Origin of the sequence: Acetobacter sp. DsW_059 (genome assembly GCF_002153695.1) — a bacterium.
Taxonomy (GTDB): domain Bacteria; phylum Pseudomonadota; class Alphaproteobacteria; order Acetobacterales; family Acetobacteraceae; genus Acetobacter; species Acetobacter thailandicus.
This window is the reverse complement of record NZ_JOPI01000002.1, coordinates 1-56554: the sequence shown is the minus strand read 5'-3', so window position 1 is coordinate 56554 and position 56554 is coordinate 1. Positions and strand designations below refer to the sequence as shown.

General features: G+C 50.7%; 58 protein-coding genes and 3 tRNA genes (1 of these 61 cut by a window edge). 35 read left to right on the top strand and 26 right to left on the bottom strand.

Annotated features, from left to right (window positions below):
• The 5 genes in view from tssK to HK25_RS00560 are tightly spaced (at most 30 nt apart) and all read left to right on the top strand, a layout consistent with a single transcriptional unit that may run on beyond the window.
• Window positions 1-510: the 3' end of a type VI secretion system baseplate subunit TssK gene (gene tssK / locus HK25_RS00580; RefSeq protein ID WP_086555162.1), read on the top strand. It extends 819 nt beyond the left edge of the window; the window shows 510 of its 1329 coding nt (coding positions 820-1329); its start codon lies off the left edge, out of view; it ends in the stop codon at window positions 508-510.
• Window positions 507-1886 carry a type IVB secretion system protein IcmH/DotU gene (gene icmH / locus HK25_RS00575; RefSeq protein WP_086634947.1) on the top strand — a complete coding sequence of 460 codons (1380 nt, stop codon included), beginning with the start codon at window positions 507-509 and terminating at the stop codon, window positions 1884-1886. Before tssK ends, icmH begins: the two co-directional genes overlap by 4 nt.
• Window positions 1883-5428 carry a type VI secretion system membrane subunit TssM gene (gene tssM / locus HK25_RS00570; RefSeq protein ID WP_086634946.1) on the top strand — a complete coding sequence of 1182 codons (3546 nt, stop codon included), beginning with the start codon at window positions 1883-1885 and terminating at the stop codon, window positions 5426-5428. Before icmH ends, tssM begins: the two co-directional genes overlap by 4 nt.
• Window positions 5429-5458: 30 nt before the next feature.
• The gene (tagF, locus tag HK25_RS00565) at window positions 5459-6001 is read left to right on the top strand and encodes a type VI secretion system-associated protein TagF (protein WP_158092902.1); all 543 of its coding nucleotides are present in this window, start codon (window positions 5459-5461) and stop codon (window positions 5999-6001) included.
• Window positions 5998-6747, top strand: a complete 750-nt coding sequence (locus HK25_RS00560; protein ID WP_086555166.1) for a PP2C family serine/threonine-protein phosphatase — start codon at window positions 5998-6000, stop codon at window positions 6745-6747. Before tagF ends, HK25_RS00560 begins: the two co-directional genes overlap by 4 nt.
• A gap of 11 nt (window positions 6748-6758) precedes the next feature.
• On the opposite strand, the gene tssA is transcribed toward HK25_RS00560, so the two are convergent.
• Window positions 6759-7904 carry a type VI secretion system protein TssA gene (tssA, locus tag HK25_RS00555; protein WP_086634944.1) on the bottom strand — a complete coding sequence of 382 codons (1146 nt, stop codon included), beginning with the start codon at window positions 7902-7904 and terminating at the stop codon, window positions 6759-6761.
• A gap of 371 nt (window positions 7905-8275) precedes the next feature.
• Here tssA and HK25_RS00550 point away from each other — a divergent pair, with 371 nt between their 5' ends.
• From HK25_RS00550 to HK25_RS00540, 3 genes are read left to right on the top strand one after another with little or no spacing between them, the layout of a single operon-like run.
• Window positions 8276-8890, top strand: a complete 615-nt coding sequence (locus tag HK25_RS00550; RefSeq protein WP_086555168.1) for a YceI family protein — start codon at window positions 8276-8278, stop codon at window positions 8888-8890.
• 5 nt (window positions 8891-8895) lie between these two features.
• Entirely contained in the window at window positions 8896-9519 is a 624-nt protein-coding gene (locus tag HK25_RS00545; RefSeq protein ID WP_086555169.1) for a cytochrome b, read from the top strand.
• Window positions 9516-10085, top strand: a complete 570-nt coding sequence (locus HK25_RS00540; RefSeq protein WP_086555170.1) for a YceI family protein — start codon at window positions 9516-9518, stop codon at window positions 10083-10085. The genes HK25_RS00545 and HK25_RS00540 overlap by 4 nt, the downstream gene beginning before the upstream one ends.
• 19 nt (window positions 10086-10104) lie before the next feature.
• On the opposite strand, the gene HK25_RS00535 is transcribed toward HK25_RS00540, so the two are convergent.
• Window positions 10105-11043: a LysR family transcriptional regulator gene (locus HK25_RS00535; RefSeq protein ID WP_086634943.1), complete on the bottom strand. Its 939-nt coding sequence runs from the start codon at window positions 11041-11043 to the stop codon at window positions 10105-10107.
• A gap of 165 nt (window positions 11044-11208) precedes the next feature.
• Here HK25_RS00535 and HK25_RS00530 point away from each other — a divergent pair, with 165 nt between their 5' ends.
• A complete protein-coding gene (locus HK25_RS00530; RefSeq protein WP_086634942.1) occupies window positions 11209-11919 on the top strand; it encodes a pirin family protein in 711 nt (236 codons plus the stop codon).
• A 44-nt stretch (window positions 11920-11963) separates the two neighbouring features.
• On the opposite strand, the gene HK25_RS00525 is transcribed toward HK25_RS00530, so the two are convergent.
• Window positions 11964-13085 (bottom strand): DUF563 domain-containing protein, encoded by a 1122-nt coding sequence (locus tag HK25_RS00525; RefSeq protein WP_158092901.1) that lies wholly within the window; start codon window positions 13083-13085, stop codon window positions 11964-11966.
• A 620-nt stretch (window positions 13086-13705) separates the two neighbouring features.
• Window positions 13706-14182: a hypothetical protein gene (locus HK25_RS00520; protein ID WP_233127538.1), complete on the bottom strand. Its 477-nt coding sequence runs from the start codon at window positions 14180-14182 to the stop codon at window positions 13706-13708.
• Between the two features lie 237 nt (window positions 14183-14419).
• Between HK25_RS00520 and HK25_RS00515 the strand changes: the two genes are divergently transcribed.
• Window positions 14420-15523, top strand: a complete 1104-nt coding sequence (locus HK25_RS00515; RefSeq protein WP_198945922.1) for a linear amide C-N hydrolase — start codon at window positions 14420-14422, stop codon at window positions 15521-15523.
• A 412-nt stretch (window positions 15524-15935) separates the two neighbouring features.
• Window positions 15936-16991 (top strand): AbrB family transcriptional regulator, encoded by a 1056-nt coding sequence (locus HK25_RS00505; protein ID WP_086634939.1) that lies wholly within the window; start codon window positions 15936-15938, stop codon window positions 16989-16991.
• 24 nt (window positions 16992-17015) lie between these two features.
• Here the strand turns inward: HK25_RS00505 and HK25_RS00500 are convergent, their stop codons facing one another.
• Window positions 17016-17708 (bottom strand): class I SAM-dependent methyltransferase, encoded by a 693-nt coding sequence (locus tag HK25_RS00500; protein WP_086634938.1) that lies wholly within the window; start codon window positions 17706-17708, stop codon window positions 17016-17018.
• 43 nt (window positions 17709-17751) lie between these two features.
• Window positions 17752-19158 (bottom strand): DUF2142 domain-containing protein, encoded by a 1407-nt coding sequence (locus HK25_RS00495; RefSeq protein ID WP_086634937.1) that lies wholly within the window; start codon window positions 19156-19158, stop codon window positions 17752-17754.
• A gap of 183 nt (window positions 19159-19341) precedes the next feature.
• Between HK25_RS00495 and HK25_RS00490 the strand changes: the two genes are divergently transcribed.
• Window positions 19342-20442, top strand: a complete 1101-nt coding sequence (locus HK25_RS00490; protein ID WP_086634936.1) for an AI-2E family transporter — start codon at window positions 19342-19344, stop codon at window positions 20440-20442.
• A gap of 124 nt (window positions 20443-20566) precedes the next feature.
• On the top strand, window positions 20567-21094 hold the full coding sequence (locus tag HK25_RS13530; protein ID WP_086555178.1) for a potassium channel family protein: 528 nt from the start codon (window positions 20567-20569) through the stop codon (window positions 21092-21094).
• Between the two features lie 40 nt (window positions 21095-21134).
• Here the strand turns inward: HK25_RS13530 and uvrB are convergent, their stop codons facing one another.
• Complete coding sequence (gene uvrB, locus HK25_RS00480) at window positions 21135-23318, bottom strand: excinuclease ABC subunit UvrB (protein ID WP_086634935.1); 2184 nt, start codon at window positions 23316-23318, stop codon at window positions 21135-21137.
• 174 nt (window positions 23319-23492) lie between these two features.
• Here uvrB and HK25_RS00475 point away from each other — a divergent pair, with 174 nt between their 5' ends.
• Window positions 23493-24095 carry an NUDIX hydrolase gene (locus HK25_RS00475; RefSeq protein WP_086634934.1) on the top strand — a complete coding sequence of 201 codons (603 nt, stop codon included), beginning with the start codon at window positions 23493-23495 and terminating at the stop codon, window positions 24093-24095.
• 525 nt (window positions 24096-24620) lie between these two features.
• Here the strand turns inward: HK25_RS00475 and HK25_RS00470 are convergent.
• From HK25_RS00470 to HK25_RS00440, 7 genes are all read right to left on the bottom strand, one after another.
• Window positions 24621-25109 (bottom strand): disulfide bond formation protein B, encoded by a 489-nt coding sequence (locus tag HK25_RS00470; RefSeq protein WP_086555182.1) that lies wholly within the window; start codon window positions 25107-25109, stop codon window positions 24621-24623.
• 9 nt (window positions 25110-25118) lie between these two features.
• Complete coding sequence (locus tag HK25_RS00465; protein WP_086634933.1) at window positions 25119-26465, bottom strand: trehalose-6-phosphate synthase; 1347 nt, start codon at window positions 26463-26465, stop codon at window positions 25119-25121.
• 5 nt (window positions 26466-26470) lie between these two features.
• Window positions 26471-27214, bottom strand: coding sequence for a trehalose-phosphatase (gene otsB, locus HK25_RS00460; RefSeq protein WP_086555184.1), 744 nt, complete (start codon window positions 27212-27214; stop codon window positions 26471-26473).
• 145 nt (window positions 27215-27359) lie between these two features.
• Complete coding sequence (locus HK25_RS00455; RefSeq protein WP_086634932.1) at window positions 27360-27947, bottom strand: DUF2155 domain-containing protein; 588 nt, start codon at window positions 27945-27947, stop codon at window positions 27360-27362.
• The gene (locus HK25_RS00450; protein WP_086555186.1) at window positions 27944-28165 is read right to left on the bottom strand and encodes a hypothetical protein; all 222 of its coding nucleotides are present in this window, start codon (window positions 28163-28165) and stop codon (window positions 27944-27946) included. Before HK25_RS00450 ends, HK25_RS00455 begins: the two co-directional genes overlap by 4 nt.
• Window positions 28166-28203: 38 nt before the next feature.
• Window positions 28204-28728: an outer membrane lipid asymmetry maintenance protein MlaD gene (mlaD, locus tag HK25_RS00445; RefSeq protein ID WP_086555187.1), complete on the bottom strand. Its 525-nt coding sequence runs from the start codon at window positions 28726-28728 to the stop codon at window positions 28204-28206.
• 60 nt (window positions 28729-28788) lie between these two features.
• Complete coding sequence (locus HK25_RS00440) at window positions 28789-29157, bottom strand: NADH-ubiquinone oxidoreductase subunit NDUFA12 family protein (protein WP_086634931.1); 369 nt, start codon at window positions 29155-29157, stop codon at window positions 28789-28791.
• 180 nt (window positions 29158-29337) lie between these two features.
• Between HK25_RS00440 and HK25_RS00435 the strand changes: the two genes are divergently transcribed.
• From HK25_RS00435 to HK25_RS00415, 5 genes are all read left to right on the top strand, one after another.
• Window positions 29338-30879 (top strand): vitamin B12-dependent ribonucleotide reductase, encoded by a 1542-nt coding sequence (locus HK25_RS00435; protein WP_086555189.1) that lies wholly within the window; start codon window positions 29338-29340, stop codon window positions 30877-30879.
• Between the two features lie 49 nt (window positions 30880-30928).
• Window positions 30929-31393 carry a RidA family protein gene (locus HK25_RS00430; protein ID WP_086634930.1) on the top strand — a complete coding sequence of 155 codons (465 nt, stop codon included), beginning with the start codon at window positions 30929-30931 and terminating at the stop codon, window positions 31391-31393.
• A 21-nt stretch (window positions 31394-31414) separates the two neighbouring features.
• Entirely contained in the window at window positions 31415-32560 is a 1146-nt protein-coding gene (locus tag HK25_RS00425; protein WP_086634929.1) for a GNAT family N-acetyltransferase, read from the top strand.
• Window positions 32561-32646: 86 nt separating this feature from the next.
• Window positions 32647-33555 (top strand): bifunctional methylenetetrahydrofolate dehydrogenase/methenyltetrahydrofolate cyclohydrolase FolD, encoded by a 909-nt coding sequence (gene folD, locus HK25_RS00420; RefSeq protein WP_086634928.1) that lies wholly within the window; start codon window positions 32647-32649, stop codon window positions 33553-33555.
• The gene (locus HK25_RS00415; RefSeq protein WP_086634927.1) at window positions 33552-34301 is read left to right on the top strand and encodes a methylenetetrahydrofolate reductase; all 750 of its coding nucleotides are present in this window, start codon (window positions 33552-33554) and stop codon (window positions 34299-34301) included. Before folD ends, HK25_RS00415 begins: the two co-directional genes overlap by 4 nt.
• A gap of 148 nt (window positions 34302-34449) precedes the next feature.
• Here the strand turns inward: HK25_RS00415 and HK25_RS00410 are convergent, their stop codons facing one another.
• Window positions 34450-34938 carry a kinase inhibitor gene (locus tag HK25_RS00410; protein ID WP_086634926.1) on the bottom strand — a complete coding sequence of 163 codons (489 nt, stop codon included), beginning with the start codon at window positions 34936-34938 and terminating at the stop codon, window positions 34450-34452.
• A 21-nt stretch (window positions 34939-34959) separates the two neighbouring features.
• Window positions 34960-35178, bottom strand: a complete 219-nt coding sequence (locus HK25_RS00405; RefSeq protein ID WP_086634925.1) for a hypothetical protein — start codon at window positions 35176-35178, stop codon at window positions 34960-34962.
• 113 nt (window positions 35179-35291) lie between these two features.
• Between HK25_RS00405 and queA the strand changes: the two genes are divergently transcribed.
• The 7 genes from queA (at window position 35292) to HK25_RS00370 (ending at window position 41624) form a co-directional block, all read left to right on the top strand.
• Window positions 35292-36374, top strand: a complete 1083-nt coding sequence (gene queA / locus HK25_RS00400) for a tRNA preQ1(34) S-adenosylmethionine ribosyltransferase-isomerase QueA (protein ID WP_086634924.1) — start codon at window positions 35292-35294, stop codon at window positions 36372-36374.
• A gap of 9 nt (window positions 36375-36383) precedes the next feature.
• Complete coding sequence (tgt, locus tag HK25_RS00395; protein ID WP_086555197.1) at window positions 36384-37544, top strand: tRNA guanosine(34) transglycosylase Tgt; 1161 nt, start codon at window positions 36384-36386, stop codon at window positions 37542-37544.
• A gap of 4 nt (window positions 37545-37548) precedes the next feature.
• On the top strand, window positions 37549-38661 hold the full coding sequence (queG, locus tag HK25_RS00390; RefSeq protein WP_233127535.1) for a tRNA epoxyqueuosine(34) reductase QueG: 1113 nt from the start codon (window positions 37549-37551) through the stop codon (window positions 38659-38661).
• Window positions 38658-38912, top strand: a complete 255-nt coding sequence (locus HK25_RS00385; RefSeq protein WP_086555198.1) for a ribbon-helix-helix domain-containing protein — start codon at window positions 38658-38660, stop codon at window positions 38910-38912. Before queG ends, HK25_RS00385 begins: the two co-directional genes overlap by 4 nt.
• Before the next feature lie 104 nt (window positions 38913-39016).
• Window positions 39017-39841, top strand: coding sequence for a TerB family tellurite resistance protein (locus tag HK25_RS00380; protein WP_086634923.1), 825 nt, complete (start codon window positions 39017-39019; stop codon window positions 39839-39841).
• A gap of 408 nt (window positions 39842-40249) precedes the next feature.
• Complete coding sequence (locus HK25_RS00375) at window positions 40250-40993, top strand: VacJ family lipoprotein (protein WP_369824720.1); 744 nt, start codon at window positions 40250-40252, stop codon at window positions 40991-40993.
• Window positions 40994-41000: 7 nt separating this feature from the next.
• Window positions 41001-41624 (top strand): phospholipid-binding protein MlaC, encoded by a 624-nt coding sequence (locus HK25_RS00370; protein ID WP_086634921.1) that lies wholly within the window; start codon window positions 41001-41003, stop codon window positions 41622-41624.
• A gap of 33 nt (window positions 41625-41657) precedes the next feature.
• Here the strand turns inward: HK25_RS00370 and HK25_RS00365 are convergent, their stop codons facing one another.
• The 3 genes from HK25_RS00365 to HK25_RS00355 form a co-directional block, all read right to left on the bottom strand.
• Window positions 41658-42209, bottom strand: coding sequence for a GNAT family N-acetyltransferase (locus tag HK25_RS00365; RefSeq protein ID WP_086555202.1), 552 nt, complete (start codon window positions 42207-42209; stop codon window positions 41658-41660).
• A 115-nt stretch (window positions 42210-42324) separates the two neighbouring features.
• A complete protein-coding gene (gene ettA / locus HK25_RS00360) occupies window positions 42325-44004 on the bottom strand; it encodes an energy-dependent translational throttle protein EttA (RefSeq protein ID WP_086555203.1) in 1680 nt (559 codons plus the stop codon).
• A 72-nt stretch (window positions 44005-44076) separates the two neighbouring features.
• A tRNA-Ile gene (locus tag HK25_RS00355) sits at window positions 44077-44150 on the bottom strand.
• A 160-nt stretch (window positions 44151-44310) separates the two neighbouring features.
• Here HK25_RS00355 and ppa point away from each other — a divergent pair.
• A complete protein-coding gene (gene ppa / locus HK25_RS00350) occupies window positions 44311-44835 on the top strand; it encodes an inorganic diphosphatase (protein WP_086555204.1) in 525 nt (174 codons plus the stop codon).
• 181 nt (window positions 44836-45016) lie between these two features.
• Window positions 45017-45838, top strand: a complete 822-nt coding sequence (locus HK25_RS00345) for a class III extradiol ring-cleavage dioxygenase (protein ID WP_086555205.1) — start codon at window positions 45017-45019, stop codon at window positions 45836-45838.
• 49 nt (window positions 45839-45887) lie between these two features.
• Here HK25_RS00345 and HK25_RS00340 read toward each other — a convergent pair whose 3' ends face one another.
• Entirely contained in the window at window positions 45888-46832 is a 945-nt protein-coding gene (locus HK25_RS00340; protein ID WP_233127550.1) for a hypothetical protein, read from the bottom strand.
• Window positions 46833-47238: 406 nt separating this feature from the next.
• Here HK25_RS00340 and HK25_RS00335 point away from each other — a divergent pair.
• Window positions 47239-47315, top strand: a tRNA-Asp gene (locus tag HK25_RS00335).
• 145 nt (window positions 47316-47460) lie between these two features.
• Here HK25_RS00335 and HK25_RS00330 read toward each other — a convergent pair.
• Entirely contained in the window at window positions 47461-47988 is a 528-nt protein-coding gene (locus tag HK25_RS00330) for a carboxymuconolactone decarboxylase family protein (RefSeq protein WP_086555206.1), read from the bottom strand.
• Window positions 47989-48228: 240 nt separating this feature from the next.
• Window positions 48229-48771: a peroxiredoxin gene (locus HK25_RS00325; RefSeq protein WP_086555207.1), complete on the bottom strand. Its 543-nt coding sequence runs from the start codon at window positions 48769-48771 to the stop codon at window positions 48229-48231.
• Window positions 48772-48943: 172 nt separating this feature from the next.
• On the opposite strand from HK25_RS00325, the gene HK25_RS00320 reads away from it, so the two are divergent.
• The 3 genes from HK25_RS00320 to HK25_RS00310 all read left to right on the top strand — a co-directional run bounded on the left by HK25_RS00320 (window position 48944) and on the right by HK25_RS00310 (window position 50882).
• A complete protein-coding gene (locus HK25_RS00320; RefSeq protein WP_086634920.1) occupies window positions 48944-49870 on the top strand; it encodes a hydrogen peroxide-inducible genes activator in 927 nt (308 codons plus the stop codon).
• Window positions 49871-50003: 133 nt separating this feature from the next.
• Window positions 50004-50129: a type B 50S ribosomal protein L36 gene (gene ykgO, locus HK25_RS00315; RefSeq protein ID WP_003625637.1), complete on the top strand. Its 126-nt coding sequence runs from the start codon at window positions 50004-50006 to the stop codon at window positions 50127-50129.
• An 87-nt stretch (window positions 50130-50216) separates the two neighbouring features.
• Complete coding sequence (locus HK25_RS00310; protein WP_233127533.1) at window positions 50217-50882, top strand: M48 family metallopeptidase; 666 nt, start codon at window positions 50217-50219, stop codon at window positions 50880-50882.
• 3 nt (window positions 50883-50885) lie between these two features.
• Here the strand turns inward: HK25_RS00310 and HK25_RS00305 are convergent, their stop codons facing one another.
• Both HK25_RS00305 and HK25_RS00300 read right to left on the bottom strand, forming a co-directional pair.
• Entirely contained in the window at window positions 50886-51773 is an 888-nt protein-coding gene (locus HK25_RS00305; RefSeq protein WP_369824719.1) for a prephenate dehydrogenase/arogenate dehydrogenase family protein, read from the bottom strand.
• A gap of 5 nt (window positions 51774-51778) precedes the next feature.
• Window positions 51779-52834 carry a lysylphosphatidylglycerol synthase domain-containing protein gene (locus HK25_RS00300; protein WP_086555211.1) on the bottom strand — a complete coding sequence of 352 codons (1056 nt, stop codon included), beginning with the start codon at window positions 52832-52834 and terminating at the stop codon, window positions 51779-51781.
• A gap of 216 nt (window positions 52835-53050) precedes the next feature.
• Between HK25_RS00300 and hpnA the strand changes: the two genes are divergently transcribed.
• Together hpnA and HK25_RS00290 are read left to right on the top strand one after the other, a co-directional pair.
• Complete coding sequence (hpnA, locus tag HK25_RS00295; protein WP_086555212.1) at window positions 53051-54046, top strand: hopanoid-associated sugar epimerase; 996 nt, start codon at window positions 53051-53053, stop codon at window positions 54044-54046.
• Window positions 54047-54207: 161 nt separating this feature from the next.
• A complete protein-coding gene (locus HK25_RS00290) occupies window positions 54208-54609 on the top strand; it encodes a DUF4354 family protein (RefSeq protein WP_086555213.1) in 402 nt (133 codons plus the stop codon).
• Window positions 54610-54627: 18 nt separating this feature from the next.
• Here the strand turns inward: HK25_RS00290 and HK25_RS00285 are convergent, their stop codons facing one another.
• Together HK25_RS00285 and HK25_RS00280 are read right to left on the bottom strand one after the other, a co-directional pair.
• Entirely contained in the window at window positions 54628-55425 is a 798-nt protein-coding gene (locus HK25_RS00285; protein WP_233127532.1) for a phosphatase PAP2 family protein, read from the bottom strand.
• 77 nt (window positions 55426-55502) lie between these two features.
• Window positions 55503-56399 carry an N-formylglutamate amidohydrolase gene (locus HK25_RS00280; protein ID WP_086634916.1) on the bottom strand — a complete coding sequence of 299 codons (897 nt, stop codon included), beginning with the start codon at window positions 56397-56399 and terminating at the stop codon, window positions 55503-55505.
• Between the two features lie 67 nt (window positions 56400-56466).
• Here HK25_RS00280 and HK25_RS00275 point away from each other — a divergent pair.
• Window positions 56467-56541, top strand: a tRNA-Val gene (locus tag HK25_RS00275).
• Window positions 56542-56554 lie beyond the last annotated feature (13 nt).

Here is a 56554-nt window from a genome sequence, read left to right as displayed (position 1 = left end):
TTTACAGCTCCTGACAAACGTCCTTCACAATACCAACCCTATCGCCACAAAGATATCCAGGCGAGTTTCGCACCTGTTGTTGCTGATATACGCCGTTCACTTTCTGCTGTGTATGAACAGACTGCCGTAATGATCGAGCTCAATCTGCGTCGTCATGGCATTCGCACGGGCACTATTCATGACCGCTCGCTTCTGGCTAAAGCCAGTTTTATCCTTGCTATTACAGCAGAGATGCCAACAGAAGAACTTCGCCGCCTTTTTCCTCATACTGTTAAAATTGGTGCTGTTGAGCATATCCGTGAGCTTGTTAACGTTGCTATGCCAGGCATCGGATTACGACCACTTCCTGTTGCTCCGCGACAAATGCCATTTTATGCGGGCGCAACCTATTTTGAGCTTGATCGCAACTCTCCCTCCTGGCAGAGCCTTAACAGTTCAGGGGGTATTGCTCTTCATGTTTCCGGTGACTTTCCCGGTCTGAAAATTGAACTCTGGGCAATTCGTTCATGACCGGCAACCCTTTTCTTGAGCCCGATGATAACGAGCAGACCATTATCCGCCCTTTACCTGGAGGGCGCCCTCCCCAGCCCGAAAAAACTGAGCCGGAGCAACCTCTCAGTCCCGCACAGCAGCAGATAAATGTACAACCGGCGAATGCGCTGCGTTTTGAAGATATTCAGCATTCGTCACAATCCATCATTGTTGCCGCTGCTGCCGGGTGCCTGAGTTTTCTGAGCCGTATTCATAACACCTACACTGCCCCTGACCCCACGCAACTAAGACAAAATGCAATTGCTGCCCTGAAACAATTTGAACAGGTTCTGCGTGATAATAATGTGCCAATGGATGAAATCCGCCCCGCACATTATGCGCTCTGCGCAAGCATGGATGACGTAGTGCATTCTACCCCCTGGGGTAGTCAGGGAATATGGAGCGCAGCCTCCCTCGTCTCCACCTTCCACCAGGAAGTGCAGTCGGGTGAACGTTTTTTTGACGTGCTGGTTCGTATTTCGCGCAGCCCTGGTCGTATGCTTGGTGTGCTGGAGCTGATGTATCTCTGCATCTGCCTCGGTATGCAGGGGCGTTATCGCCTCTCACCCCGCGGCCCGGCTGATCTGGACCGTATACGCGAAGAAATATTCATTCTCATTATGCGCAACAGGCCAGCGGTAGAGCGCGAACTTTCACCGCACTGGCAGGGAGTCAGCGCACCCTACCGCCCGCAACGATTTGGCGTGCCGGTATGGCTTGCTGCCGTGGCCGGCCTGACCCTGATTAGTTTTATTTATGTGTGGGTCACACTGGGAGCGGCACGCCTTTCATCAAACCTGTTTGCCTCAGCCCTCTCCATCCCGCCAGGGCAGCAGCCTCAGATTGCCCGCGTTGCACCGGTTGAAGACCTGCCTCCTCCTCCTGAACCCGTTCACGGGGAACGCGAACGCCTGGAAACTTTCCTTGCCCCTGAAATGCAGCAAAAACTGGTCTCTATTGAAGGCACAGACGCCGTTCCTGTTATACGCATAATGGGTAAAGGCATGTTTCTGTCTGGTACTGAACAGCTTGACCGTAATACGCTACCACTCCTGCACCGTATTGGTCTGGCTCTGGCCACAGAAAAAGGCTGGGCTGAGATTATCGGCTATACAGACAGCCGGCCTATTCACACCATTCGTTTCCCGTCCAACCTTGAGCTTTCACGCGCCAGGGCAGAAACCGCAGCTACCTTCATTCGTGAAACCGGAGGCACTGGTATGCCACTCCATATTCAGGGTGCCGGTGCCTCTAACCCCATCGCTTCCAATGATACACCTCAGGGGCAGCAAATGAACCGCCGCATCGAAATTGTTCTGCATCGCCAGACGCCAGACCAGGACAAGCAGCCGTGAGCCTTATTTCAGACGGTAATATCCCTCCTTTCCTCTCAGCCATAGCCGGACGCTGGAGTATGAGCTTTATGGGGGCAGCAATGGCTGGTGCTCTCATCTGGTTCCTGGGAGAGCTTGTCCCTGGCCTGCGTACACCTGCAGCCCGCATTATATGTGTTATTATCGTTCTCATCATATGGGCGGGAGTAAACAGTCTGCTGTCATGGCGCGCCAGACACAAAGATAAAACCCTGATGGCAGGTGCCACAGAAGGTGATAACTCTGATGACGCGATGGCAGCACAGGCAGAGGCCCAGGAAGAAGCCCGCAACCTGCGTGAACGACTTCAAAAATCACTCCAGATTCTGAAAAAAACACGCAAAGGGCGCGGCTATCTGTACGAGCAGCCCTGGTTTGTTCTGATCGGTCCTCCAGGCAGCGGCAAAACAACCCTGCTCACTCAATCGGGCCTGCGCTTTCCACTGGCACAGCCTGATGGTATCGGTGGCCTAGCACCTGGCGCAGTAGCTGGTATTGGCGGCACGCGCCTGTGTGACTGGTGGTTTGCCGATGAAGCTGTACTGATCGATACTGCCGGTCGCTTTACCACACAGGATTCCAACGAAACAGTTGACCGTTCAGGCTGGCTGAACTTCCTGGGCCTGCTAAAGCGCACCCGCTCACGACAGCCACTTAACGGGGTCATTGTAATGATCTCGCTGGCCGATGTGGTCACAGTCTCACAAAGCGAACGGCTGTTTCATGCCCGCATGATTCGTGACCGTATCCGTGAACTGACCGAGCGCCTTGGCGTACGTATCCCGGTTTATGCTATTTTCACCAAAGCAGACCGCATTGCTGGTTTTACAGAATTTTTTGATGATCTCGACCGCGACTATCGCCGTCAGGTCTGGGGCATGACATTTCAGCTTCAGCATGGTATCGAAGACTTTACGAACGAATTTCATCTCCTGACAAACCGCCTGAATGACCGCCTGTTTGAACGGCTTCAGCAGGAACGCATTCCTGCAAGGCGTGCCATTATTGCTTCTTTTCCATTACAGATGGAAACACTCAATGATGCACTCAACGAATTTCTGAATGCTGCTTTTGGCAGCACACGTCTCGACCCGGCCCCTTTTATTCGTGGCATTTATTTTACCTCCAGTGCACAGGAAGGCACACCGGTTGACCGGCTAAGCAGCATGCTGGCCCGCAGCTTTGGCATCGACCAGCGTCGTATGCCGGCCCTCCGTTCAGATACAAAACGCGCCTATTTTGTCGAACGTCTGCTCAGCGAGGTGATTCTTGGTGAAGCACGTCTCGTCTCGTCTTCTCCCACACGGCAACGCCGCCGCCTGATGCTGCGTCGCTCAGGTTTTGCTGCTGTAGCGCTTGTTACTGTCTTATCCTGCATTTTTTTGTGGCAACGTAATATTGAAAACCGACAGATTATTGCCCACAACGAAGACGCAATTAACATTTATCGCAGCAAGCTGGAGAACCTGCACCTGGACCCTGTGGCAGACGATAACCTGCCAGCCGTCCTTCCTGCTCTCAATGCCGCCCGGGCCCTGCCTGACGCCCGTACACTGGCATCCCGTCATCGTGTCTGGCCAGGAATGGCCTTTAACGAAGATGCTGACATCGGCATGACGAACCACCTGATTTATCAGGCGGCGCTCCAGCGGCTTCTACTGCCTCGTCTGATGTGGCGCCTGGAAAATCAGATTCAGGAACATTTCAGCCAGCCAGCCTTTCTTTACGAAGCAACCCGTATTTACCTTATGCTCAGCAACCAGGGTTCACTTGAACCTGAAATGATCAGAGACTGGATGCTGCTCGACTGGGAAAGTCGTTTTCCTGGCCCAAGTGCAAAAATACAGCGCGACCAGCTGATGGAGCATCTCAATGCTCTGCTTGAAACGCCTCTCCCAAGCCTGCAGGTTAACGGGGGCATGGTAAAACAGGCTCGTGCTGCCTTTAGTCGTGTCAGCCCGGCTGAACGGGTCTATGGCCGCATCAGAGCCAGTGCCATGTCGGTTCCCGACTGGTCACCTGAGACCGTACTGGGCCACGGGCAAAAGCAATTTACGCGCCTGTCGGGTCGTCCCATGACAGACACAATCCCCGGTTTTTACACCAGTGCTGGTTTCAGGCAGATTCTTCTGCCGGCTCTGCCTTCTGCCGCGCAGGATGTCGCAAGCGAAAGCTGGGTACTGGGCAGCAGTGACCATAGTCTCAATGGCACAACACCTGCGAGCCTGGAAAACGGCGTTCTTGACCTGTATACTGCCGACTACATTCGCCACTGGGATGATATGCTGAACGACCTGGCCCTTGTACCCTTTTCGGGTCACTCAGACCTGGTACAGAGGTTATATGTTCTGTCATCACCACAATCACCCATGCGTGACTTCCTGGTCGCAATCACTCATGAACTCACACCGGCTACAGATGCACAAAATGAACAGCGTGGTGAAGATAAACAAAAAGCTGACCCCGAAAAAAGCCGTCTTGGAGCATTTTTCAACAGATCAAAAGGCAGTAACCCTGCAGCCCCTGTGCCTGGCACAGAGATTGATCTGCACTTTGCTCCTCTGGTGATCTTTACCGGACGTACTGGCCAGGCTCCTCCAATTAATGGAGTGATGCAAATCCTGAACCAGTTCGAGGGAGCCATTGCCCAATTACCTAATGCCGATAATCCTGCGCAGCTGCTACAGTCAACACAAAACCCTGTACAATCTATTCAGGCAGAATCTCTGCGGCAGCCACAGCCTGTTTCCCGCTGGCTTAACCAGATCGCAACGGCAGGTGACAGCACAATGGCAGGTGATGCAAAACGCACAGCAGCCGCTGCCTATAGCAGCGCGCAGGGGCCTGCTCAGTTATGTATGGCAGTCGTAAAAAATCACTACCCGTTTGACCCGAATGCCGAGCAGGATGCACCTCTTGATCAATTTATTCGTCTGTTTACACCCGGAGGTGTACTGGACACGTATTTCACAACACAGCTTGCTGCCTATGTCGATACAAAAGGGCCTGTCTGGCGGGCTCACAGCCTTGGCAACACTCCACCTCCGGTTTCGGCTGCGGCACTCGCTCAGTTTCAGCAGGCAGCCCGAATTCGCTCCCTTCTCTTCCCTGGTAACATGGCAGTACCTGCAATACATCTGCACATCACGCCTCTGGCGGCTGACCCGCTGTCAAAAATAGTGAATTTCAGATTTGGTTCACTCAATGTCGTATGGAAAGCCGGCGTCAACGGCACTCTTGGACAGGCGCTTGGTGCATCAATGACATGGCCTGGTGATAATATCTCCAATATTGCACTCGACTTTGTGCCAGAGGCCGCCTTTCCTCGCCGCCAGCAGGGCAGCTGGGCATTCTTCCATCTCCTCGACAGCGGAGTAATAACCCCGACAGGCAAACCTGATCATCTCGACATAACCTTCCGCTCAGGAGACCGAAGCGTTACCTATGATCTGGAAACATCAACACCTGAACAGGTTTTTGATCATACCCTTTTCTCACATTTTCACTGTCCGATACTGCAATAGTTCATGCAGAACATTGAGGAATACCCACCTATGCCTGAACAGGCCGGATTTTGTGGCAAACTCCCCGCCAGAGGAGACTTTATCCGGCGAGGGCTTTCAGAAACACTGGTCTCATGCTGGGATAACTGGGTAGCCCGCAACCTGGCCTATACTCACACTGTTATTACTCAGGATGAGTGGATAAAAGGCTGGGTTATCGCGCCGCTATGGCGTTTATCTCTTCCTGCCGGGCACTTATCTGAGCAGCCCGTAAGTGGTCTGATAATGCCCAGTATTGACAAAGCCGGTCGCTATTTCCCATTTTTTGCCGGAGTGGAAGGTATTTCTGCGGCTATCAACACCGGCTCTTTCTGGCATGAGATGGAACATGCCTGCCGTGATGCTCTGATGCATACTATAGAACCTGATGAACTTTTTCTTCAGCTACAGAATATTCCTGCTCCCGAGGAAACATCCTGTATGACGGAACAGGGGCTGTGGATGACAGAAGGTAATAACACTATCCCTGCCCAGACTCTGACATATCAGGAGCTCCCCGAGCAGGAACTTTTTGCAAAGTTGTTCTGGGCATGACTGAAACAATACGATACTCCGCATCAACACATCAGGGTGTTGTCAGAGCTGAAAATCAGGATGCCTATCTATGCCGTCCTGATCTGCAGATTTTTGCCGTCGCAGATGGTGCAGGCGGGCATGATGACGGACAGTGGGCGGCACAACGGGTCATTGACAGCCTGGCGTCACTCCCTGCTGATCTCCGGCCCAGCGAACTTTTACAGCGTATTCGACACCGCCTGACAATGGCACATGAACAGCTGAAAATGGAAGCACTGCGACGTGACAGCCAGAAAGGTATGGCTTCGACTATCGTTGTTCTAATTTTAACGGAAGAGTATTTTGCCTGTCTCTGGCTGGGAGATTCCCGTATCTATATGATGCGGGATGGTGAGTTAATTCAATTAACAAAAGATCACTCCCACACACAGGCTTTAGTTGATGCAGGCCTTCTGCGTGTTGAGGAAATGGAATTACACCCCCAGGCAAATGTCATTATCAAAGCCATTGGTGCGGGGTCACAGCCACTTATGATTGATAAATGCACAGGCCCGCTTCTGCCTTACGACAGGTTTTTATTATGTTCTGATGGCCTGACAAAATCGGTTAATGACAGCAACATTCTTAAATGCCTTGAAACAGGAGTGAACTCTGCAGATCTTCTGGTAAAAACTGCTCTGCAAAACCATGCACGCGACAATGTTACAGCCATTGTTGTCAGCATTGAAGATGAAGAAAAATGGCCTTCAAATAACGATATTTAAAAATTATTATATTATTTTTCATCGGAGGCTGCCGGTGTAATACCAAGTTTAGACAGAATAGCAGCGCGTGTGCTCCCGTCTTCAATCAGGTCAACCAGAAGCTCACGCCATGACAATCGTGCACGCCTTACCGCTTCATATAATGTTCCTGAAATTGGTGACTGAGGCTCATTTTTTTCAAAATACTGAGCTACATAAATAAGATGATTAAGCATATCATCACGCGTTGGCTCTTTAGGATTTGTCATACACTGCGCCTCAGAAAGACACTCTGAAGAAGTCTCTCTTCCTGTTGTTATTGCAATACTCTCTTCCTGTTTCAGCTCCTGCTCAGTTAATATAGCCTCCTGCACAACAGGAAGCGTAATATAACGAGCTGCTATTTTCTCAGCTTTTGTCAGAAGAGCCATAATCCGACTGGTAGGCGGTGAATCGTGACCAAGACGTTCAGTCATTAGTTTATCAAGCATTTTCCAGCTTTTTAAAGCCCGTCTGCTACCATGATAAACCTCCGACAAAGTGGCTTGCCCTAAACGGGCAGCTTCATCTTCAACCTCAGAAAAAGGCAGAATACCTGAAGCAAGACGCTGTTTGCGTCGTGCCGTGTCACCTATACCCTGCACCTCTTCTGACTGTTCATACTGCCATAATAAAAAAGGGGTTCCATCTGCGCGAGCAAACAAAGGAGTTTTTCGTAAAGCCTGCATCAGACTCCCATCTGAACTCACACCATTCAGCCCGGTTAGTGCTGCAAAACGCGCCTCAGGTCCATCCTCATCGTTCCCAGGGAAGAAGTCAGGCCAGTAATCAGTAAATAATCCAAGTGCAACATCTATGCCGTCAGCCAGTCCGTTCAGGCCATCAAGACGAATCAGCGCCTCAATCAACCAGGAAGAGACTTCAATATCTTTCCCTACCGACCGGAGAATTTTCGCAGAAAAATTACGTACAGCTACCCAGTGCTGCAAAGCCGTAGCACTTTCAGCCGGATCATACTCTCCTCGTCTTTCTGCCGCTCGGGCATCTGACCGTGCATCACGCAGCTGAAAATAAGGCGACGATGGTGAAATATCGAGGCGCGGGTCTGTACCCTGTGGAAGTTCTTCCGTGACAGGTTGCAATAAAGCATATGGCGTATAGTCTTCTCTCTGAGCCATCAGGCGACTGCTCCGGATTATTTCAGATTATTTTCATCGCGCTTTTACCTGGCGACAGAACAGCTGTCTTAAGCTTACACAGATAACATGTAAAATATGTAATGTATAAAAATTCATTTTTTACACGTATTATCAAAAGAATACCTTCAGGTGCGACCAGGAAACAACACTCTGACACACCCCCTTACCGAACCCGCCCGTAAACCACCATTATGTAAAAAACAGAAACATTAGTTTTCTATTATTGTTATTTATTACATTATCAATACCCCGTAAAAAAGACACAGAAGGAACAGACCTCACATTCACTGTTCCGCCAGAACATCGCGTTTTTTGTCCTGCCACTTTCTGTTTTACGGAGTAATTTCCTCATGAAACTCTCTCTGCTTTCTCTTCCCGCTGCTGCACTTGCACTGGGCCTTACCGCTGCCCCTGCTTCTGCTCAGGTGGTAACCAATGCCTCTCAGGTTCAGTCCGGCACCTATGCTGTTGAGCCTGGCCACACACAGGTTGGCTTCTCTGTGCTGCATTTTGGCTTCACTAACTATCAGGGCGTTTTCTCAAACGTTTCAGGCACTCTGCACCTCGATGCCAAAAAACCGGCAGAATCGACATTGTCAGTAACCATTCCTGTCAGCTCTGTGCAGACAACCAGCACAAAACTTGATGAAGAACTGAAAAGCGACCAGTGGTTTGATGCTGCAAAATTCCCTGATGCCACATTTGTCTCAACATCTGTGCATACGAATGGTCATAACGACGCCACTGTAACCGGCAACCTGACCCTGCATGGTGTAACAAAACCAGAAACCCTGAAAGTACATTTCATTGGTGCTGGCGTTAACGCACTCGACAAAAAATACACAACAGGGTTTGAAGCAACAGCCACCATTAAACGCAGCGACTTTGGCGTAAAAATGTATGTTCCTTACGTTTCTGACGAAGTACGCCTGCATATTGCCGGCGCATTCGAAAAACAGGACTAACAGCCATGACGCTCCCTGCACACTTAAACGCCGGGAGCACACGCTACTCAACGGTTGCGATCATCCTGCACTGGATGATCGCCTTCGGGATACTGGTCCTGATCGCAATGGGGCTGATCATGGATCACCTTCATCTCGACCCCATGCGTGTGTTCCAGCTTTATCAGCTTCATAAATCTATCGGCATTACAGTTCTTCTGCTCGTTATCATACGCATTGGCTGGCGCCTGTTACACCGTGCTCCTCCCCTGCCTGACACGATGCCGGTGACAGAGAAAAAATTGGCGCATCTGGCGCATCTGGCTCTCTATGTATTGCAGATCATCCTGCCACTCAGTGGCTGGGCAATGGTTTCAGTATCAGTGTTTGCCATACCAACAGTACTCTTTAGTGTTGTGCCCTGGCCTGACCTGCCTGTTCTGCCAACACTTGAAAATAAAGCACCGGTTGAGGACGCGCTAAAAACAGTGCATCATTGGCTTGCCTGGGGGCTTCTGGCTCTGATCACAGCACACGTTGCAGCCGCACTCCGGCACCGCTTTATTTTACACGATTCAGTTCTTGCACAAATGCTTCCCTCACTGAAGAAATCAGTGCCTCTATCACGCCGGAAGGATCACACATCATGACGTCTCTGCGCACTCTTCTCCCCGCGTTCATAGCAGGAGCAACACTGTTCTCTGCTCCGGCTATGGCCGCAGACTGGATACTTCAGGATGGCAGCGGCGTTGTAGGCTTTTCCGGCACACAAACCGGCAAAACTTTTCATGGCCATTTCACCCGCTATCATGGCACGATCTCTTTTGACCCCGCACAGCCTGAAGCAGGACATGCCAAAATTATCATAGAAATGGCCAGCGCTGTTACCGGAGATAAACAACGTGACGAAGCTTTACCTGGCCATGACTGGTTTGACGTAAAAGCCTTTCCTGATGCTGTGTTTGACGTAACCACCTTCAAACACCAGAGTGGCAATCACTATAATGCCGAAGGCACCCTCACCATTAAAGGTGTCAGCAAACCTGTGACTCTGCCTCTTTCTATCGATATTGCAGGCACAAGCGGCCTGCATGCAAGAGGCAGTCTTCAACTGGCCCGCACGACCTTTAATGTTGGTTTAGGGCCATGGCAGTCACCTCAGTGGGTAGCGCTTGAAGTCAACGTTGATGTTGACGTTACGGCTCACGACCGCTGAGAAAACGGTCTTATCGTCTTCAGAGGCAAGTCTCGGCCTGCCTCTCCTCCTTTGCCCATGGCGGATGTTCAAACGCCTTCACGAGGTAATCAAGCAACGCTGTTAGCCGGGCTGGCCTCACGGTACTGGCTGGTGTTACAAGATATAACGTAATCACAGGCCCTTCCCACCCAGGCAGCAAACGTTCAATGCGGCCGGTGCGCAGGCCCTCCCACACCATAAATTCAGGAAACAGCCCATATCCCAGGCCTGCCTCAAGAGAAGGTAAAAAAGCCTCAGAGTTATCTGCGCTGAAACTCGATTTCTGAGCCAGAACATACTCTTTTCCTGATTTACTTTCTCGTAAACGCACCATGCCTGGCGCAGCATTATTTGTATAAACAAAGCTCTTACGGGTTTCGAGGTCGCGCGGGTGTTCTGGCCGCTCACTCTTTTCAAGCCATGATGGCGCCGCAACAAGCAAAAGCCTGACATCACATAACCGCCGGGCTCTCAATGATGAATCTGCCAGCGAGGCAATACGCAAAGCCGCATCATATCCATCTGCTACCAGATCAACGACAGCATCACTAAAATCGACTGACAGGTTAATAGCAGGATACTGCTCCAGAAAACCAGGCAGCACCGGTGCGAGATGGCGCACTCCAAATGTTGTAGGTGCTGCAAGACGAAGACGCCCTGAAGGGCGCTGCATATCGCCACGCGCCTGCACCTCTGCCGCTTCGGCCTCTGCCACGATACGACTGGCATACCCCAGCAGGCTACGCCCTGTTTCTGTCAGTGACATATGCCGCGAATTACGATTAAACAGCGATATCCCCAGCGAACGCTCAAGACGACTCACCGCTTTGGAAACTGTAGGTTTAGAAAGCTGAATTTCTTCAGCAGCACCGGCAAAAGAACCAAATTCTGCCACTTTTGCAAACACAGCCCAGGCTTCAAAATCTGGCAGACGCATCTTCTCTCCCCTGCACCACAAACAATAGAGCCAGCCTAAGACAAAAATACCTGTTTGGCAAAAATCAGAAACAATCCTTTTCCATAATTTCCATATACGCACCCATCACCCTGGAGGTATATTTTCAGGCAACAGCTCTCAGATCTTTTTAAATAAGAGGCTTACATGATCGATATTCGCCCCCATAACCAGCTTGGCCACGCTAACCACGGCTGGCTTGATGCCAGACATCATTTTTCATTCGCTGACTACTATGATTCTGCACGTATGCACTGGGGTGCCATACGTGTGTGGAATGATGATGCGATTGCGCCCGGCACAGGTTTTGGTAAGCATCCGCACAAAAATATGGAGATCATTACTTACATTCGGGAAGGCGCTATTACTCACGAAGACAGCCTGGGGAACAAAGGCCGCACTGAAGCCGGAGATGTACAGGTTATGTCAGCTGGCACTGGTATTTTTCATAGTGAACATAACCTGGAAGATATCACCACCCGCCTGTTTCAGATCTGGATTATTCCTGACCGTTCAGGGCATGCGCCCTCATGGGGTACACGTACCTTCCCCAAAGGAGAACGGGCCGGAAAATTTGTTGCTCTTGCCTCTGGATATCAGGAGGATAAAGAAGCTCTTCCCCTGAATGCACAGGCTCGTGTTATGGGGGCATCACTTAAGAAAGATGAAAGCTTAGACTATAATTTTCCTGATAAAAACTTAGGATATCTGGTTGTCGCAAAAGGCTCAGTCGTTATCGACGGTAAGACTGCTAACGAAGGGGACGGCGCAGCGATCTCACAAACTGATACCATCACCGTTACTGCAACTGAAGATGCAGAAATAATTCTCGTAGAAACCAGGCCTGTCACAGACTAAAATAAACTTCCATAACCAGACCACAGTTTTTTAATATTCTGTGGTCATGCATGCAACGCTGACAAAAACCTCTCAGCTGTTATCGGGCTGCCACCCATATTATAAAATTTATAGTGAATACCACGATTAGCTGCGATAAGATAAAAGCAGTTTCTCAAATGATTCTGGTTATCCAGCCTGCGATTTAATTCCAGAAGTTTTGTACCTTTTCTGGAAAAAACCAGATTAGCAAGCCCTGCACCATGAGGAGCTATAATGCTTGTGGCCTGCCGGAAAAGAGCAACCTGAGTCCTGAAGTCCATCCCCTCCAGAAACACTTTTGTATACCCTTCCCGTTCAAGGATCGGGTCAATCAAAGCCTGCTCATCTGGTGTAATACGCCCGCTTCCGTCCATAGCACGACCGACATAAAAGCGCTCTGGCAATTCGGGGTTATGGGGCACGTCGAAAAGATCAAATAAGCGATGCGGAGCTTCCATATTCAAATAAAGCTCTGGCATTGTAGGTGAGTGCCAGAGGTAGTGAATACGTCGTGCTCTATAAATGCCATCTTCAAGCGGTGTCACCCTATCACTAAGACCAGCAACGGCCAGAGAGCTGTTAAAAACTTCCTGTGAAAATGCCGGGTTACGCGTAGCAAAACTTTTTGTAGCATCAGGAATAATAAATTTTACAAAATCCGGCAAAATTCTTTTTGCTATCTGCATTTTTGAAACAGCATATAAAAGCCAGTGATAATAATTGCGCGCTGCGCCATCAAAGCTCAGAAACACATCGTCATTCAGTTCATGATAAGGCAAATCAGGAAGGCGTTTTGAAACATTATAAAGGCCATGATTACAAAAGCAGGATGGCTCTGACATCACCCGGTCCTGATTATCAATAATCATTCCATCCAGACCATGACCTATAACAAAACGCCCGTTCTCAACAGTGAGCAGCCGTAATACTGTCTGCCTGATGCTGATATATTCTGAATCACCAACAAGGCGCGCACCGTAAAAACTCAGGCCACACCGAAAATCATCCATATTCTGAGAGGGGTAAGCCTCAGCGGGTGGAATAAGTTTTGTGTGACCAGCCTTCATAAGGTCTGTTTTACGTGCGGCATGAAAAGAAGAAATTGTATTCTTAATATGAAAAGGGTCACTCTGAATCGATGGCATCACATTATTCCGCATCCATAATATCACGCTCTTATATTTCTGGTTGTATCAGCTAGCAGCATCCAGCGCAAAGAGACATGCTACGTGTACATCTTAAAAACTGATTTTTAATAATTAATATTTTATAATAATTGTTCTTTTCTCTCTTATGTAATTTTCAATATAATAAGAAATATAGAATTATTATACTTTAAAATATTGTTCCTTTAATCCAAATAAAAAATATTTACTCCGTCAGAAAAACAAAATTTAAAGTAAAAACCCAACATAAGCTCTGATACGCTCTGTTCCCCGGAAAAAAGTCGGGGGGTTACCTGCGCGCTTCATATGAAAAAGCAACAGGACACTCTTCAGCGCCAGAAAAATCATGCGACTTTATACCATCCTTCCCAGGTAACCACAGGAATTAGCAAATTGCTGCACATCAATCAAAACGAGAAGATTTTCACAACCAGTCAGGCACTTCCGTTCCCACCTGACGGGGCACTCTTACGATACAGAAGCTAAAGAAATACATATCCTGTCTTTTGCATTTATCCACAGATTTCGGGGATGAATATGTGGGCACCCTTGTGGAAAACGGGTACCCACACTCTGAACAACTGAAAAGACTAAACTAATTAATCCTGGAAACCAAACGGCCCTATACCGGGGTCCCAGTTACCCCATGCAGGATTCCATGAGGGATTCCAGTTATTCCAGGCCGGACCAGCCTGCCAGTCTCCCCAGTTCCACGAGCCATCCTGATACTCAACTGCAGTATCCTGCTGCTGATTAACCAGAGCCTGCTGCTGACGATACTGCTCATAAGCGTCATATGCTTTCTGGTCACCGACATACAGGCAGTCACAAATCGTCGGATCAGCGTAAACATAGAAAACCTTACCATCATGCATACGCCTGATAAAGCGGTGCGCTGGCAGTTTATCGAGCATTTTCTGACGCTTAACTGTATTAGCCGGGTGAAAGGCAAAGCCTGCCGCTGCCAGATGATCTTCTTTATGAGCAATTTTAAGAGGCTGACTGGCACAGGCGCTTAGCAGCATAATACCTGCGCAGACTGCACCAGATTGCACGAGAAAACGAGAAAACATCATTTTTTCCTTATACTCACGTAAGCCTTTACCCTATGGCTCTCCGTGTCTTGTTCTCTGTTTCAGACAAGAATTCATATCATGACCATTTTTTTTGTCATTAAAAACCGAACAAGGATGATAAGCAGAGTTCTCTCCCCTGAAATTATTTGTTAGCTTATAATAAGCAATTCGGTCTAGTGTTATACAACCCTGCTTCAGGACATAATACCCTGATCCTGACATTTCCGGAGAGAATGCGTGAAAGTAAAACCCTTATTGAACCTGCTTCTCCCATCACTACTGCTCATGCCATTACCCGGGAAGGCATGTTCCAGTCTGGCAATTACAGATAGCAGCGGGCACGTCTTTCACGGCCGCACACTTGAACTGTCTGAAGATCTGCCTTCATGGCTGACCTACTACCCTAAAGGTACAGCCTTTCAGAAAAAAGCACCTGATGGCAGTAATGCGGCAAGTTACCAGGCATTATACCCTGTATTGTCCGTCACAACCGAAGTCTATCAGGATGGTGATGACCATAATATGCTTGAAGGTGTGAACGGAGCCGGCCTTTCGTTCAGTGCCAACATGGTACCCGAAGCCAACCTGACACCCCTGACCAAAGATGAATATAAAATATCTGTTCCTGTTACCTCAATTGGGGAGTGGGCACTGGCAAATTTTGCCACTGTTGAAGAAGTCAGAGAAGCCGTAAAAAAAGGTCATTTCTGGTCCCCCGTGCTGACACGTCTTGGCGGCGTGAAATCACCATTCCACTTTGCTTTTTACGACAAAAAGGGCGGCAGTATCGTTGTTGAGGCCCTTAACGGCACATTTCACGTCTATGATAACCCGACAAAAGTTATGACCAATGGTCCTGACTTTCCGTGGCATCTGCAAAACCTGAATAACTACACGCAACTTACAAACAAGGACCGGTCAGAGGCCGTGCTGGGCACCCTGAAACTGGTTCAGCCTGACAGTGGCATTGCAGCAGAAGCGCTTCCTTCCTCTGACACATCAGTCGGGCGTTTTATTCGTGGTGTGTATTATACAACGTACGCACCGGTTGCTAAATCCACCGGCGATTCATTCAATGTTCTGGCACACATTATGAACCGCTTTGACCGGATGAAAAACATCACAACCGATACGCTTGGCGGCGAATCAACCATAAAAACAGGTAAAACACTGTCAGAATATACTGTCTGGACCTCTCTCACAGACCTGAGCGATGGTATCATGCTTATTCGGGGTTACAGTGATATCGGTTACAAAAAATTCTCTCTCGAGGCATTTCACGACGTGAAAAAGCCCGTCTTTGAAAGAATAAATGACGCGAATACGGCCCTCTCTTACTAATTGTTTTAAAGAGGACGTTTTGAAGAAAAACGTCCTCTTTTTTAAATTCTACTGATAAGCGCTCTCACATATTCAATAAAGCATGAAGACATCAGGTAAGATAAATGCCTTGCCTACCTCATGCATAAACCTGACTGCCTGAATACTCACATTACGTTTCTTAAAAGTATAAAATCAGGCAAACCGGAATATCTCCCAGTCACAGGGTCATTTCAATTAAATGCTCATCCTGCTGACACAAAGGAGAGAGCCCACCCTGCCCTGACTTTCTTTCATTGTAATTTTACTGATATATGTCAGAAAAACTAACCTGCCCGATACGAGTGGTTCGGGCACATTATCTCCTGTTTCCCCGCATAATATAATGCGCTGATCACACTCGTTACCGCTCTTAGATATAAGGATAAACATCATGTCAGCTTCAGAAGATTTAGCATGGTCTTTACCTTTACGCTGGGGCGCTCTGCTGCTGCTCTCTCTTATTTTTTCTGTTTTCCTTGAATGGCTCGGTTTACCTGCGGCTCCGCTCCTTGGCCCACTCGCCGCAGCAGTGATGCTGTCTATGCGAGGTCAGAAAATTAAACTCCCCAAGCCTGCTTTTGTATATGCCCAGGGCGTTGTCGGGGTCATGATCGCCAGCTATCTTCCGCACACAATCTTTCAGCAAATTTTGTCTGACTGGCCCGTCTTTCTGGGTGGCACGTTATCAACCCTTTCAGCTGCAGCATTTCTGGGCTGGTTCCTTACACGGTCAAAAATGCTGCCGGGCACGACTGCTATATGGGGATTTTCACCAGGGGCAGCGACAGTCATGACGCTCATGTCTGCCTCCTATGGTGCTGATATGCGGCTTGTTGCCTTCATGCAATATCTCAGGGTTGTCTGCTGCGCTGTAATAGCAGCCTGTATGGCGCGTATACTTGGCACTCCGGCTGTTGCGCAAAGTGCTGCACATGTCATTTCACCGGCCACTATACTGACAGGTCTGGGGCTAGTGCTTACGGGCAGCACTATAGGGTTATGGCTGAACATTCCCGCCGGGGGGCTTTTGCTCCCCATGGCACTGGGCATGATTGCGCGACTTGGTTTTTCAATACACCTTGAACAGCCATTCCTTCTGCGCGTCGTCGCTTATGCTGTTGTCGGCTGGGCTATAGGCATGCGTTTTACACCTGATATTTTATTGCATGCTGCCCGGGTGTTACCACGTCTGCTGAGCACAATTATTGCTCTTATTGTTATTTGCTTCGGCTTTGCCGTGGTTCTCGCTCATATAGCACATATTGATCTGCTAACGGCTTACCTGGCGACCAGTCCGGGAGGGGCAGATTCTGTGGCAATTATTGCTTCAACTACGCAGGTTGATATGCCGTTTGTCATTGCAATGCAGATTGCCAGGTTCTTTTGTGTTCTGATCACCGGGCCAACTCTGGCACGATTTCTGTCACGCCGGACCGAAGACAGTTAAGCACCTGGCTACACAACCAGCCTTTTAAAAACGTCCCAGCTTTGTATAGCCGCAGGCCAGAGCAAAACGCTGCGCCAGCCTGCGTGCCCGCCTGACAGGCATTTTGCGCAACACAACGTCACAATACATATGGTCGTGCAACGCGAAAGCGACCATCTCCCATCCGTGATGCAGCATAAACTCGTGCCCGGCCTGGATAACACCATAAGGACTGGCACCGTCACTCATGATATAATCGTTAAGAATAACAAGCCCGGTGTGAGGCTTCATTTTCTTACGGGCAATCTCCAGGTCACGCACCACAGCATGGTAATTATGGTCGGCATCAAGATAAACAACATCCAGGCTCTCATCCGCAAGGGATGCAAGCATCGTTCCGCTATCACCTTCCATAACCACAACCTGACCACTGGCGACCTGCGAAGCAAACCGATCTTTAAAAAACTGCCCGTGCGTTTTGTTTTCAAACAGATCTGATGTCTTCTGCCCCCATACTTCCGGCAGCTTATGAACCATGAATTCGTCAATGGCATAAAACTTAGACGGCTTGCAGATTTTTAGAAATTTCTCTGAAAAATCACCCTTCATCACGCCAACTTCAGCAATGTGAGCATGGCGTGGCAGAAGAGGCAGAATATCATCACGCGATGACAGGAGCCGGGCGTTTCTTAACAGACATGAAGGTAATGCCGCTACTGCAGGAACCGCCTGAGACATCACAACACCTTTCTTGACTGAGAATGAAACACCTTTAAATGCCTTACCAGTACTGAGCAATAAGCGTTTTATAAAGCGTGATACACGACGCACATATGAAAACAATAACCGTGATATTTATCAGAACATCAGAAAGAAACGAAATATTATACTCATAACGGGTAAAAGGCTTATCTGACATACTTAACAAAGCCGGCAACAAAGACAATGCCATCAGCACAGGTAAAAAATAACGCCCCTGAACCCCCTGAACCATGGGCGCCTGCACAGCTGTCCAGGTCACGTACAATGCAACGAAAATACCCAGACACACCATCGCGAGAACAACAAGCAACCCCAGGCTACGAGCGAGCCCCGAGCGGCTCAGGCCGACTGGCCACCTCAAAAAAAAGGACAACACAAACACAATACCCGACACCCAGTATGCCAGCGTATAAAAGCCCACAGGCAACAGCACATTGAGCCACCCCAGAACACCAACACTCTCACGCAGCATAATCCACCAGCGTACATGCACGGTGTGCAATACGACATGGAGTGTAAACGGGATATGATGAAGCACAAAAATCATCTGTTCAGCTACCATCACGCCAGGCACCTGAAAATTAATGATAACGGGGCCGCTGCCAAACAATGCCCACAACGCAAAAACTATAAACCCGGTGAGTGAGGCCAGTAATGCTGACAAAAAATTCTTATGCCCTGCACATAAAAAAGGAAGACACAGAAATAAAGCATACGGCATTTTTGCTGCCGCTACACACCCTGAAACCAGCCCGGCAATAATGAGAATTTTCCCCTGGCAAAGACGGACCTGTGCGGATAACCCGCAAAAATATGACAGCAGCGCAACGGCAAGAGCCATCAGCGCCAGTACCATACCATCCTGAGAGCAGGATGCCGTCAGACTCACACTCATTGGCAACGCAAGGATAAGAAGCAGCAAAACAGCCGTACAATCCTGTGCAATACATAATGCCAGTGTGCCAACTGCTGTATTAACGAGAAGATTGCCCGCACGTGCCAGATAAAACATGCCCAGCATACTCGAGTGCAGCTTTTTCCCCACTAATACACCTGCAACTGCACCTGTATAAGAAACCGGGGGATAAAGCACACTGTTTGGAAAGCCTGCAAACTCAGTTGTTTTATTAAAGGGAAGCACCATAGAAGCAGCAATCTTCCCCGCCATAATCTGTGTTTTATCTGTGCCGCCGCTGTCCTGAAATATGTCGATCAGCTGCCTGACAGAAACAGGCAAAACACCACCACTCTCAGACGAGGAGCGCTTCACACCAACAAGCCCTCCACCCGCAATCTGAAATGTACGCATAAAATGAGCAGGCTCATCCGCAACCTGAAAAGGGGGAGTAAGAATAATACAAAATAAACCTGCCACAAACATATAAGCAGCATATAAAAAAGGAAGAAACCTGCGCTGCATCAGCATGAAAAATCACCTGAAAAATGCTTTTTTAAATCTTTATTATCCACAAAAAATATTCCTTCATTTTATAATTTTTCAATAATGTATTAAGATACGACCTTAGGATGATTAACGCGAAGAAATATCTTTATCTCAGTCGTCATACATTTTTTAAATACCTCTGACCTCCATTATGAGCGCCACTTAATGAGTGTTACTCCCCCCTCATCGCATCTGACCCGAGCCGTTCTGGGCGCTATGATGACATGCGTCATGATTTTATTTTCACTGTGGGTCATACGGCCGTTTTTACCCGCAACAATCTGGGCCATGACAATTGGCATCACCACCTGGCCTTTATTGCTAAGCCTGCAAAAAATACTGTGGGGCAGCAGGCCTCTTGCCATCGCCGTGACCACTTTATTTGCACTTATGGTTTTTGTTTTGCCTTTTTTTCTGGCAGCTCTCACTGTCATACAATACAGCAGCACTCTGATTGCTTTCGCGCATAGCACCGCCTCTTTTCGCATCCCCCCTGAGCCCGCATGGCTGACCAACATGCCTTATATCGGGCCATATACACACTCAGCATGGCACCGGATAGAAAATACCCGCCTGCCACAACTGCTAACCGGGCACCTGCCTGGCACAAATGAAATTCTTCGCTGGCTGCTCAATAACCTGGGTGGCTTTAGCATGCTCACCATTCAGTTTTTACTTATGCTGGTCATTATGGCGTTTATGCATGCAAAGGGAGAAAAGATTACGCAGGTTATGCTGGGACTGGGTTACTCCCTGGCAGGAATAAAAGGCCAGAATATGATGCTTCAGGCCGGGCATACCATTCGTGGTGTTGCTATTGCTGTAACAATTACTGCCCTGGCTGAAACAGCCGTAGCCGGCGCCGGGCTGATTGCAACTGACGTACCAGGAGCCACGGTATTAACAGCTATTACCTTTATGGTCTGCCTGCTTCAGGCTGGTCCGGGCCTGACACTTATCCCTATTGTTATCTGGATGTTTATCGCCGGGAACCCACTGAAAGCGACCATCCTGATGGCCATAACGATAGTAACGATCGCAATTGACAACCTGCTGCGCCCCTACCTGATTCGTAAACAGGCCAGTATTCCACTCATACTCATTATGGTTGGTGTGATGGGTGGACTTGCAGGCTTTGGTCTGATTGGTATTTTTATCGGCCCTGTTATTTTATCAGTAACCTATACTCTGATAAAAAGCTGGCTGGAGACTTCAGCTCCGGTTACTCCTGCATCTGATGATACAATGGAATCAGGTTCACCATGATAAGAACAGAAACAAAACAGAAAACCAGTCTCTTTTCGGTCTCTCGTTTCTTTGTTCTGCACGCGGAGAGCAGGCCCTGTAAGGTTAATATTATATTACAGAAAAACCAAAAAGATTCTTAAAAATGAGATTTCTTTATATAAAAAATGAAAAAATTTCATTATTTTCAATAATTTATATTATAATAATATCAATTCAGGCTGTATCGATATTATTATACAGCATTAATTTAATAACGAAAGAATTTTCAATATTTATAGGGATAATAACATCCCTTGCCAGCCCGATATTAAGCCTTGTTGTTGGCACAAGGCTTTTTACAAAACATAATCCACCCAAGATCGTCGCTTCATTTTTTACTTTTATAACTTATTTATTTACATGCGTTTCTTTCGCTATAATATATCTTATATTAAACGACAATATAGATCATTCTTTTGCCATTCCCTCATCGGAAACATATTTCTCTCTTCCTATCGCTCTTTATTTCAGCCTTATCACCATTACAACAACAGGATATGGAGATATATATCCTACCGCCGACCTGTCACGGCTTGTTGTCGGTTGTGAGATTTTTACAGGGCTGCTCTATCAGTTCTCAATTTTTTCTTTACTCACAACCTTTATAGCCTCATCAAAATCAAACCATTAGTCAGTGCTCTTTCTCTGCCATAACACGAGGCATAAACCTGTCACTTTCTCTTACGCCGGTTACCCGGCGCTCTGGCCGCGATTTGCGCTGATGGGTCAAAAACAGATGGTGGTGGTTCAATACCCAGCTGCAAAGCCTCCAGCCGCTTAACTTCGTCGCGCAGGCGGGCAGCAGTTTCAAACTCCAGATTAGCCGCCGCCTGACGCATCTCTTTCTCAAGCCGGGCAATCACCACACTCAGCTCCTGCCCGGTAGGCATGTGCGGTGTCGTTACTTCTCCTGCCCTGGTGGTTTCTGCCTCAGCTTTTTCAAAAGCAGCTGCTACGGGCTCTCCTACGGTTTTCTGCACACTGCGGGGGGTAATGCCATGCGCTGTATTCCAGTCAATCTGCTTCTCACGCCGCCTTGCCGTCTCTTCAATCGCATAGCGCAGGGAATCAGTCATTTTATCAGCATAGAAAATAACGCGCCCGTTCACATTACGGGCTGCGCGCCCTACGGTCTGAATCAGAGATGTACGGGAGCGTAAAAAACCTTCTTTATCCGCATCAAGAATGGCGACCAGTGCACACTCAGGGATATCAAGCCCTTCACGCAGCAGGTTAATACCTATCAGCACATCAAAAGTACCCATACGCAGGTCACGGATAATCTCAATACGTTCAAGTGTATCAATATCAGAATGCAGATACCTGACTTTGACACCGGCCTCAGACAAATACTCGGTCAGGTCTTCTGCCATGCGCTTGGTCAGCGTCGTCACCAGAATGCGCCCGCCGGCTTCAACCGTAGTACGGCACTCGGCAAGCAGATCATCCACCTGATGCTCAACCGGACGAATATCTGTAACCGGATCAACCAGCCCTGTCGGACGAATTACCTGCTCTGCGAACACACCACCGGTACGCTCCATCTCCCACGGACCAGGTGTCGCACTGACAAAAATAGTCTGCGGCCTGAAAGTATCCCATTCAGCAAAATTCAGAGGCCGGTTATCCAGGCAGGAAGGCAACCTGAAACCAAATTCAGCGAGTGTTGACTTACGTGCATTATCCCCTCGCTCCATACCACCAATCTGCGGCACAGTGACATGACTTTCATCAACAATCAGCAGAGCATCTTCAGGCAGATATTCAAATAACGTAGGGGGCGGATCGCCCGGCCTGCGCCCTGAAAGATAACGGGAGTAATTTTCGATACCTTTACATACGCCCGTGGTCTCAAGCATCTCAAGGTCAAAGGTTGTGCGCTGCTGCAAACGCTCAGCCTCAAGCAGCTTGCCCTGCTGGTTAAAAAGATCAAGCTGCTCACGCAGTTCATCCTTAATCCCGACCATGGCCTGCTTCAGCGTGGGTCTGGGCGTGACATAATGGCTGTTCGCGTAAATAGCGATATGTTGCAAATCAGCCGTTTTTTCGCCTGTCAAAGGATCAAATTCAGTAATACCGTCAATTTCATCGCCAAACAGCGAAATACGCCAGGCACGATCCTCGTTCTGCACAGGGAAAATATCGATCGTCTCACCCCGCACACGGAAGCACCCGCGCGCGAAAGCCATATCATTACGACGATACTGCAATTCGACCAGCCGCTGTATCAGCTGCTCACGGTTCAGTTCGTCACCATTGACTACTCTGATAACCATATCCGAATATGTTTCAGGTGAGCCGATACCATAAATACACGACACCGAGGCAACGATAATAACGTCGTTACGCTCAAGCAAAGCCTGCGTCGCAGCATGGCGCATACGGTCAATCTGCTCGTTAATCTGACTATCTTTTTCAATAAATGTATCAGAGCGCGGCACATAAGCCTCAGGCTGATAATAGTCATAATAACTGACAAAATACTCAACTGCGTTATGAGGGAAAAACTGCTTCATCTCGCCATAAAGCTGAGCTGCCAGTGTTTTATTAGGAGCAAGAATAAGCGTTGGCTTTTGCGTAGCCTGAATGACCTGAGCCATACTGAAGGTTTTACCCGACCCCGTAACCCCCAGCAGAACCTGATCGCGCTCCCCCTGTTCAACGCCGGCCACAAGCTCACCGATAGCACGCGGCTGATCACCGGCAGGCTCGTATTCAGACACAACCTCCATTCTGCGCAGCTTGGGACGAGGCGACTGCTTTTCCGGCGCGAAGGTAACCGGAGGAAGAGCTGCGGCTCTCTCACTCAGAGAAGAACGCCGGGACGCTGCACGGGGAGAGGATTTTGTTGCCATGTGCCAAAGATGGCGCTTAACCAGTTGACCTGCAAGGGTGTATGAGCAGGCGTATATTTTTATGCGTTTGTCTTTACGATTATATTAATAAAAGTTAATATTAAATGATAACCAGACAATATTTCCATTCAATATGCTGATTTATAGCACCGTTTTTTAAATGTAGTGTGATTCATGAAATATCAGAGACTTTCTCCGTCATCCGCCTACAGTCAGTCGACTCGTATAACGCCAGGCGAAACCCAGGCGAATACGCGCCCAGAAATAAAGACTGAAGCTCAGACAAAAGCGAAAACTACCTCAAAAACCCATGCAGACCCGACAAAGCCACCAGTCGTGCCGCGTGCTGGCGTGATTTCTGTTGTGCGCAGACAAAACCTGTTTTTGCTTGTCCGGCGCCTGAATGCGCCTGACGCAGGGCTATGGGGCTTTCCCGGAGGAAAAGTCGAGCCGGGCGAACGTTTGTTCAGCGCAGCAGAGCGCGAGTTAAAAGAAGAAACCGGCCTGACCAGCACAGCGACCCATATCGCTGATATTATCGAAACCATACGCCATGCCGCTGACGGCACACTGCTCTTTCATTATGTGATTACGGCTATCTGCTGCATCGAGACAGGAGATGAACAAACACCCGTTGCAGCCAGCGACGACGCCATGGAAGCACGCTGGTTCTCTCTTGCTGAGATTGGCCAGCTTGGCACCCAGGCAAGTTCAGGCCTGTATAATCTGGCCATACGTGTTGCTGAACAGGACAGAACAAACACTTTAATTCGCTAAGGCACTATCAAACAGGCTGAAAAAGATTTTTCAGCCTGCTACGGGTATCAGTCAGCCGGGTATTTTACAGCCAAAAACTTTTACAAATTACTAAGCGTACTTTGCAAAAAGCAGATAAAGCAAGATTGTTATTCCAAGCCAATGTCGTTCGATTAATGAATAAAGAGAACCTGTCACTAATGTTAACAGCATACAGGGCAGAAAGCATGACCAGTCTCTTTTATTTTTAACAATAAAAACAAAAGAGAATTATTTTATTGAAGAAATTAATAAATTTATCAATATTTTTATATATTACAGGCTTATTTTCAACAATAATTGTTTATAATTTCCCACCACATTTTACAGAGAATCAAAGTAGTGAATTATTAGATTTTCAGGTTAGCTGTTTCATGTCGATAATATTCTGTACTGGCAGTAATTTTTTCATCCCACTTGCTTTAATGGGACACCGTGTCAGCTGGTTGAAAAACCCGAGGTAACCACACGTCAGGCTTCCCCAACAAAGAGCCTGACGCAAATAATTTAACGAAAAACCCGCTTTTTCATCAGTTTGAGTTTTACAAATATCAGCAGAACAACAGCCGCATATCCTCCCCCCATAACACTCATAGAAACAGGCAGGTCAGGAATAAGATATGTTGGTGCATCACACGGTTTAGACGGGAAACGTGGCATCGAAGCCAGCCGCTCTGCCATTGTAGTGCCTGTCACATGCGGAGCCCGGCACGCCGGGAACGGACTTGGCCACCAGTGCCACTCTACCCCGGCGTGACAAACAGCCAGAGCGCAGGAAGCAAGCAGAACCGGAGCGGCAAGCCACAATACTACCCCTCCTGCGGCTCCAGGCAACAAAACATCAACCAGACCAATAACCAGCAGAATACGCCAGGGCCAGCGTTCAGCCAGGCAAAGCTCGCACGGCATAACTGACATCACATGCTCAACAAACCACGCCACCCCCAGCGCCATACAGGAGGCAGCGATCAGAAACAAACCTGTTCTACGTGACATCAAAACCTCTCACTCAGGCCTGTCTTTTGACAATTCCTCAAGAAAATCACGTGCCCAGCTGCTGGCAGTGACACGCCAGACGCTCTCTCTAAGCTTTTTACCGCGTGCAAGTCTTTCAGCCTTAGGCATAATCAGCGCACGATGAAGCGCATCCGAAATTTCTTCCGGATCATGCGGATTAACCAGTAAAGCATCTTCCATCTCGGCTGCAGCACCGGCAAAACGCGACAAAATTAACGAACCGGGGTTATGTTCCTTCTGCGCAGCAACAAACTCTTTTGCTACCAGATTCATCCCGTCACGCAGCGGTGTCACCAATGCTGCATCTGCCAGGCGATAGAACCCCGCCAGAAGATGGCGCGGCACTGACTGTGTCAGGTAACGAATAGGCGTCCAGTCAAAATCACCATACATGCCGTTAATACGGCCTGCAGTTTCATCAAGGTCACGCTTCAGTGCTTTATAATCCGCCACATTTCCACGAGAAACAGGCGTGATCTGCAAATACATCACCTTACCTTTATGCTCCGGGAAACGTTTAAGAAACGCCTCATATCCCAGAAAACGCTCAGGCAGACCTTTAGAATAATCAAGACGATCAACCCCGATAACCAGAGGACGACCGCGCAGACTGGCCTTCAGGCGGTGTACTTCAGCATCATGCTCACCGGCTTCAGCCTGCCGGGCAAAACTATCAGGATCAATACCAATAGGAAAAGCCTGAGCACGCGGACCAAACCCGCACTGCATAAACCCGTCATTCATGTTGCGGGCATCATCTTCTGTCTGCAAACCGATGACATCATATGCCTGCATATTTTTCAGCAGCGAGACAGCACTCGGCAGGGACTTCATCAGGCTCCATGGCGGAAACGGAATATGCAGGAAGAAGCCAATTTTATTCTTCACACCCAAATTGCGCAGAGCCTGAGCAAAGGGAAACAGGTGATAATCATGCACCCAGATAATATCGTCAGGTCGCAGAAGGTCCCTGAGCTTACGGGCATAAAATTTATTCACATCGAGATAAATTTCCCGGTCTCTGCGAATAAAATCCATCAGGCCGGCCCGATAATGGCACAGAGGCCAGAGAATGCCGTTTGAATATTTCTGATAGAACCCATCAAACTCAGAGTGTGTCAGGTCAATTGTGGCATATGTTACATTCTCCACCTGTTCCTGACTTACCGTGCGGCTGTGCTTTTCTTCCTCCGCAACCTGTTTGCCAGACCAGCCAAACCAGAGCGATTCGCCACGCCGTAATGCGTCCTGCAACGCAACAGCGAGCCCTCCGGCCGGATGGTGGCGATCAGATGAAGAGGGAACTCTGTTAGAAACAACAACAAGACGCCCCATAACTCCTATCCCTCCTCTTTAACAAGGGCTGATAACCAGGCGCGTAACGCAGCAGGATTTGCAAAGTTGGTCGGGATACGCAAACCAACACCGCCCAGTCGTTTTGCAGCGGCAATACCATCCTCATCAGTTACATCATCGCCGACAAAAACCGGCTTACGCCCGGCAAACGGGAAATGTTCCATCAGAGCGGCAACAGCATAACCTTTATCAATACCGGTGGGCCTTACCTCCCACGCCATCTTGGCTGCCTGCAGGTGAAATGCTCCCTTCGCGCTCGTAAGCCAGTTTGAAGCCTCTTTCTTCAGTATGTTACCGGCTTCAGGTGCCCCACGGTAATGCAGCACAAAACCAGCCTGCTTATGCTCGAGGCGTGTGCCAGGCCAGGCATCAGTCAGCTTCTGTGCTTCTGCCAGCCACAGTGGGGGCACAACAGGCAAAGCTGCTTTCTCAATTTCTCCGCCCGGACGATGACGAATAGCTATGCCGTGTTCACCCGCAACAGCAAACGGAATATCACCCAGAAAATGATCTATCTGGTCAATAGGCCTGCCAGACACAACAGCCAGGGCATCACCACACAACGCACGCAATTTACGCAAAACCTGCGGTAATGTCTCAGGCACAATGACCGATTCAGGGGTCGGGGCAATATCAACAAGAGTTCCGTCAAAATCCAGAAGAAATGCGGCCTGACTCAGTGCAGGGATCTGAAGGGGGCTTTCGTGTTCTGAAACTGGACCACTCACGTGCTATACCTCTTTATTGCATATCGCATGTCGGCTCCACGCGACATCTGTCACACAAAACCATCTTCTCCGAGAAGATACCGACACATCCTGTCTTAAAAATGGTCTGCCTGCACAATTGTAATCACAGATGAGTGACAGACCCTTAATATTCACCACCTGTTTCCGGCCCCGCTGACGGAGAAGGAAGCGCTTCGGCAGGAGACTGCAAAGCTGAACCTGACGATGATCCGTCGAGTGTCGGTGGCTCAGCTCTCAGTGACGGAACTGCCGGCACAGGCAAAGCTGGCAGAGCCGGCGACGCGTCCTGCCCTTCACAACGCACCATACGCACGTCATAGCCAGCACTCTCAAATACACCAGCCCATGGCTCTGCCTCCAGCATCCAGCCATTAAAGACTGCACCCTCTTTGCGGGTATCATGCAGATCCAGCCATGCAGCTGAATCAGGTGACAAAGTTGGCGGCCGCTGCAGGCAGCGACGCGGCGTTATATCGAGACTTTTATAATGCCCGGTCGTGCCAACAGGCACAGTGACCAGCTCGACATGAGCATCAAGCCTGTCGAGTACCCTGACAACTGCAACTGACTTACCCTGCCACGTATCAGCGGGGTAAATCGCAGGCGGGGCCAGTGGCGTCAGCTGCGCCAGTGCAGCGGATACAGGCGCAACAGCTGTTATAAAACAGCCTGCTATGAACACCGTATTTTTGTGCAATACAAAGCGCCTCATACGTCGCCTGACCTCTGAGGCGAAGTCAGTGAGGATACAAGATTTATCAGGTGCTCGCGCATAACCTGTTCTCCGACACCCATCAGAAGGGCATCATCGAAGGCATCCTGCATGACATCCCTGAGCTCTGACCAGTTCTCTTGCAAAACCCGTATCTTTTCAACACATGTTACAGGGTGTCCGTTCTCCTGCAACCAGAGCTCAGGCGCGACAGTCATTGACTCTTTTATCTCCGGCGTCATGAACTGATGAGCAGTCAGGGCGCATCAGCTCCGTTTTTATTTGCAGCATCTTTATTAGCGCGCGTCAGTGTATCGGTTACAGAAAAGATAAACTTACTCAGTAACTGTTCAAGACTGATCGCACCCTGTGTCTGGGTCAATGTGTCGCCAGGTTTCAGGTTTTTGTCATCCCCCCCCGGAGAAAGGGCAATATACTTACCACCCAGCAGGCTGTCGCTTGTGACAATCGCCCCGGTATCTGCCGATAATTTAATATCCGGCCTGACCGTAAAAGTCACTTCTGCCCTGTAGTTAGCGGGATTCACCCGCTCTGATGTAACCTGACCGACCGTGACCCCGGCCAGACGCACATCTGAACCAGGACCCAGACCGTCAATATGGTCAAAACTGGCATGCAGCACATAACCTGTACTGTCTGTACTACGCCCTTCACTGACAACAGCAACAACCAGCATGATCGCCAGAGCGAGCAAAACGATTACGCCGGTCAGAAGTTCTGCCGCACTGCGCCGCCCCTGCACTTTTACTACCGAAGCCATGACTACTCCGCACTCCCTGTCTGTCTTATCTGAACTCTCTAACAGAGAGTGCCTGTCAGATCACGTCTCTGGTGACCAGGCGTCATATTCTCCCGTACCCGGCGGGGTTACCCCTGTCTTATACAGGCTGCCCGGCGGACGATAGGCCTCTGCTGTGCCCGTCAGATTCGGCTCATGCGGCAACTGCCAGGGCTTACGCTCGGCCTGAGGAATCGGCGCATCAAAGGTATGATGCAGCCAGCCCCACCATTCTGCCGGCACGGCTGAAGGATCTTCCCCCTTAAGGTAGATCACCCAGCGCTCAACACGGTCGGTGCCACCACCGCGCCGCGCCGGGCCAGTCGATTCGTAATAACAGCGCCCATGGTCATCTTTGCCAACCAGGCGTCCTTTGCGGCGTGTGTAAAGCCGTGTTCCAAGATTTGCCATGTCTGAACTTTAATGCGCTCACGGGGGGAAGGTCTACTCTCTTTTAACTTTTATTCTCATCACCATCTGCTGAGCTGAAAAAAGTTATCCCCCATATCCTCGTAATACCCGATATTATGGGGACAGAATCTGCCTCCTGACGGGTTTCACTGCCCCATACAGGGGGCGTAAACTTAACCTATGACAAGAGCCAGACATCACTGGAATGGTGTTCTCATGAACACACACCAGACCGCAGCTGACCCGGATGCCCCTCTCCGCTCCGTTACGCTGCCCGCAGAATGGGACACCGATGCCGCCGCTGCTCTGGCACAGCTTGTGCCTGGACGCGGAGCCGTCAACATTTCAGCTGCAGCATCATGCTGGGTTGAGGCGCTGACTCATGATGAAGCAACGGCCCGCTCTCTCACCTGGCTCTTACTTATGAGGCAGGCTGCCCCCACTGAAAGCCTGTGGTCATGCAGCTTTGACCGTTCTCCCGGTTTTGTTGTCAATCTCGCAGCTTTTGTCACACCAGGCGAAGGGTTTGCATCAGAAACATTCGTAGCGGCACTGCGTCTGCTCTGCTCAATTCTGCGCGAAACCACACGCTCAAAAGCAGAACTGCGTAATGGTGAGCTGCCCCTGCCTGAGATGTTCCCCGCTCATCGCCAGAGCGAAGAAAAAGAAACTCTGCCGGAGGCTCCTGCCACAGCAGGCACAATCCTCCTGACCAACCTGGACGCCTGCCTGGCCGGAGTCGGTCTTGGTTATGACAGTGAGGACGGACGTGCAGCCGCCTGTGCCATTGCCGCCCTGGCTACACTGACAACCCATTGTGGCTGTGGCCCCGACTCCCTGCCTCTGCCGCCGGTACGTACTGTTTTACCTGGCCTTGACCAGAGCCTGCGCGCAGTCTGGAATGAGGCAGCAACAGAAACAGAAACTCCTCTGCTCCCTGTCGAGACAGGTTTTTCTGCCCCAGGCCCGGTTGATGGCCTGCTCGGCGCTGAAGCCTGCGGTCTGGCGCCGGTCTTTTCACTGCTGCGCCCCAGCGGACAACTGGCAAAAAGCACGCTCGACCGCCTGCGTGCACGCAATTTCACAGCCGAAACGGCTCTGGCTGCGGCTCTGGCAGGCGAGGAAGTTCTGCCCCTGCCCGCGGCCTCTGCCCATATGGCGATGTATCGCGCCCTGACCGGCTTTGTAGACCATATGCCTGCACGCCCCGACCCGGAAGCCCCGCCTCTTAACCGCCATCTTGAGCGCGGTATGAGACGGGCTCTGCCTCACCGTCATGGTGGATTCGTACAAAAAACCACGATTGGCGGACACCGGCTGTTTTTACGCACCGGAGAATATGATGACGGCACCCTGGGTGAGTTGTCCCTGACCCCCACCCGCGAAAGTGCTATGGCAAAAGGTCTGATGGAAAGCTTTGGTGAAGCTGTCAGCATTGGCCTGCAATATGGTGCCCCGCTTGAGGAATATATCAACAGCTTTGCCTATTCCTGCTTCGGACCGGCCGGTACAGTTGAGGGTGACCCTGTGGCAGAATATGCAACGTCAATGCTCGATTATGCTTTTCGTGCCCTGTCAGATGCTTACCTGGGCAAACGTATGCCCGACAGCCCGCCTGATGCCCATGAAACTGACCCTGATCCGCTTCTTCCCCTTGATTTTGCCGACGATGACGGCAACCCTCCACCACACCGACGGGGGCTTCGCCTCGTCGTAAGCTGACGCACACCGCACTTCCTTTTCCGCGTCAGCCACCTGAACGGAGTCTAAAATGAGCACCACACCTGAAGAACGTCTTGCAGACTTACATATTACTTTACCTGTCCCCGCGACGCCGGTAGCCAATTACGTTTCTTACGTACAGAGCGGCTCCCTTCTGGTTGTTTCAGGGCAGCTGCCTCTGGTGAATGGCAAGCTGTTTGCCACAGGCAAACTTGGCGGTGCAGTCTCTGTCGAAACAGCCGTTGAAGCAGCTTATCACAGCATGATTAACGTCATTGCCCAGGTAAAAGCCGCCACAGGTAACCTGAGCCGTGTTAAACGTGTGGTGCGCCTGGGCGGGTTTATTGCCTGCACTCCTGAGTTTACAAACCACGCAGCTGTAATGAATGGTGCATCAGACCTGGCGGTTAAAGTTTTTGGTGATGCCGGCCGCCACGCACGCTCAACAGTTGGTGTACCCTCGCTGCCGCTTGACGCACCTGTTGAAGTTGAAGGTATGTTCGAAATAGGCTGACGACAAAAGGAGAGACACAGAATGTCCGACTGGTCTGTCAAACTCCACGAGGGCATTCATGCCATCCCCGCAGAGATATGGGATGGCTGTGCGGGGGCTGATAATCCATTTATCAGCCATGCTTTTCTCTCCGCCCTGGAAGACAGTAAATCTGTCTGCCCTGATGCCGGATGGATGCCACGGCACATTGCCCTGCATGCGCCAGACGGCACTCTGGCTGGCCTTTGCCCTGCTTATTTCAAAATGCACTCATGGGGCGAATATGTTTTTGATCAGAGGTGGGCTCAGGCGTTTGAAGCTGCCGGAGGGCACTATTACCCCAAGCTTCTCAGTGCTGTGCCCTTCTCGCCTGTAACCGGCCCGCGCCTGCTTATACATCCCGATGCTCCGGCAGAAACATCCGTCATCATGACAGATGCCATACGTCAGATTTGCGAAAGTCTGGAATTTTCATCCGCTCATATTACCTTTTGCACCGGGGAGGAAAGTAACATCACGACAGGCCGGGACTGGCTGCCACGCCTTGGTGTGCAATATCACTGGCATAATAACAGATATAAGAGCTTTGATGATTTTCTGGCCGCTCTTTCCTCACGCAAACGTAAAACTATCAAACGTGAACGCCGTGATGCTACTGCTGACCTGACTTTTCATGTGCTGCGAGGCACGGACATTACTGAAGCTGACTGGGCCGATTTTTACCGTTTTTATGAAAACACAATCGACCGCAAATGGAGCAGTGCTTACCTGACACCAGAGTTTTTCACCCTCCTTTCTCAAAGACTGGGGGAGCGTGTAGTTCTGATGCAGGCACGCTCGGGCACACGTACTGTTGCCGCGGCACTCAACCTCATGGGCACTGACACACTCTATGGTCGTAACTGGGGCTGTGAAGGAGAGTGGCCGTTTCTGCATTTTGAACTCTGTTATTATCAGGCAATCGACTTTGCCATTGCCCATGGGCTCAAACGTGTTGAAGCCGGTGCGCAGGGTGAACACAAAATACAGCGCGGCTATCAGCCTGTGCTGACACACTCGGCACACTGGCTGTGCAACCCTTCCTTTCGCAACAGTGTTTCGAGCTTCCTTGCGCATGAGCGTGCGGCCATAAAAGAGCGTATTGCTGAGCTTAATACGCTCTCTCCCTATCGCAGTGACGAAAGCTGACCATTGTCGTCACTGCATTTTTTGCGTATGCGTCACCCACTAAAAGGTGCACCCTCTCCCTCTGTTTCCCTTGTATAGCAGGAACGATGAGCACAACTCTTTCTTCTCCCTCCTCCGACCACGCTTCTCTCATTGACGGCAAGGCCTTTGCTGCCGGCCTGCGTGAGACCATTCGCGAAGACGTGCGCGTCTTTCACGATAAGCATCATGTCACCCCGGGGCTTGCTGTCATTCTGGTGGGCAATGACCCTGCCAGCGAAGTATATGTACGCAACAAAGCCATTCAGACACACCACGCAGGCATGCGCTCTTTCATGCACATGCTGCCTGAAACAACGACAGAAGCAGAGCTGCTCACGCTGATTAAGCGCCTGAATACTGACCCTGAAATTCATGGTATTCTGGTACAGCTGCCCCTGCCTGCCGGGCTGGATGCGCGCACCGTGACAAATGCCATTTTACCTGAAAAAGATGTTGATGGCCTGGGTGAGATTAATGCAGGCCGCCTGGCATCGGGTAAGCCAGGCCTTATCCCCTGCACACCGCTGGGCTGCCTTATGCTGCTCAGACATGAGCTGGGCGACATGAAGGGCAAACATGCTGTTGTCATTGGCTGCTCAAACCTGGTAGGCAAGCCCCTCGCACTGCTGCTGCTCGAAGAAAGCTGCACGGTCTCTGTCGCACATATTCACACTAAAAACCCTAAAGAACTGGCACAGCAGGCTGATATTCTGGTTGTCGCGACCGGCGTGCAGGGTCTGGTAAAAGGGGACTGGATTAAACCGGGTGCTACGGTCATTGATGTCGGCATTACCCGCATCACACTTGATAACGGCAAAACACGCCTTGCCGGAGATGTTGTGTTTGATGAGGCCGTCAGGACAGCCGGGCGCATTACGCCTGTTCCAGGCGGTGTTGGCCCTATGACGATTGCCTGTCTGTTGAAAAACACACTAACAGCAGCGCAGATTCTGGTCACAGGACAGGCAGAATGAGCCTGTCACGCCTGTCTGTTGAACTGATCCCCCGCAGTCCCGAACATCTGCTGGAAGATGTTGCTCAGGTTAAAGCTCTGCTTCCTGCTGCTGACACACTGAATATTCCTGATCTGCGGCGATTTGCGCTCCGCAGCTACCAGGCGACTGATCTCGTTCGTCCGCTGTTTGCACAGGCTGTTCCGCATATTCGTGCCATTGATATCGCACCTGACGCTCCCCTGCCCGGTGCTGAACAGGAAGGTCTGAGCGAAGTACTGATCATTCATGGTGATCCGCCACCTGATCTGTCTTACCGCACATATCCAAACAGCACAGAGACCATTATACGTCGGTATCGCAAAGAAGCGCCGCATCTGAAAGTTTATGCTGCCTTTGACCCGTATCGTCGGGCACCATGGCAGGAGCTTGAAGATGTTGCCCGTAAAAAGGAAGCCGGAGCACAGGGGTTTTTTACACAACCTGTATTTGACCTTAAACTGTTTGACCTGTGCCAGGAGTGGCTTGAAGGTGAAACTGTATTCTGGGGTCTGTCACCGGTTATTGGCCCACGCTCACGCTCTTACTGGGAAACGACAAACCGTGTGATTTTTCCTAATAATTTTATACCAACGCTTGAGGAAAATATCCGGTTTGCACAGGCGGTATTACGTACCCTGTCACAAACAGAAGGGCGGGCCTACCTGATGCCTCTGCGCGTTAAGCTGGAGAACTATCTGCCACCGCTTCTTGAGGCCCTGAACTAAAACTTTCATAAACTGTCTCATTATTTTAATAACAGGGCAGTTTATGAACTACTTTATTCAAAATAAATTTTCAGAACTCATCCTGAAAATTTCAGCTTTTATCATTAAATCACCCTTACTTTATGATGCAGTAAGGGTGATTTTTTAATTATTCTCCGCCATATAATGCTGTCAGAGTGGCATGCCCTAATGTGTGGTGGTGCACATAAAACCCAACAGCGGCAGCGCTGGTCTGCTCACTGACATCAATAACGGGGATATCGAGCGCATCCACACGAAAAATATAGCGATGTGGTTTACCTGGCGGCGGAGCTGCGCCACCGTAACCTGGTACCCCGAAGTCTGTTCTGACCTGAGCGGCAGCGGGTGGCAGCCCCCCTTTGCCTGAACCTGCCCCTTCAGGCAGGCTGGTTACATCAGCGGGAATATTGGCAACGACCCAGTGCCACCAGCCTGAACCTGTCGGGGCATCAGGATCATAAACCGTGACAACAAAGCTTTTGGTGCCCTCCGGTGCGCCTTTCCAGGACAAAGCCGGAGACAGGTTACCCCCACTCCGCCCCATGCCGTTATAAACCTGTGCCTGGGGCATAATCTGCCCTTCGGTAAAAGCCGGGCTTGTCAGAACAAATGTCATGAGCTGCGCTCCTTAAATATCTTACCAGTTCTGGCTGATGAGCCAGAATTCTTCAGATGTCAGCGTAACCGCTTTTCCTGCATCAGACTCTGCTGCAGCCTGCGCCAGTGCCTCAATACGCTCAATCATAATCACTTTACGCTGATGGGCTTCAGTTTTTTCTGTGACAGACTGCAGCACACCAAGTGATGTTTTAGCTGCACGGGCAACGCGGGCAGCATCAAGCAAAGCATAAGACATCGTTTTCACACTCCTGTAGATATAAATAAAACGCTCCGGGAATCTGGCTATTAAACAGTTTTTATTCAACCCCTCTGGCGCGCACCCGCACGATTGCGTAAACCCAAGCTGTCATGAGCAACCGTACCGAAGATTTTGATTTTCACCTGCCCGATGCCCTCATCGCACAGGAACCCGCCCGCCCGCGTGAGAGCGCACGTCTGCTGGATGTGCCTCTGCATGGTGCGTTTTCTGACAAACGCATGTCTGACTTCCCTGGCTTTCTGAAACCGGGCGACCTGCTTGTTGCAAATGATACCCGTGTTATCCGTGCCAGCATTCAGGCCTGTCGGGGTGAAGCCCGTATTGGCATTACCCTTGACCGCATTCTGCCAGATACATCATGGCATGTGCTGCTGCGCAACGCCCGTCGGGTCAAAGCAGGAGATACACTGACTTTCCCGACCTCAGCCCACACAGCAACGGTGCTGGCTCGTGAAGAAGGCGGTGGTGCCATCCTGCGCTTTTCAGCCGAGGGCAGTGATTTTGATACCTTCCTGAGCGAAGCAGGCACACTGGCCCTGCCTCCTTATATTCACCGCCCTGACGGCCCGACTGAACAGGATGCCCACGACTACGCCACCATCTTCGCACAGCATAAAGGGGCCGTTGCGGCCCCCACAGCCGGGCTACACTTTACGCCGGCTCTGCTCAGCGACATTGATGCCACAGGGGCAGGCCGCTGCACTCTGACGCTCCATGTCGGGGCGGGTACCTTCCTGCCAGTGCGCAGTGATGATATTTCTTCACACCATATGCATGCCGAGCATGGCATTATTACACCCGGAACTGCTGAGCGTATCAACGCGACACGTCAGGCTGGCGGCCGCATTATTGCTGTTGGCACCACAAGCCTGCGCCTGCTTGAGAGTGCGGCTGATGAACATGGAGTTGTTCATCCTTTCAACCAGGAAACCTCTATTTTTATCCGGCCGGGCTATCGTTTCCGTGCTGCAGATATGCTACTGACTAACTTCCATTTACCGCGCTCCACTCTCTTTATGCTGGTGAGTGCCTTTGCCGGCCATGAACGCATGCGCCAGGCATATGCCCATGCTGTAGAGACAGGTTATCGCTTTTATTCCTATGGCGATGCCTGCCTGCTGCGCTGCGCCAGCTCTGTACACACAGCTCCCTCCCCCGCACAGTCATCATAGAGGCTGACTATGACCCGTTTTCACTGGACCTGCGAAAGCACTGATGGCGCAGCCCGTGCCGGCACACTCCACACGGCCCACGGCCCTGTTGCCACACCCGTTTTCATGCCTGTGGGAACGGCAGGCACAGTCAAAGCCATGACGATGGATTCTGTGCGTTCAACCGGAGCAGGTATTGTTCTGGGTAATACCTACCACCTTATGCTGCGCCCGGGTGCAGACCAGGTTCAGCGTCTGGGCGGGCTGCATAAATTTATGGACTGGCCAGGCCCGATTCTCACCGATTCAGGCGGGTTTCAGGTCATGTCTCTGGGAGCCTTGCGCAAACTCGACCAGGACGGCGTCACCTTCCGCTCGCACATTGACGGGTCATACCACCGCCTGACCCCTGAAAGCTCGACAGACATTCAGCATAAGCTCGATGCAACCATTACAATGTGCTTTGACGAATGCCCTGCCCTGCCGGCACCGACAGAGAGCATTGCCGCCTCTATGCGTCTTTCCATGCGCTGGGCTGCACGCTCACGTGAGGCCTTTGTCGCCCGCCCGGGTTACGGCCAGTTTGGCATTGTCCAGGGAGGCACCGAAGCTGACCTGCGCGCAGAAAGTGTAAAAGCTCTGACCGATATCGGCTTTGAAGGCTATGCTATTGGCGGCCTCGCCGTGGGGGAAGGTCAGGAACTGATGTTCTCTACCCTCGACAGCACCGTGCCACTAATGCCTGAAAATACTCCGCGTTATCTCATGGGTGTTGGCACACCTGATGACCTGCTGGGAAGCGTTATGCGCGGTGTCGATATGTTTGACTGCGTGATGCCAACCCGCGCCGGTCGTACTGCACGAGCCTATACCGAGCGCGGCACCCTCAACCTGCGCAACGCCCGCCACGCTGACGACCCACGTCCTATTTCTCCTCATTGTGACTGTCTGGCCTGTTCACGCCATAGCCGGGCCTACCTGCATCATCTATTCCGCGCCCGCGAGATTCTTGGCCCCATGCTGCTGACATGGCATAACATTGCCTATTATCAGCGCCTGATGCGCCAGATCCGCGAAGCAATTACTGAAAAACGCCTTGATGCTCTGGCGAGCAGGCTCAGGGCAGAATGGGCTATGGATGACTGGAGCGAAGATGAAATGCCTCGCCCGATAATACCACCGGTACCCTGACCTGGTGCCGGCGCCCGACCACACTGCGCCAGCGGCTCTGACCAGACTGGCAGAGCGGATCAGACACAAAGCCCTCACCCTCGGTTTTAATGCTGTAGGCTTTTGCCCGGCACATCTTGGCCCTGAGGTACGCCACCGCCTGAAAGATTTTCTGGCACAGGGGTATCATGGCGAAATGGGCTGGCTGACAACCCGCACTGACGAACGTGCTGACCCTCAAAGCCTGTGGCCCGAAGCCAGAAGCGTCATTGCACTGGGCCTGTCTTACGCCCCTGAAGGTGACCCGCTGGCAACACTGGCCCGGCCAGAATGCGGTAATATTTCTGTTTATGCCAGGCACCGTGATTATCATGATGTTGTTAAGGGCATGCTCAAACATCTGGCACAGTTTGTCGTCAACGAAGGTAAAGCAACCCTGAGCAGGCAAAACCTGCACGACCAGATCCCCCCTGAGGTCAAGGTATTTGTGGATACAGCACCCGTTGCTGAAAAACCCCTGGCTGAACAGGCAGGCCTTGGCTGGCAGGGTAAACACACAAATCTCGTTTCACGCACAGAAGGCAGCTGGCTTTTTCTGGGAGAAATTTATACCACCCTTGCTCTCCCCACATCACCTCCTTCAGGGGGGCAGTGCGGCAGCTGTACACGCTGCCTTGAAGCCTGCCCGACACAGGCCTTTCCCGAGCCTTATAAAATGGACGCCCGGCGCTGTATCTCTTACCTGACTATCGAACATGCCGGCCCTATACCGCACGATTTACGCCCTGCCATAGGCACACATATTTACGGTTGTGATGACTGCCTGGCCGCCTGCCCCTGGAACCGCTTCGCCCGGACCTCACGACATATCAAGCTTCAGGCGCGCCCTGACCTGACAGCACCTGCCCTCAAAGACCTGGTTCAGCTTGACGACGCAGCTTTTCGTAAATTATTCGCAGGCTCACCCGTTAAGCGCATCGGCCGCAATCGCTTTATTCGCAATGTACTCATTGCAATCGGTAATAGTGGCCAGACCGACCTGCGCTCTGTTATACAGCCCTTGCGGCATGATTCTGACCCAATCGTAGCAGAAGCTGCAGACTGGGCAGAGGCCCGCCTTAAGGAGACCCTGCCATGAGTGCCCATTTGCGTAAGCGCACGCTTATTTTATCAGGACACGATACCAGCGTCGCTCTTGAGCCTGAGTTCTGGGATGTTCTTGACGATATTGCTGCAGACAACAGACAATCTGTTCCTGTGCTTGTTGCCACCATTGATGCAAAGCGTACACCACCCCAGTCTCTGGCCTCAGCATTACGCGTGCATGCTCTGACAACAGTCATCAGCCGCCATGCATCACAGACGGCTTTGCAGGAAAATTCTCCCTGACAGGGTGCTTTTCTTCTCCTCTCCTTTTTATACTGCTATAACTTGTTACCAGCGGGCATGGCCGTGTGCCTTCGCAAACGCAACAGAGGACTGAGACAAACAGGATGGCTATCTGGGGCAAAATTTTCGGGGGTGTTACCGGCTTTGCTGTTGGGGGACCCGCAGGCGCGGCATTAGGAGTCGCACTGGGGCATGCGGCTGATACCGGTGCTCTGCTTCAGCCAGAAAGCGGATGGAGCGACCGCTTTGCCGCACGAACCAACCCTGACCCTGGTGGAGCAGCGACCTTTATGGCTGCAAAGCTGGCCGCAGCTATGGGTAAAAAAGAACAGCTCTACGGCCTGTGCAGCGTCATTTTATGTGCCAAGCTCGCGAAATGTGATGCCCCTGTGAACCGCCACGAAATTAATGCATTCAAGGCCCGCTTTCGCGTTCCTCAGGAAAATATGCGCGAACTAGGGCGCCTGTTTGATATGTCACGCCAGCGCACGGATGATTATGATAAATTTGCCCGCGAACTGGGGCAAACCTACGCTGATGATAAACAGGCCCTTGAAAACCTGCTGGCTGTTTTATTTGCCATCGCCCGCGCTGACCTGAAAACCGGTGAACCTCTCGCCCCTGAAGAGTTACGCTTTCTCAGGCAGGTCCATTCGCTGTTTGGTCTGGGAAAAGGCGCATGGGACAGGGCAGATCAGGGCATGGCCAGCCCTGCAATGGCTGAAAACGATGCTTACATGATCATGGGTATCGAGTCGTCTGCTTCAAACGAAGAAATTCGTGCGCACTGGAAGATGCTCGTAAGGCAGTATCACCCTGATGTTATGGCCGCACGCAATGCATCTGCCGCAGAAATCGAAGTAGCTTCGGCTAAAATTTCACGAATCAACGCAGCATGGGATATTGTAAAAAAAGAACGGGGCATCTGATACCAGGTAACAAGAACGCTACCCGGAGAAAATGCTCTGTGATCTGATGTAATGAAGCAACAAAGACTGTAAAATTTTACCTGCAAAGCGTATGATCTGTTCAGTCCATATTGCTTTTTTTATACCCTGCTCTCAGTGCAGGGGTGTTTTGCGTTGCATGGCTCCGTTCTCGTGCTAGATAAGTTGCGTACCAGACGGGAACTACAACACGATCTGACCGTATTCTAACTACGGCATCTCGTCTTTCATGGCGATATGGCAGAGTAAAGGTGACAGGTAACAATGAATTCCGGACGAAACGGTGCGAGGGTCTGCTCTCACGCTCAGAGAAGCAACAGACAGAACCAGACACACACACAGGCTCGTGGCCGTTTCGCCATACGAAGTGCTGTCGTGGCGTGCTCTTTCATGGTGCTGGCAGGGTGCAGCAGCATTAAAGCACCTGTGCCAACAGACCCTGACGCTCTGGCTGACTATAAGCAGGCTAACGACCCGTATGAGCCGATGAACCGTAAGATCTTCACCGTCACCATGAAGGTCGATAAATGGGTTCTTCACCCGGTTGCTAAAGCCTATGTCTGGTCTGTTCCGCACCCTGTTCGTAATGCCATCGGCAATATGATCACAACAATGAATGAACCATCTGTCTTCTTCAACGATGTCGGGGCAGGCAAACCACGCCTGGCAGGCGATGCGTTTGTACGCTGGTGCATTAATATGTCAGCCGGGCTGGGCGGGTTGATTGACGTCGCTAAAATGGCTGGCTACCCCCATCATAATAACGATGCCGGCATTACAATGGCTAACTGGGGCATCGCTTCAGGGCCTTATCTTTTCCTGCCAATGGGCCCCTCCTCTTTCCGTGATGGCATTGGCTATGGTATTGATCAGGGCCTGTCACCGTGGAATTATGTCCCGCGTGGATATGGTCTTGTAAGCTTTAACTGGGCCTATAACATGATGGGTATCGTCCATAGTCGTTCAGAACATCTGGATGACCTTGATGCGCTCCAGCGTGACGCTCTCGACCCTTATGCAACTATTCGCAGTGCTTACCAGCAGCAGCGCAAAGCACAGGCTGAAGCTATTAAAAACGACCACCGTGCCACCGTGCCTTTGTGGTACCATGTTAAGAACCGACAGCAGGGATAAAACAAAGATGAAATTTTTGCCTGGCCGCCGATTTGTTCTCAGATCTGCCAGTCTCTTTATGGCATGCAGCCTTTTTGTTGCACCGGCATGGGCAGCCCAGAGCGCAAGGGACTTTGTTAACAGCCTGGGCACACAACTGGTGACAATCGTTAATAGCCCTATTTCTCTCCCTGAAAAGAGAGAGAAAGTGCTGCCACTGCTACAAAAAAATGTCGATATTGATGCCATTGCCCGTTACTGCCTCGGTCGCTACTGGAAAGTCGCCACCCCGGAAGAGCAAAAAGAATATCTGCAGCTTTTTCATCAGACTCTGGTCGGTGCCATTACCGATAAACTTGGTGATTACCGCGGCGTCAGTTTCTCAATCGGTGCGGTGACCTCATCAGGAAATGAAGACTCCGTAGAAACCACTCTCGTCCGCCCGCAACAGCCACCTGCTAAAATGCAATGGATTGTAAGCCGGGCATCGGGCTCAGAGAAAGTCGTTGACGTCATTGGCGAAGGTGCCAGCCTGCGCATGACCCAACGCCAGGATTATGCCTCTTACATTGCCCGAAACGGCGGCAAGGTCAGCGCACTAATCAGCGCACTAAAACGCCAGATTGCCAACCACAGCGCAGCGCAGCAGTAATCTTGTAAAACAGCGACGCCTGATATTTTTCATTTAACGTATCAGGCGCGCTCTTCTTCTGTCAGAAAACGCTGGCAGGCGCGGCGCTGGCCGGAAGCTTTCATAAACCAGCATACGCTGGCCATCACGTTCAAACGTATCACACTGCCGCATCCCTATCCCTTTAAGAATGCTGCATGAGGAAAGATTACTTTCCTTAGCAACGGCGATAAGACGTTCAACACCGGCATCATGTGAAAAATTAAGCGCAGCACTCGCCGCCTCACGTGCGATTCCTCGCCCACTTGCCCAGGGGTAAAGCGAAAAGCGCAAACTAAAGCCACGACCGTCCGGACGGTCGTGCACACCGGTCATACCAACGAACCGGTTTTCTTCATGAATAGTAAAAATACCAACCTTGTGACATGCCCAGAAGGCAATATCGTCAGCCATATCCTGCTCAGCCTGCTGCCGTGTCCGTACACCACCGAGCATCTGCCCAAAAGCACTGCCATCCTGCTTCAGGCGCACCATATCTTCCATATCAGACCAGCTGACAGGCTTTAGCAGAAGTCGGCCTGTGCGCACGGTACGCGCATCAGTCATTGGGCAAGCCCTCTTTTCAGAAAAGCCTCTCCGGCATCAATACTAAAAAACACGAGCGAGCAACCGTAGCTAAAAAAAAAGCACTGACACAAGAGCGCCAGTGCTTTCAGCCTGATCAGCGCGCTATAGGGCGATATCTGATACGGCTGGGCTCTGTTGCATTTGGCCCCAGGCGGCGGCGTTTATCTTCTTCATAGGCTTCGAAGTTTCCTTCGAACCATTCAACGTGAGAATCACCTTCAAACGCAAGAATATGCGTAGCCAGACGGTCGAGGAACCAGCGGTCATGGGTGATCACCACAGCACAGCCAGGGAACTCAGCCAGAGCCTCCTCAAGTGCACGCAGAGTATCAACGTCAAGATCGTTGGTAGGTTCGTCAAGCAGCAGAACGTTACTTTCCTGGCGCAGCATTTTAGCCATATGCACGCGGTTACGCTCACCACCGGAAAGGATGCCGACCTTCTTCTGCTGGTCTGACCCTTTAAAGTTAAAGGCACCGGTATAAGCACGCGATGGCACAGCCCGTTTACCCAGATAAATCACATCAGTGCCGCCGGAGATCTCTTCCCACACTGTTTTTTCAGGGTCCAGATCATCGCGAGACTGATCAACATAACCAAGCTTAACAGTTTCACCAATTTTCAGCGAACCCGCATCTGGCTTTTCTGCGCCAATAATCATTTTAAACAGGGTCGATTTACCCGCACCGTTTGGCCCGATCACCCCAACAATGCCGCCTGGTGGCAGCTTGAAGTTAAGATTATCAATAAGCAGACGCTCACCAAAGCCTTTGCTCAGGTCTTCGGCCTCAATAACGGTGCTGCCCAGGCGCGGACCGGGCGCAATAACGATATCTGCAACGCCGTTCTGCTTCTCAGCACTCTGCGCCAGCATTTCTTCATAGCGGGCAATACGTGACTTACTTTTAGCCTGACGCGCTTTAGGGCTTGACCCAATCCACTCCTGCTCAGCAGCAAGAGCGCGCTGACGGGCACTTTCTTCTTTCTCTTCCTGAGCAAGACGTTTGCGTTTCTGCTCAAGCCATGAAGAATAATTGCCCTCGAAGGGGATGCCACGGCCACGCTCGATCTCAAGGATCCAGTTGGTCACATTATCAAGGAAGTAACGGTCATGGGTGATGACCATAACTGTGCCGCTGTAATCCTGAAGTGTTTTTTCCAGCCATGCAACGCTCTCAGCGTCAAGATGGTTGGTTGGTTCGTCAAGCAGAAGAATGTCAGGTTTCTCAAGCAGCAGACGGCACAGTGCCACACGACGGCGCTCACCACCTGAAAGTTTATCAACCGGGCTGTCGGCAGATGGGCAACGCAGTGCATCAAGCGCCATATCGAGCTTACGGTCGAGCTCCCAGCCATCGCCTGCATCAATTTTTTCCTGCAGCTCTGCCTGTTCAGCCAGCAAGGCTGTCATTTCATCATCTTCCATGGGCTCGGCAAAGCGCATGGAAATCTCGTTAAAGCGATCAACAGCTTTTTTCAGGTCACCGAAACCCTGAGCAACGTTTTCGCCAACTGTGAGAGTCGGATCGAGCTGTGGCTCCTGCTCAAGATACCCGACTTTAACACCTTCTGCAGCCCAGGCCTCACCACCATATTCTTTATCAATGCCGGCCATAATTTTCAGCAGGGTCGATTTACCCGCACCGTTAACGCCGAGAACACCGATTTTTACGCCGGGAAGGAAGGAAAGCGTAATGCCTTTAAATACTTCACGCCCACCAGGATAAGCCTTGGTCAGGTCTTTCATCACATAGACGTATTGATAAGCTGCCACGAGATGAGACTCCTCACAATGGAATAATAAATTTAGGCCGTCTGGTAAGGGACGTGAGGTTATAGAGAAACCTGCGCCCGGCAGGACTTGAACCCGCAACCTAGCCGTTATGAGCGGCCCGCTCTAACCAGTTGAGCTACGGGCGCGCAGGTGTTCTCTGATTTACGCAACCTGAGCCATTTGGCAAGAGCTGATGAGCGAATTTTCGATAAAAAGTCATCTTTTCTGTTCTGTCTTGGCAAGAAGCCTTACGCCGGATAGGGTCTGCCTTCTCTACTGACTGATAAAACCGGAGTACCCTGAGTAATGGATATTTCTAAACTTTCCCCTGGCAAAGATGTTCCCAACGACATTAACGTCGTGATCGAAATTCCTCAGGGATCATCTGTCAAATACGAAGTCGACAAAGACAGCGGCGCAGTTATTGTTGACCGCTTCCTTTTCACACCAATGGCTTACCCGACAGCTTATGGTTTCATTCCTGGCACACTGGCTGCTGATGGTGACCCGACCGATGCCCTGGTGCTGACACCGTCTAATGTTGTGCCCGGTTCTGTTATTCGTGCACGCCCGATTGGTGTACTGAAAATGGAAGACGAATCAGGTCAGGACGAAAAAATCATCTGCGTACCACATGATAAAATCTCCCCAATCTTCAGCAAAGTGCAGAGCATTGCCGACCTGCCGGAACTGACAGTGAAAGAAATCGAACATTTCTTCACTCACTACAAAGACCTTGAGCCCGGCAAATGGGTTAAAGTGACCGGCTGGGGTGACCGCAATGAAGCAGGTGCTTTCATTACCAGTGCTCTCGAAGCTGCAAAAAAATAAGCCTGACGTACTGTCACGCCTGATATAAACAGAGAAACCGGAGGCGGCCTGACATCGGGCCCCTCCGGTTTTTTAATTCTTTTTTGCAAAGAACTGTTTTCATAAACATACGGCATCCCCATCTGTCATGATATCCTGGCCTGACATAGCAGGCCGCCATCCGACAAAGGAATTGCCGCGCATGAGCAGCACCTCTCCTGCAACCACGCATAAGCGCCAGCCAGCAGTTTTTATACCCCATGGGGGCGGCCCCTGCTTTTTTATGGACTGGCCTGATGTATGGGACAAAATGGCAGAGTTCCTGCGCGGGTTCAGCCATACACTCCCTCAGAAGCCAGATGCTCTTCTGGTCGTTTCAGGACACTGGGAGACGGAAACACTCACAGTAACAGCGTCAGAAAAACCTGAGCTGATCTATGACTATTACGGCTTTCCGGAACATACCTATTCCTTACGCTACCCCGCTCCGGGCAACCCGGCACTGGCCACACAAATCTGTTCGCTTCTCAAAAATGCGGGGATTAGCGCAACATCTGACCCTGATCGCGGCCTGGACCACGGTGTTTTCATTCCGTTCATGCTGGCTTTCCCTGATGCAGACATCCCGGTTGTTGAGCTCTCCTTACGCCAGGACCTTGATCCGGCCTTTCATATTCAGGCTGGTAAGGCGCTCGCTCCGCTCAGAGACCAGAATGTACTCATTGTCAGCACAGGCATGAGCTACCATAATCTGCGTCACTTTATGACAGCCAACCCAAAGACAGATCAGGACGCGGTAGCATTTGACACATGGCTTGATAAAGCAGCCTGCCTGCCCGAAGCAGAGCGCAACAACGCCCTGATACACTGGGAGGAAGCCCCCGCTGCACGCGTCATTCATCCGCGTGAAGAACATCTGCTCCCGCTGATGGTCGCAGCAGGCGCAGCCGGAGCTGATCAGGGGGAGCGTATTTATAGCGACACAGTTCTTGGCAAAGCTCTCTCGGGTTTCCGCTTCGGATAATCTCGGGGCCTGCTCTAACGCAGGCCTCACCCCTCACAGAACAGATCAATCAGAACACTGTATTCAAAGCACACTGGGGCGACACCACAAGACTGGTATTGTGGCCGGCAAAGTAAACTGATGACCCACAGATGACGCCAAAATTGGGGCTCCAGCTGAACTCAACTGCCGGTGCAGCCAGCCAGTCACCTGACGGGCTGCCCATATTGTCAATGATACTGCCATCCTTCATGACGCCACGCACACGGCTGCCATTGCTCCAGTCACGGGCAATATCCATTGCCAGCACCCACTTCTGATTAATACCATATTCGAGAGAGAAACCTGCCGAACCAAAAAGGCCGGCGCGGGCGTTACCACGAAATCCGGGCTCTGTGCCGTAACTGCTCATACCATGCAACTGCGCTTTGTTCAGGGGCTTACGCAGCGTTGCCCACATACGCAGGCGCAACGCATGGTTACCGGGCAATGTGTAAGTGGACTGCTCAGTCAGAGCCAGGCGCAGAGTATATGTTCCAGACCCTACACCATCCTGAGTGCGGTCGATTCTCTGATAATCTCCGGTCGGAAATGCCATACCCACAAAAGCACTCAGAGCCGGAATAAAACGATCAGGATTCGCATCCAGATAACGCCACATCACATCAACCGGCAGATCAGAAAACTTGACCCCGCTGCTTGTCTGGTTCCCGTGACCGCCCCAGCGATAACTGAACGTCGGCAATGTCTGCACACTGACGTTGTCCGTGATAGAATATTTAATCATTGTAAAATTAGTGATATTTTTTGTTCGCGGATGTAACGGCCCGATATTCCCGTTACTATCAATATACCCCACAGGCTGATTGTAGGTCACATAAGGCTCAATCGCGAGGATGCCCTTTTGCGTCATAGCCCCGGAAGGAGAGACAAGAGAACCCGTATACCATTGCGGCTTCGTAACAGCCTGTACTTCAGGAGGAGCAGTTAAAGCATGTTCAGTCTCAGATGCCAGGACAGAAGAATAAGAGCTGAAACAGAGCGAAACGGTAAATGTTGTTAAAAACTTTACTGCATAACGTGCTCTATATCTGATCAATTCTGTGTCCTCCCTCTGACCGCATCTTTTTCAGCTTTTTTGCCAGTCATTCTGCTTCATTACCAGAGAAACAGGCACGGTCTTTATTATTACAGAGAATAGCACAAAAGATAAATAAAATTTCATTTTAGCAACGATAAAATGCTGAATGTTGCTTTTCAGGCAACAAAATGGACATATTGTAACAGCACCTCAAAACGATAAATTTAAAAAAATGCACAAAAACGTATTTTTTTGAAAAAAGCATATTGCCAAAGAAAAAAACAACGCTATAAAACGCGACATACCGACGCACACGAAACGACAGTGGGCGTCAGAAAATGCGGGTGTAGCTCAGTTGGTTAGAGCGCCGGCCTGTCACGCCGGAGGTCGCGGGTTCGAGCCCCGTCACTCGCGCCATTCTCTTAAAAATTTTATCAGAATGAGCGCACCATGTGACACAGAGTTGTGTCCTGGCATGTAACTTCATATCAGCATACGACTTAAGGCAGACCCGCTCTGCGGTGCCTGCCTCTGATCACATTTAATCGCTACAAACTGTTACTCAGCTTTCAAGAGCGCTTACACCGTCAAGCGTTACAGCAACGCCGTGTACGGTAGCCGCAATACGTGCAGCAGTCTGCACAGCCTGAGCACCCAGAGCTTCTCTCACAATTTTTTCGTGGCTCGTAATGCACAGCTCACAGCCATTAATCGCTGAAACAGCCAGAGACCACAGTTCAAAATCTTCTTTTTCGACCCCGGGGCGGCCAATAACACTCATACGCAGCTGTGCAGGCATTTTAGCATATTCATCACCAGCCATATGAACAAAGCGATAATAAATATTATTCATACCCATAATCGCGGCAGCAGATTTTGCTGCATTCAGCGCTTCAGGAGAAAGACGGTCAGAAAACTCAGCCGTAACAGCTTTAATCACTTCGTCATTACGCGACGCAAGGGCTGAGGCAACAAAGGTACCAGCCAGCTGCTGCGGTGTCAGCGTAACATCGTTTGCCAGAGAGCTAAGGTTAAGACGCAGGTCTTTTGCATAATCAGGAATACGATTTTTCAAAGCATCAATAGACATCAGATCCATCCCTATCAGGAAAATAAAGCAGGCAACATCAAACACTGTTTCATTGCACTGAAACAGACAGCAGCAGACTCAGTTATAAAAAAGAAAAACGGGCGCTTTGTCTGAAATCAGAAAACGCACAATGGCAGCGCAGGGCGCTTCTGCCATCAAAACCCCACCACAACAGGAAGGGATGCCAGAGGCATGCTATGCTGCCTGAGCAGCATAACACCCCCTGACGCACAAAGAAGATCAGACTTTAATAAAGTCGTCGCCTTTGTTCCAGTTACATGGGCACAGCTCATCGCTCTGCAGGCCATCAAGAATACGCACGATTTCCTGTGGGTTACGACCAACTGACAGATCGTTAACAGACACGTGGCGGATGATACCCTGCGGGTCAACAATGAAGGTCGCACGCAGAGCAACGCCTGCGTCTTTTGCCATAACGCCCGTGCCTTCTGTCAGCTCACGCTTAATGTCAGCCAGCATCGGGATTTCGAGGGTTTTGAGGTCCTCGTGGTGCAGGCGCCAGTTCAGGTGAACGAACTCGCTGTCGATAGAAACACCGTAAACAACGGCATCACGGTCAGCAAAGTCAGAAGCCTTTTTGCCGAAAGCAACGATTTCGGTCGGGCAGACGAATGTGAAATCTTTTGGCCAGAAGAAAACGATCTTCCACTTACCAGCGTCAGATTTGTCAGAAATCTGGACAAACTGCCCTTTCAGACCTTCCGGACCACCAGGAACGGCTGTCAGATCAAACTCAGGAAATTTATCACCAACTGTCAGCATAAATCTGCTCCTTTATTATACCAGATACATCAGACAACGACACAGACTGCCGTTGTGTGTGGGCTTATCTATGGCGCGATATGACAATTCATGCCAATGAATATTTTATATCCAAATCATCGACCCAGTCGATCATTACATCTCACCAGCGACCTTACCGGAGACCACATCTGTGCTTCCCCTGCCCTCTGCACAGCAACTGCGCTACCTTATTACCCTCTCAGAACTGCGCCATTTCGGGCGGGCAGCGGCGGCCTGTGCTGTAACGCAGTCTACCCTGTCAGCCGGGATTATGACACTCGAACGTCAGCTTGATGCCCGGCTTCTTGATCGTACCGTTGGTAAAAAAGTAGTGTTTACCCCCCTGGGGCAGGAGGTCGCCCGTAAAGGGCGTCAGGCCCTTGAGGCTCTTGAGGCTGTGCCACAACTTGCAGCAGCTGCCCGTACCCCGCTGACAGGCCCTCTACGCCTGGGCGTTATTCCGACAATAGGGCCTTTTCTTGTTACCCCGATGGTGCGCACAATACAGGAGCGCTTTCCTCAGATTGTGCTCTCCGTGACAGAAGATACGACTGAACGTCTCCTTGAGAAACTGAGCCTTGGCCGCCTGGACCTGCTCATCCTGGCAATGCCCTGCCTGTGCGATGGCACCGAAACCCTGCCTCTGTGGCGCGACCCCCTTCAGGTCATTATGCCTGAAGGGCATCCTCTCGCCTCAGCCAGCCACGTTTCTGCCGAACAGCTTGAAGATCAGCGTATGATTATGATGGAGGACGGTCACTGCCTGCGCGAGCAGACACTGGCCGTCTGCCGTCAGGGACGCGGATGGGATAGTTCAGACGAAAATGATGCAACATTTACGGCTACATCCCTCCATACGATGGCAGATATGGTCGCCCTTGGCCTTGGTATCGGCGTTGTGCCGACTCTGGCCATCGACAACGGCCTGCTCAGCACTCATCCGGTTATCAGCCGTCCACTCTCAGGCGGGCCGGTCTGGCGTACAATCGGCCTTGCCTGGCGGCCGCGCTCTCCGCGTTCTGCTGATTTTCATACCCTGGCGGCAGCCTTTTCAACCCTGGCTCCCGCGGCAGAATAAAAAATGAAAAACTGCCTGATGCAAAGAAAATCACTGTATAACGGCTCAAATTATTGACTCAGAGCGCCCGAAACGTTATGTGCGCACTCATCTTAATTTCAACTCATCTGGAACTGGCGGAGAAAAACAGGCCATGAAAATCAGAAACAGCCTGAAATCGGCCAAAGTGCGTGACAAAGACTGCCGTGTAGTACGTCGTCGTGGCCGGGTTTATGTTATCAACAAAAAGAACCCTCGCATGAAAGCCCGTCAGGGCTGATTTATGTTGTCTCTGGCCTTTTAAGGCTGGCAGATGAGACATGATATCCGTATAACCCGTTTTTCCATTCTATGGAGGAGCGGGTTTTTGCGTTCAGGATCTTTTATTCGCAGCGCCTCAGGGCATCTCATTAAAGGCCTACTGCTTTATACTGCACTCAGCAGCACTGCGGCTTTATGCGCATCAGCACATCATAAAAAAGCTGAACAGACATCTGAAGCCCTCCCGCCGCCCGCAGCGGCACCAGCCCATGCACCGAAAAAATCACCTGCCGATGAACTTCAGGCAGCCCTGGTGGTACAGCTGGCGCATACAACATCAGCTGATGAGGCGCATCTTATCGCTGATAAACTGGAAAGCCTTCGCTCAGCCGGCCTCTCTCCCACGACACTTCTTTTGCTGCGCCGCGCCAGAAAGGATGTCTCAGACCAGAAACCTGATGACGCCTCGGAAGACATGAACGACGCTCTGGCATTGCAGCCCGAAAAAGCTGTGTTATGGCGCTCTCGCGCGCAGATTCGTCTTGTTGCAGGTGACCTGAAGGGTGCTGTCAGTGACCTCGGCACAGCCCTGCAAAAAGACCCGGATGATGCGACCAGCTGGGCCCTGCTCAGCACGGTGGAGGAACAGCGTAAAGACGGCAAAGCCGCACTGAAAGCATGGCAAAAAGTGCTCTCGCTTAATCCGACAGCTGACAAAAACCATAAACGCCTTAATGCCCTGCATATCCTGGCTTACGGGCAGCCAACCTGATTTTCAGGCCTGACGGTTCTGAATAAGGCTCTTACGGATTTTACGACCGCGTTCTATCCGGTCAACGATATACTCTTCATCAGCCCAGCGGATAGCACGGGCCATTGCCTGTGCATCTTCAGTAAAGCGCGCCAGCATTTCCAGCAGTGCCTTGCGATTAAGCAGGAAGATATCACGCCACATGATCGGGTCAGAAGCTGCGATGCGTGTAAAATCCCGAAATCCTGATGCTGCAAAGTCCAGCACTTCAGAGCGCGTTTCATCTGCCAGATCATCGGCTGTACCACAGATTGTAAAGGCCAGCAGGTGCGGAAGGTGGCTGACAATCGCACAAACACGGTCATGGTGCGCAGGTGTCATTTCACGCAGGCGACTACCACATCGCTCCCAGAAGGTCAGAGTCGCTTCAATCGCTTCATGCGGTGTGTCTTCGAGCGGTGTCAGCAGGCACCAGCGATCTTCAAACAGGGTAGCAAAACCTGCATCAGGCCCTGAGAATTCTGTACCGGCCATAGGATGCACAGGCACATAGGCAATATCAGGCCGCAGGTAAGGCATAATCGCCTCGATGACTGAAACCTTAACCGAACCGACCTCGCTCAGAATAGCACCAGGCTTCATAGCGGGCAGAACGCTGGCTGCAACATGCCCCATAGCACCAGCAGGCACACACAAAAGCACACAATCAGCCTGAGCTGCCGCCTCAGCAGCATCGGTCGTTACTTCGTCAGCAATACCAAGCTCCTGCACACGGGCACACACCGCAGGATCAATATCAACAGCGATAGTACGACGCGCAAGCCCAGGAAATTCACGCACACGACGCAAAACTGAAGACCCGATAAGCCCGGGGCCAACAACAGCAAGAGTCTCGAAAACAGGTTCAGTCACCACCCTCACTCCTTCACGGCCGAGAAGTCAGCTTCCTCAATAACCTCTGGCTTCTGTGCTCCGTCCTTACTGGCGGGCAGCTTTCGCAGCCCACGCATTTCAAGCATCTGCCACACCAGCAACACCGGCACACCAATACTCAGCTCCCGGCCACGCCGCAAAAGGGAAAGGCCCAGGGAAACTGAAGCGTCAATACCAAAAGCATGCCCAAGAGCAATATAAGCGCCCTCCTGCACCCCGAGGTTGCCTGGCACCAGAAAGCCCATAGACAACACAGCACAGGTTACGCCTTCAATCGCAATGGCGTTCACCAGGTTAAGGTGCACTCCCAGAAAACCAGCTGTAAGCCACAGCATGCCTGCACTGCTGATCCAGCCAATAAGATGATAAAAAGCGGAGAGAGCAATACGCAACGGACGCGACCAGACGGCTTCCATACGCTGCTGCACTTCGTCTGCACTATTCAGCAGGATATCCTGCCACTGTGCAAGAATGTTACTGGTCAGCTTATTGCCCAGATGGCGAAACAGACTGCCGCCGTGCCTTTGTGTCCAGACAAAGCCTGCGGCACCCATCATCAGAAAAACCGCGCCAATGATAACAGGTATGACAAGAGGACTGTTACGCTGATGCGCAGCAAGGCACCCAACAGCCAGCAGCACAAACGCTACCTGCCCCATCACCTCAGTTGTAATATCAACAAGGTTCGCGGTTGCAGCCTCAGGCAGGTCCACTTTGCGTTTACCGGCCCCGCGCACAGAACAGGTGGCACGAATACCGATAACAAAACCGCCGAGCTGGGAAAATGGCAGACAGGATGCCGCTGCGTCCCGCACCATACGCGCACCGGTCAGCTTCAGGAAGCCAATCTCTGGCACAGCCGCGCTCCAGGCGAGCCCAAGCACACCATCAACCAGAAGCTGACACAATACCATAAGCAGAAAGCCGCCCGGACCAATGCGCATAACCGCATGCGCCACGGCACCAAAACCACTCCACGCCATAGCTGCAGTAATAACAAGTAAGCCCAGCAGGGTCAGAAAAACAGTAAGCTTCTTCACAGTACGCGCTTTAATGTCTGCCCGAAAAGCCCCCGCCGGACCTTCCAGAAACCTGTCATGAAATCATCATGAAGGAGGGCGTTAGGTATATAAGTCAGACCTATTACACCAGCACAGGGTCTGGCGCCACCTTGGATGACAGGATAAAAGAAACAAACCAGCATTTCGGGCTTAACAGCCCTGTTCTTACTTCATACCCCTGCGGGAGCCCCTTTGATGACTGCTCATACGCTTGTAACCGGCGCAACCGGTTTTGTTGGCTCAGCCGTAGCCCGCGCTCTGGTTAAACGTGGCCACTCGCTCAGGCTGATGGTGCGCAAAGGAAGCGACCGTCAGAACATTGCCGATATTCCGGCTGAACTGACAGAGGGCGACCTCTCCCGCCCGGAGAGTTTTGATCAGGCCGTCAAAGGCTGCCGCTACGTATTTCATGTTGCCGCTGATTACCGCCTGTGGGTGCCAGACCCAACACCGATGATGACCGCCAACGTTGAGGGCACACGCAAACTGATGCTGGCTGCAAAAGCAGCTGGTGCAGAGCGCATTGTCTACTGTTCCTCCGTCGCTGCTCTGGGGCTGATTGGCGATGGCACGATCAGCAATGAAAATACACCGGTGCATGAGCATAGTGTTATTGGCATTTATAAACGCTCCAAATACAGAGCTGAGCAGGAAGTGCTGCGCCTGGTACGCGACGAAAACCTGCCTGCCGTGATTGTTAACCCCTCAACACCAGTGGGACCGCGAGACATTAAGCCAACACCTACCGGACAGATGATTCTCGACTGCGCTGCCGGGCGAATGCCCGCTTATGTTGATAGTGGTGTCAATATTGTGCATGTCGATGACGTGGCCGAAGGTCACGCTCTGGCGCTCGAACGTGGTGTTATAGGCGAAAAATATATTCTTGGCGGAGAGAACTACCTGCTGCGTGACCTGTTCGCCATGGTTGCAGAGATTGCTCACGTCGCAAAACCAAAAGTCCGCCTTTCCCCCGAGGTGATATGGCCCGTTGCTATCGCTTCAGAATGGCTGTCCCGCAGCTTTGGCATTACCCCACGGGTCACCCGTGAAATGCTGGCAATGTCACGAAAAAAGATGTTTTTCTCCTCTGACAAAGCCATCGCAGAACTGGGCTATGCTCCCCGCCCCGCACGAGAAGCCGTTGAAGATGCCGTTAGCTGGTTTCGCGCACATGATATGCTGAAATAATATTTCAAATATCAGTAAAGACTCAAAAAAATATGGTAAAATCAGGAGGTTTTTTATGCCTGTTTTTACCATAAAAAATAATTAAAATTAATTTACAATAATCTGTATAATCTATAAACGATCCAAAGATATTTTTATAAAAATCAAAATGGAAATTTGTTATGAAATTTTCTGCATATATTATAGCCGCCTCATTACTTCTCGGGTCTGTTACTTCGGCTTACGCAAACGCATATGACAGCATCTCTGTCTATGCCATCGAAAAATCCCACGGATCAATCGCTACCGGGTCAAACACAGCCTATGTGAAGACCTATAATATCACCATATCTAATTTATCAGATACAGAAGCTGATTTATCCAAGATCTGCTTAAAAGCATACTCTGCCGAAAACAAAGAACTCAGACTTGATACAGTAGATGCCAACCTGGTTACTGGTTTCCTGAAAAAGGGACAACCAGCAACAGGTACGGCTATCTTTGCCTCACATGATGACATCATCTCAAAACCCGTTATCGTCAAACTCTCTGACAACTGTAATTTTGTCAGAATCTCCCGCTAACAGGCTTATTAAAATTACTCAGGGTGCTGACAACAGGGAATGGTCAGCCGCATCCCGCTCTGCCTGACACTGTGCAGCATCCACCGGAGGCTGAGTGTGCGCCATAGCGCGCAGCTCATCCTGAGCAGCTTTAAGGTCCTCCTGCAGCGAAGGTTCCCGCAGCAGAACACTCATTTGCGATGCTGCATTCAGGTAACCAGCCTCTACGTCTGACTTCCAGTGGACACCACAGACAATCCGGCTTTCACCAAAAACACGACCCCGCTGCAAAACAGGACCAGCCTTCTCAGGCAAAAGACTGGCCAGCACCAGGGCCATGCCATATCCCGCTGTTGTGTGACCAGAAGGGAACGAAGAATAAAGCCCTAAATCAGCGACTGTTGTGCATGTTGGCTGGTCAGTACCAACAAACGGACGACGACGGTGCCAAAGGTGCTTAACCTGAGATGTTCTCTCTTTAATCGCCGGGGCAACCTTATCAAAAAACGACTTCAGATGCGGAGCTTGTTTAAGATCAAGTTTATACCCAACAGCGCATGAAAAATCTTCCAGCAGGGTCGCTTTATCAAGGAGTGCATCATGCTGAGCAAGCATCCAGCGTGAGCTGCCCCGCAGGTCACGGGTTGCTTTAAATACCTGATCATCATCAGCCTGGGCTGCACTACCCGGAACAGGCGGCGGTGGCAAAACCTCACGCGCGTCAGGCAAAGACGCAGCCGGAATAACCGAACCAGCGTGCCCTGAAGAACAGGCCGACAAAGCAGCTGTAAAACTCACTACAAAACACAGAAGACCTGCGCTCTTTTTCATTTTCATCTTCTGTATCCATTACACCATCTGAGAAGGCTACGTTTCACACATCGTCTTGAAAATTTCTATCCTTTCACAAAATATTAACCATTACTCTCTTTTATAAGAACCTCAGTCAGAGACCTGAGTGCTGAACTGAGTTCAGAAAAATTTTCAGTTTTTTCATACGTTGCCTCTTTCATATATAGGCTGCGACGCATTTCGATCTGCAATGCATGAAAGCCGTTCTGCGGTCTGCCATAATGCTGCGTGATATAACCGCCAGCATAAGGCTTATTACGTGACACTCTAAACCCGGCCTGGCGCAGTTCATGTTCAGCACAGTCAGTAAAACGGGCTGCACAGCTCCGGCCATGACAGTCCCCCAGAACAAAATCAGGTGAACCCGCATCAGGCGCATCAGGCATTGAGTGAAGATCGAGCAGAAGCACTATTCCAAAGCGTGTGTGGGCCTGCCCCAGTAACTGATATAAAGCGTGATGATAAGGAAGCCAGCATGTCTGTATTCTTCGTGCGGCCTCCTCAAAAGGGATTGCCTTACGATAAATATTACAGTTACCTGCGGCGATACGCGGTACAGACCCCAGGCCAGAAAAAGCCCGTTCAGACGGTTTTACAAAGGCTGGCACCGGCCCGTCAAACATACGAGGATCCATATCCCAGGCTGCGCGGTTTGCATCGCAAAACACACGGGGAAACAGGGCATGAAGTAAGGCCGGCCCACACGCCTGAGCTTCAGCCGCCAGCTCTTCAACGTAGCTATCTTCACCGCGGCGCAACACAGATAAAGGCTGACGACTGTTACTGACAAACGCCTCAGAATAACACCGCCCGGAATGAGGAGAAGCCAGAACAACCGGTACGACAGTCTTACCCACAACGCCATATGATGCGCTGGCTTCACTATGAAATTGTTCACTGTGAGCAGGAAAAAAGGATTTCAGACCTTTACGCACAAAAAAATGGGTAAAATTTTTCATTCCTCTATCATTGTAGGGTTGCACACAGAACACAAGCAGGATAAAAGCCCCACAGGACAGGAATGGTGGGCGCATAGCTCAGCGGTAGAGCACTACCTTGACATGGTAGGGGTCGTAGGTTCAATCCCTGCTGCGCCCACCATTCCTGTCGCAGA

Excerpts from the sequence above, each read along its gene's own strand:
- HK25_RS00430 (WP_086634930.1), top strand. The coding sequence starts at position 30,929 with ATGAGCACCACACCTGAAGAACGTCTTGCAGACTTACATATTACTTTA.
- HK25_RS00385 (WP_086555198.1), top strand. The coding sequence starts at position 38,658 with ATGAGTGCCCATTTGCGTAAGCGCACGCTTATTTTATCAGGACACGAT.
- HK25_RS00280 (WP_086634916.1), bottom strand. The coding sequence starts at position 56,399 with ATGAAAAATTTTACCCATTTTTTTGTGCGTAAAGGTCTGAAATCCTTT.
- HK25_RS00345 (WP_086555205.1), top strand. The coding sequence starts at position 45,017 with ATGAGCAGCACCTCTCCTGCAACCACGCATAAGCGCCAGCCAGCAGTT.
- HK25_RS00290 (WP_086555213.1), top strand. The coding sequence starts at position 54,208 with ATGAAATTTTCTGCATATATTATAGCCGCCTCATTACTTCTCGGGTCT.
- tgt (WP_086555197.1), top strand. The coding sequence starts at position 36,384 with ATGACCCGTTTTCACTGGACCTGCGAAAGCACTGATGGCGCAGCCCGT.
- HK25_RS00435 (WP_086555189.1), top strand. The coding sequence starts at position 29,338 with ATGACAAGAGCCAGACATCACTGGAATGGTGTTCTCATGAACACACAC.
- HK25_RS00550 (WP_086555168.1), top strand. The coding sequence starts at position 8,276 with ATGAAACTCTCTCTGCTTTCTCTTCCCGCTGCTGCACTTGCACTGGGC.
- HK25_RS00535 (WP_086634943.1), bottom strand. The coding sequence starts at position 11,043 with ATGCGTCTGCCAGATTTTGAAGCCTGGGCTGTGTTTGCAAAAGTGGCA.
- HK25_RS00325 (WP_086555207.1), bottom strand. The coding sequence starts at position 48,771 with ATGCTGACAGTTGGTGATAAATTTCCTGAGTTTGATCTGACAGCCGTT.
- HK25_RS00500 (WP_086634938.1), bottom strand. The coding sequence starts at position 17,708 with ATGTCTCAGGCGGTTCCTGCAGTAGCGGCATTACCTTCATGTCTGTTA.
- icmH (WP_086634947.1), top strand. The coding sequence starts at position 507 with ATGACCGGCAACCCTTTTCTTGAGCCCGATGATAACGAGCAGACCATT.
- HK25_RS00375 (WP_369824720.1), top strand. The coding sequence starts at position 40,250 with ATGGTGCTGGCAGGGTGCAGCAGCATTAAAGCACCTGTGCCAACAGAC.
- HK25_RS00530 (WP_086634942.1), top strand. The coding sequence starts at position 11,209 with ATGATCGATATTCGCCCCCATAACCAGCTTGGCCACGCTAACCACGGC.
- ykgO (WP_003625637.1), top strand. The coding sequence starts at position 50,004 with ATGAAAATCAGAAACAGCCTGAAATCGGCCAAAGTGCGTGACAAAGAC.
- ppa (WP_086555204.1), top strand. The coding sequence starts at position 44,311 with ATGGATATTTCTAAACTTTCCCCTGGCAAAGATGTTCCCAACGACATT.
- HK25_RS00285 (WP_233127532.1), bottom strand. The coding sequence starts at position 55,425 with ATGAAAATGAAAAAGAGCGCAGGTCTTCTGTGTTTTGTAGTGAGTTTT.
- HK25_RS00380 (WP_086634923.1), top strand. The coding sequence starts at position 39,017 with ATGGCTATCTGGGGCAAAATTTTCGGGGGTGTTACCGGCTTTGCTGTT.
- HK25_RS00475 (WP_086634934.1), top strand. The coding sequence starts at position 23,493 with ATGAAATATCAGAGACTTTCTCCGTCATCCGCCTACAGTCAGTCGACT.
- HK25_RS00540 (WP_086555170.1), top strand. The coding sequence starts at position 9,516 with ATGACGTCTCTGCGCACTCTTCTCCCCGCGTTCATAGCAGGAGCAACA.
- HK25_RS00525 (WP_158092901.1), bottom strand. The coding sequence starts at position 13,085 with ATGCCATCGATTCAGAGTGACCCTTTTCATATTAAGAATACAATTTCT.
- HK25_RS00470 (WP_086555182.1), bottom strand. The coding sequence starts at position 25,109 with ATGTCACGTAGAACAGGTTTGTTTCTGATCGCTGCCTCCTGTATGGCG.
- HK25_RS00415 (WP_086634927.1), top strand. The coding sequence starts at position 33,552 with ATGAGCCTGTCACGCCTGTCTGTTGAACTGATCCCCCGCAGTCCCGAA.
- tagF (WP_158092902.1), top strand. The coding sequence starts at position 5,459 with ATGCCTGAACAGGCCGGATTTTGTGGCAAACTCCCCGCCAGAGGAGAC.
- uvrB (WP_086634935.1), bottom strand. The coding sequence starts at position 23,318 with ATGGCAACAAAATCCTCTCCCCGTGCAGCGTCCCGGCGTTCTTCTCTG.
- HK25_RS00405 (WP_086634925.1), bottom strand. The coding sequence starts at position 35,178 with ATGTCTTATGCTTTGCTTGATGCTGCCCGCGTTGCCCGTGCAGCTAAA.
- HK25_RS00370 (WP_086634921.1), top strand. The coding sequence starts at position 41,001 with ATGAAATTTTTGCCTGGCCGCCGATTTGTTCTCAGATCTGCCAGTCTC.
- HK25_RS00505 (WP_086634939.1), top strand. The coding sequence starts at position 15,936 with ATGTCAGCTTCAGAAGATTTAGCATGGTCTTTACCTTTACGCTGGGGC.
- HK25_RS00455 (WP_086634932.1), bottom strand. The coding sequence starts at position 27,947 with ATGAGGCGCTTTGTATTGCACAAAAATACGGTGTTCATAGCAGGCTGT.
- hpnA (WP_086555212.1), top strand. The coding sequence starts at position 53,051 with ATGACTGCTCATACGCTTGTAACCGGCGCAACCGGTTTTGTTGGCTCA.
- HK25_RS00490 (WP_086634936.1), top strand. The coding sequence starts at position 19,342 with ATGAGTGTTACTCCCCCCTCATCGCATCTGACCCGAGCCGTTCTGGGC.
- HK25_RS00545 (WP_086555169.1), top strand. The coding sequence starts at position 8,896 with ATGACGCTCCCTGCACACTTAAACGCCGGGAGCACACGCTACTCAACG.
- HK25_RS00450 (WP_086555186.1), bottom strand. The coding sequence starts at position 28,165 with ATGACTGTCGCGCCTGAGCTCTGGTTGCAGGAGAACGGACACCCTGTA.
- HK25_RS13530 (WP_086555178.1), top strand. The coding sequence starts at position 20,567 with ATGAGATTTCTTTATATAAAAAATGAAAAAATTTCATTATTTTCAATA.
- HK25_RS00410 (WP_086634926.1), bottom strand. The coding sequence starts at position 34,938 with ATGACATTTGTTCTGACAAGCCCGGCTTTTACCGAAGGGCAGATTATG.
- HK25_RS00440 (WP_086634931.1), bottom strand. The coding sequence starts at position 29,157 with ATGGCAAATCTTGGAACACGGCTTTACACACGCCGCAAAGGACGCCTG.
- tssA (WP_086634944.1), bottom strand. The coding sequence starts at position 7,904 with ATGGCTCAGAGAGAAGACTATACGCCATATGCTTTATTGCAACCTGTC.
- HK25_RS00330 (WP_086555206.1), bottom strand. The coding sequence starts at position 47,988 with ATGTCTATTGATGCTTTGAAAAATCGTATTCCTGATTATGCAAAAGAC.
- HK25_RS00465 (WP_086634933.1), bottom strand. The coding sequence starts at position 26,465 with ATGGGGCGTCTTGTTGTTGTTTCTAACAGAGTTCCCTCTTCATCTGAT.
- HK25_RS00520 (WP_233127538.1), bottom strand. The coding sequence starts at position 14,182 with ATGATGTTTTCTCGTTTTCTCGTGCAATCTGGTGCAGTCTGCGCAGGT.
- folD (WP_086634928.1), top strand. The coding sequence starts at position 32,647 with ATGAGCACAACTCTTTCTTCTCCCTCCTCCGACCACGCTTCTCTCATT.
- HK25_RS00560 (WP_086555166.1), top strand. The coding sequence starts at position 5,998 with ATGACTGAAACAATACGATACTCCGCATCAACACATCAGGGTGTTGTC.
- HK25_RS00425 (WP_086634929.1), top strand. The coding sequence starts at position 31,415 with ATGTCCGACTGGTCTGTCAAACTCCACGAGGGCATTCATGCCATCCCC.
- mlaD (WP_086555187.1), bottom strand. The coding sequence starts at position 28,728 with ATGGCTTCGGTAGTAAAAGTGCAGGGGCGGCGCAGTGCGGCAGAACTT.
- HK25_RS00495 (WP_086634937.1), bottom strand. The coding sequence starts at position 19,158 with ATGCTGATGCAGCGCAGGTTTCTTCCTTTTTTATATGCTGCTTATATG.
- HK25_RS00365 (WP_086555202.1), bottom strand. The coding sequence starts at position 42,209 with ATGACTGATGCGCGTACCGTGCGCACAGGCCGACTTCTGCTAAAGCCT.
- queA (WP_086634924.1), top strand. The coding sequence starts at position 35,292 with ATGAGCAACCGTACCGAAGATTTTGATTTTCACCTGCCCGATGCCCTC.